The organism is Xanthomonas campestris pv. badrii, from assembly GCF_012848175.1.
In the GTDB taxonomy this organism is placed as follows: domain Bacteria; phylum Pseudomonadota; class Gammaproteobacteria; order Xanthomonadales; family Xanthomonadaceae; genus Xanthomonas; species Xanthomonas campestris_C.
Genome location: NZ_CP051651.1, coordinates 576365 through 633370 on the forward strand (window position 1 = coordinate 576365; position 57006 = coordinate 633370).

49 protein-coding genes, 1 other RNA gene and 1 riboswitch (2 of these 51 only partly in view) are annotated in these 57006 nt (G+C 66.3%); of the genes, 30 read left to right on the forward strand and 20 right to left on the reverse strand.

The annotated features are described in order from the left end of the window. Positions 1-1845 carry the 3' portion of a sensor histidine kinase gene (locus HG421_RS02310; protein WP_169704865.1) on the forward strand. Its footprint begins 816 nt before the window's first position, so the window shows 1845 of its 2661 coding nt (coding positions 817-2661); the start codon falls outside the window, past its left edge; its stop codon occupies positions 1843-1845. Beyond that, on the forward strand, positions 1835-2551 hold the full coding sequence (locus tag HG421_RS02315; protein WP_169704867.1) for a response regulator: 717 nt from the start codon (positions 1835-1837) through the stop codon (positions 2549-2551). The genes HG421_RS02310 and HG421_RS02315 overlap by 11 nt, the downstream gene beginning before the upstream one ends. A 37-nt stretch (positions 2552-2588) precedes the next feature. On the opposite strand, the gene HG421_RS02320 is transcribed toward HG421_RS02315, so the two are convergent. The 5 genes from HG421_RS02320 to HG421_RS02340 form a co-directional block, all read right to left on the reverse strand. Next, positions 2589-3140 (reverse strand): hypothetical protein, encoded by a 552-nt coding sequence (locus HG421_RS02320; RefSeq protein WP_169708063.1) that lies wholly within the window; start codon positions 3138-3140, stop codon positions 2589-2591. A 70-nt stretch (positions 3141-3210) separates the two neighbouring features. Next, positions 3211-4605, reverse strand: a complete 1395-nt coding sequence (locus HG421_RS02325) for an FAD-binding oxidoreductase (protein ID WP_169704869.1) — start codon at positions 4603-4605, stop codon at positions 3211-3213. Then, entirely contained in the window at positions 4602-5141 is a 540-nt protein-coding gene (locus tag HG421_RS02330; RefSeq protein ID WP_169704871.1) for a metal-dependent hydrolase, read from the reverse strand. The genes HG421_RS02325 and HG421_RS02330 overlap by 4 nt, the downstream gene beginning before the upstream one ends. A 28-nt stretch (positions 5142-5169) precedes the next feature. Further along, the gene (locus tag HG421_RS02335) at positions 5170-5538 is read right to left on the reverse strand and encodes a YraN family protein (RefSeq protein ID WP_169704873.1); all 369 of its coding nucleotides are present in this window, start codon (positions 5536-5538) and stop codon (positions 5170-5172) included. A gap of 5 nt (positions 5539-5543) precedes the next feature. After that, positions 5544-7274, reverse strand: a complete 1731-nt coding sequence (locus HG421_RS02340; protein WP_169704875.1) for a penicillin-binding protein activator — start codon at positions 7272-7274, stop codon at positions 5544-5546. An 82-nt stretch (positions 7275-7356) separates the two neighbouring features. Between HG421_RS02340 and rsmI the strand changes: the two genes are divergently transcribed. Together rsmI and rnpB are read left to right on the forward strand one after the other, a co-directional pair. Further along, complete coding sequence (gene rsmI / locus HG421_RS02345; protein ID WP_169704877.1) at positions 7357-8178, forward strand: 16S rRNA (cytidine(1402)-2'-O)-methyltransferase; 822 nt, start codon at positions 7357-7359, stop codon at positions 8176-8178. 145 nt (positions 8179-8323) lie between these two features. Continuing rightward, an RNA gene (gene rnpB, locus HG421_RS02350) (RNase P RNA component class A) lies at positions 8324-8750 on the forward strand. A gap of 949 nt (positions 8751-9699) precedes the next feature. On the opposite strand, the gene HG421_RS02355 is transcribed toward rnpB, so the two are convergent. Genes HG421_RS02355 through HG421_RS02365 form a run of 3 tightly spaced genes read right to left on the reverse strand, consistent with a single transcriptional unit; the run spans position 9700 to position 11081 of the window. Beyond that, a complete protein-coding gene (locus HG421_RS02355) occupies positions 9700-10017 on the reverse strand; it encodes a CcdB family protein (RefSeq protein ID WP_169704879.1) in 318 nt (105 codons plus the stop codon). Continuing rightward, complete coding sequence (locus tag HG421_RS02360; RefSeq protein WP_169704881.1) at positions 10014-10265, reverse strand: type II toxin-antitoxin system CcdA family antitoxin; 252 nt, start codon at positions 10263-10265, stop codon at positions 10014-10016. The genes HG421_RS02355 and HG421_RS02360 overlap by 4 nt, the downstream gene beginning before the upstream one ends. Positions 10266-10313: 48 nt before the next feature. Further along, positions 10314-11081, reverse strand: coding sequence for an NRDE family protein (locus HG421_RS02365; RefSeq protein ID WP_169704883.1), 768 nt, complete (start codon positions 11079-11081; stop codon positions 10314-10316). A 314-nt stretch (positions 11082-11395) separates the two neighbouring features. On the opposite strand from HG421_RS02365, the gene mraZ reads away from it, so the two are divergent. From mraZ to lpxC, 15 genes are all read left to right on the forward strand, one after another. Beyond that, positions 11396-11851, forward strand: a complete 456-nt coding sequence (gene mraZ / locus HG421_RS02370; RefSeq protein ID WP_005910933.1) for a division/cell wall cluster transcriptional repressor MraZ — start codon at positions 11396-11398, stop codon at positions 11849-11851. A 14-nt stretch (positions 11852-11865) separates the two neighbouring features. Next, complete coding sequence (gene rsmH, locus HG421_RS02375) at positions 11866-12924, forward strand: 16S rRNA (cytosine(1402)-N(4))-methyltransferase RsmH (RefSeq protein ID WP_169708064.1); 1059 nt, start codon at positions 11866-11868, stop codon at positions 12922-12924. Beyond that, positions 12921-13184 carry a cell division protein FtsL gene (ftsL, locus tag HG421_RS02380; protein WP_005991913.1) on the forward strand — a complete coding sequence of 88 codons (264 nt, stop codon included), beginning with the start codon at positions 12921-12923 and terminating at the stop codon, positions 13182-13184. The genes rsmH and ftsL overlap by 4 nt, the downstream gene beginning before the upstream one ends. A 415-nt stretch (positions 13185-13599) precedes the next feature. Beyond that, a complete protein-coding gene (locus HG421_RS02385; RefSeq protein WP_169704885.1) occupies positions 13600-15462 on the forward strand; it encodes a peptidoglycan D,D-transpeptidase FtsI family protein in 1863 nt (620 codons plus the stop codon). 8 nt (positions 15463-15470) lie between these two features. Beyond that, the gene (locus tag HG421_RS02390) at positions 15471-16946 is read left to right on the forward strand and encodes a UDP-N-acetylmuramoyl-L-alanyl-D-glutamate--2,6-diaminopimelate ligase (RefSeq protein ID WP_211161811.1); all 1476 of its coding nucleotides are present in this window, start codon (positions 15471-15473) and stop codon (positions 16944-16946) included. After that, the gene (locus tag HG421_RS02395) at positions 16943-18493 is read left to right on the forward strand and encodes a UDP-N-acetylmuramoyl-tripeptide--D-alanyl-D-alanine ligase (RefSeq protein WP_169704889.1); all 1551 of its coding nucleotides are present in this window, start codon (positions 16943-16945) and stop codon (positions 18491-18493) included. Before HG421_RS02390 ends, HG421_RS02395 begins: the two co-directional genes overlap by 4 nt. After that, on the forward strand, positions 18483-19568 hold the full coding sequence (mraY, locus tag HG421_RS02400) for a phospho-N-acetylmuramoyl-pentapeptide-transferase (RefSeq protein WP_010367638.1): 1086 nt from the start codon (positions 18483-18485) through the stop codon (positions 19566-19568). Before HG421_RS02395 ends, mraY begins: the two co-directional genes overlap by 11 nt. Next, the gene (gene ftsW, locus HG421_RS02405) at positions 19568-20947 is read left to right on the forward strand and encodes a putative lipid II flippase FtsW (protein ID WP_169704890.1); all 1380 of its coding nucleotides are present in this window, start codon (positions 19568-19570) and stop codon (positions 20945-20947) included. The genes mraY and ftsW overlap by 1 nt, the downstream gene beginning before the upstream one ends. Then, complete coding sequence (murG, locus tag HG421_RS02410; protein ID WP_169704892.1) at positions 20944-22224, forward strand: undecaprenyldiphospho-muramoylpentapeptide beta-N-acetylglucosaminyltransferase; 1281 nt, start codon at positions 20944-20946, stop codon at positions 22222-22224. The genes ftsW and murG overlap by 4 nt, the downstream gene beginning before the upstream one ends. Beyond that, positions 22221-23654 (forward strand): UDP-N-acetylmuramate--L-alanine ligase, encoded by a 1434-nt coding sequence (murC, locus tag HG421_RS02415; protein WP_169704894.1) that lies wholly within the window; start codon positions 22221-22223, stop codon positions 23652-23654. Before murG ends, murC begins: the two co-directional genes overlap by 4 nt. Before the next feature lie 68 nt (positions 23655-23722). Then, complete coding sequence (locus tag HG421_RS02420; RefSeq protein WP_169704896.1) at positions 23723-24706, forward strand: D-alanine--D-alanine ligase; 984 nt, start codon at positions 23723-23725, stop codon at positions 24704-24706. A 106-nt stretch (positions 24707-24812) separates the two neighbouring features. Continuing rightward, on the forward strand, positions 24813-25649 hold the full coding sequence (locus HG421_RS02425) for a cell division protein FtsQ/DivIB (RefSeq protein ID WP_169704898.1): 837 nt from the start codon (positions 24813-24815) through the stop codon (positions 25647-25649). Beyond that, positions 25646-26881 (forward strand): cell division protein FtsA, encoded by a 1236-nt coding sequence (gene ftsA / locus HG421_RS02430; protein WP_003485272.1) that lies wholly within the window; start codon positions 25646-25648, stop codon positions 26879-26881. The genes HG421_RS02425 and ftsA overlap by 4 nt, the downstream gene beginning before the upstream one ends. A 314-nt stretch (positions 26882-27195) precedes the next feature. After that, complete coding sequence (gene ftsZ, locus HG421_RS02435; protein WP_169704901.1) at positions 27196-28440, forward strand: cell division protein FtsZ; 1245 nt, start codon at positions 27196-27198, stop codon at positions 28438-28440. Positions 28441-28672: 232 nt separating this feature from the next. Then, on the forward strand, positions 28673-29584 hold the full coding sequence (lpxC, locus tag HG421_RS02440; protein ID WP_169704903.1) for a UDP-3-O-acyl-N-acetylglucosamine deacetylase: 912 nt from the start codon (positions 28673-28675) through the stop codon (positions 29582-29584). A 331-nt stretch (positions 29585-29915) separates the two neighbouring features. Here the strand turns inward: lpxC and HG421_RS02445 are convergent, their stop codons facing one another. Beyond that, complete coding sequence (locus HG421_RS02445; RefSeq protein WP_169704905.1) at positions 29916-30362, reverse strand: DUF721 domain-containing protein; 447 nt, start codon at positions 30360-30362, stop codon at positions 29916-29918. On the opposite strand from HG421_RS02445, the gene HG421_RS02450 reads away from it, so the two are divergent. From HG421_RS02450 to HG421_RS02465, 4 genes are all read left to right on the forward strand, one after another. Beyond that, a complete protein-coding gene (locus HG421_RS02450) occupies positions 30363-31307 on the forward strand; it encodes a M23 family metallopeptidase (protein WP_169704907.1) in 945 nt (314 codons plus the stop codon). 156 nt (positions 31308-31463) lie between these two features. Next, positions 31464-34202 (forward strand): preprotein translocase subunit SecA, encoded by a 2739-nt coding sequence (secA, locus tag HG421_RS02455; protein WP_169704909.1) that lies wholly within the window; start codon positions 31464-31466, stop codon positions 34200-34202. 290 nt (positions 34203-34492) lie between these two features. Continuing rightward, a complete protein-coding gene (locus tag HG421_RS02460; RefSeq protein ID WP_169704911.1) occupies positions 34493-34861 on the forward strand; it encodes a VOC family protein in 369 nt (122 codons plus the stop codon). Positions 34862-34996: 135 nt separating this feature from the next. Next, positions 34997-35944 (forward strand): Nudix family hydrolase, encoded by a 948-nt coding sequence (locus HG421_RS02465; protein WP_169704913.1) that lies wholly within the window; start codon positions 34997-34999, stop codon positions 35942-35944. A gap of 217 nt (positions 35945-36161) precedes the next feature. Here the strand turns inward: HG421_RS02465 and HG421_RS02470 are convergent, their stop codons facing one another. Beyond that, positions 36162-36788, reverse strand: coding sequence for a hypothetical protein (locus HG421_RS02470; RefSeq protein ID WP_169704916.1), 627 nt, complete (start codon positions 36786-36788; stop codon positions 36162-36164). Positions 36789-36833: 45 nt separating this feature from the next. Beyond that, entirely contained in the window at positions 36834-37661 is an 828-nt protein-coding gene (gene metF, locus HG421_RS02475) for a methylenetetrahydrofolate reductase [NAD(P)H] (RefSeq protein ID WP_169704918.1), read from the reverse strand. Between the two features lie 312 nt (positions 37662-37973). Here metF and HG421_RS02480 point away from each other — a divergent pair, with 312 nt between their 5' ends. Beyond that, positions 37974-38951 carry an NAD(P)H-quinone oxidoreductase gene (locus HG421_RS02480; protein ID WP_169704920.1) on the forward strand — a complete coding sequence of 326 codons (978 nt, stop codon included), beginning with the start codon at positions 37974-37976 and terminating at the stop codon, positions 38949-38951. Between the two features lie 88 nt (positions 38952-39039). Here the strand turns inward: HG421_RS02480 and HG421_RS02485 are convergent, their stop codons facing one another. Beyond that, positions 39040-39186 (reverse strand): hypothetical protein, encoded by a 147-nt coding sequence (locus HG421_RS02485; protein WP_248279452.1) that lies wholly within the window; start codon positions 39184-39186, stop codon positions 39040-39042. Between the two features lie 194 nt (positions 39187-39380). Here HG421_RS02485 and HG421_RS02490 point away from each other — a divergent pair, with 194 nt between their 5' ends. After that, positions 39381-40316: a Gfo/Idh/MocA family protein gene (locus tag HG421_RS02490; protein WP_169704922.1), complete on the forward strand. Its 936-nt coding sequence runs from the start codon at positions 39381-39383 to the stop codon at positions 40314-40316. A 300-nt stretch (positions 40317-40616) separates the two neighbouring features. Here the strand turns inward: HG421_RS02490 and HG421_RS21170 are convergent, their stop codons facing one another. The 4 genes from HG421_RS21170 to HG421_RS02510 form a co-directional block, all read right to left on the reverse strand. After that, complete coding sequence (locus HG421_RS21170) at positions 40617-41714, reverse strand: hypothetical protein (protein ID WP_248279453.1); 1098 nt, start codon at positions 41712-41714, stop codon at positions 40617-40619. Beyond that, positions 41687-42268, reverse strand: a complete 582-nt coding sequence (locus HG421_RS02500; protein WP_248279454.1) for a histidine phosphatase family protein — start codon at positions 42266-42268, stop codon at positions 41687-41689. Before HG421_RS02500 ends, HG421_RS21170 begins: the two co-directional genes overlap by 28 nt. A 432-nt stretch (positions 42269-42700) precedes the next feature. Continuing rightward, positions 42701-44071 carry an alpha-amylase family protein gene (locus HG421_RS02505; RefSeq protein ID WP_211161812.1) on the reverse strand — a complete coding sequence of 457 codons (1371 nt, stop codon included), beginning with the start codon at positions 44069-44071 and terminating at the stop codon, positions 42701-42703. Positions 44072-44451: 380 nt separating this feature from the next. Further along, positions 44452-45090, reverse strand: a complete 639-nt coding sequence (locus HG421_RS02510) for a hypothetical protein (protein WP_248279455.1) — start codon at positions 45088-45090, stop codon at positions 44452-44454. A 165-nt stretch (positions 45091-45255) separates the two neighbouring features. On the opposite strand from HG421_RS02510, the gene HG421_RS02515 reads away from it, so the two are divergent. Then, complete coding sequence (locus HG421_RS02515; protein WP_169704926.1) at positions 45256-45801, forward strand: DUF2058 domain-containing protein; 546 nt, start codon at positions 45256-45258, stop codon at positions 45799-45801. A 233-nt stretch (positions 45802-46034) separates the two neighbouring features. Next, positions 46035-46592, forward strand: a complete 558-nt coding sequence (locus HG421_RS02520; protein WP_169704928.1) for a DUF3228 family protein — start codon at positions 46035-46037, stop codon at positions 46590-46592. 169 nt (positions 46593-46761) lie between these two features. On the opposite strand, the gene HG421_RS02525 is transcribed toward HG421_RS02520, so the two are convergent. The 3 genes from HG421_RS02525 to HG421_RS02535 are packed head-to-tail and all read right to left on the reverse strand — an operon-like array spanning position 46762 to position 49600. Next, positions 46762-47463: a sulfotransferase family protein gene (locus tag HG421_RS02525; protein ID WP_169704930.1), complete on the reverse strand. Its 702-nt coding sequence runs from the start codon at positions 47461-47463 to the stop codon at positions 46762-46764. After that, complete coding sequence (locus HG421_RS02530) at positions 47460-48374, reverse strand: sulfotransferase domain-containing protein (RefSeq protein ID WP_169704932.1); 915 nt, start codon at positions 48372-48374, stop codon at positions 47460-47462. Before HG421_RS02530 ends, HG421_RS02525 begins: the two co-directional genes overlap by 4 nt. Further along, positions 48371-49600, reverse strand: a complete 1230-nt coding sequence (locus tag HG421_RS02535; protein ID WP_248279456.1) for a cytochrome P450 — start codon at positions 49598-49600, stop codon at positions 48371-48373. The genes HG421_RS02530 and HG421_RS02535 overlap by 4 nt, the downstream gene beginning before the upstream one ends. A gap of 557 nt (positions 49601-50157) precedes the next feature. Between HG421_RS02535 and HG421_RS02540 the strand changes: the two genes are divergently transcribed. Next, positions 50158-50943 carry a class I SAM-dependent DNA methyltransferase gene (locus tag HG421_RS02540; protein WP_211161813.1) on the forward strand — a complete coding sequence of 262 codons (786 nt, stop codon included), beginning with the start codon at positions 50158-50160 and terminating at the stop codon, positions 50941-50943. 193 nt (positions 50944-51136) lie between these two features. On the opposite strand, the gene ahcY is transcribed toward HG421_RS02540, so the two are convergent. Further along, entirely contained in the window at positions 51137-52579 is a 1443-nt protein-coding gene (gene ahcY / locus HG421_RS02545) for an adenosylhomocysteinase (RefSeq protein WP_169704934.1), read from the reverse strand. 31 nt (positions 52580-52610) lie between these two features. Next, positions 52611-52726: riboswitch (S-adenosyl-L-homocysteine riboswitch) on the reverse strand. A gap of 184 nt (positions 52727-52910) precedes the next feature. Here ahcY and HG421_RS02550 point away from each other — a divergent pair. Next, positions 52911-55385, forward strand: a complete 2475-nt coding sequence (locus HG421_RS02550; protein ID WP_211161814.1) for a prolyl oligopeptidase family serine peptidase — start codon at positions 52911-52913, stop codon at positions 55383-55385. 284 nt (positions 55386-55669) lie between these two features. Beyond that, positions 55670-57006, forward strand: partial view of a phosphoenolpyruvate carboxylase gene (gene ppc, locus HG421_RS02555; RefSeq protein ID WP_169704935.1) — the beginning only. 1378 nt of this gene lie beyond the right edge of the window; 1337 of the gene's 2715 nt are visible here — the first part of the coding sequence; it begins with the start codon at positions 55670-55672; its stop codon lies beyond the right edge, outside the window.

Sequence of the window (57006 nt, forward strand, 5' to 3'; positions counted from 1 at the left end):
TCAGAGCGCCGCGATGCGCCGTGGACGGTGGTGACGGTGCAGACACGCACCGTGGCCGATGCGCACTGGCAGCTGGAGATCGATCGTGCCTTCGCGCTCACGCGCCGCCTCGGCGGCGATACCGCGCTGCTGCACGGCGCCAACGTGGCCGACGCCCTGCTGGATTTCGCCTCCCATAACGGCGTGTCCACGCTGCTGCTGGGGCGCACGCGCGAACGCCCGCTGGCGCGCATGTTCAACCGCACCCTGACCCAGCAACTGCTGCAGCGAGGCGCGCATTACGAACTGGTCATCGTCAGTTCCGCCGATGCGCGTGCACGCGCACGTCAGCGCTGGCGCAACCCGCGCCAGTGGCTGCAGCGCTACGACCTGGCCTTCGCGGCGATCGCGGCGGCCGCTGCGGTCGGCGTGGCGTGGCTGCTGCAGCGCTGGACCGATATCGACGACCTGTCGATGGTGTTCATCGTCGCGGTGGTGCTGGTGGCCTCGCGCACGCGCATGGCCGCGGCGGTGATCGCCGCGCTGCTGAGTTTTGTCGCCTACAACTTCTTCTTCATCGAACCGCGCTTCACCCTGCACATCAGCGCCCGCCAGGGCGTGGTGACGGTGTGCCTGTTCCTGATTGCCGCGCTGGTCGCCGGGCGGCTGGCCTCGCGCCTGCGCAGCCAGGTGCTGGCGCTACGCGCGGCCAATGCGCATGCCAACGCGCTGCAGGCGCTGGGCCGCCAGCTCAGTACCGCCGCCGATCTGGGGCAGGTGCTGGAGGCCGGCCGGCGTGCGCTGACCACCGCGCTGGATGCCGAGGTCTGGCTGCGCCTGGAGCAGCGCGAAAGCGAGGCGCCACCCAGCTTCGGCGCGCTCGACCGCAGTGCGGCGGAGTGGACCCAGCGCCACGGGCAGCCGGCCGGACGCTTCACCGATACCCTGGCCGGCGCGCAGTGGTGGTGCCTGCCGGTGCGACACGAGCGCGGCACCCTCGGCGTGGCGGCCTTGCGCTTGCGCCAGGGCGTGCAGCGGCCCGGCCTGGAGCAGCGCCGCCTGGCCGAAGCGATGGTGGACGATATCGGCCAGGCCGCGCTGCGCACGCGGCTGGTCGCCGACCTGGAGGGCGCGCGGGTGACCGGCGAAACCGAGCGGCTGCGCTCGGCGCTGCTGTCGTCGGTCTCGCACGACCTGCGCTCGCCGCTGGCCTCGATGATCGGTTCGGCCAGCAGCCTGGCCAGCTATGGCGATGCGATGGACGCGCAGGACCGCCACAGCCTGCTCGACACCATCCAGCTCGAAGGCGAGCGGCTGGATCGCTACATCCAGAACCTGCTCGACATGACCCGGCTCGGCCACACCGGGCTGACCTTGAATCGCGACTGGATCGGCGTGGACGAGTTGATCGGCTCGGCCACCCGCCGTCTGCAGCGCTACCAGCCGGAGGTGCGGCTGCAACTGGACCTGGCCCCCGACCTGCCGGCGATCTGGGTACATCCGGCGCTGGTGGAGCAGGCCATCTTCAACGTGCTGGAAAATGCGGCGAAATTTTCGCCACCCGGCATGGCGGTCACCGTGCAGGCGCAACTGCGCAATGGTGCGCTGCAGATCGACATCGGCGACCAGGGCCCCGGCATTCCCGAAGACGAGCGCGCGCGCATCTTCGACATGTTCTACAGCGTGGAGCGCGGCGACCGTGGCCGCCATGGCACCGGCCTGGGCCTGACCATCTGCCAGGGCATGATCGGTGCGCACGGCGGCAGCGTGGAGGCACTGGCCGGGGCACATGGTCAGGGCACCACGATTCGCATTACGCTGCCGCTGCTCCTCCCTGCCGCGCCACCACGCCCCGATGCCGACTGACCCTGCTGCCATCCCGCCCGCCCGCGTGTTGATCATCGACGATGAGCCGCAAATCCGCCGTTTTCTCGACATCAGCCTGCGTGCGCAGGGGTACCGCGTGCTGCAGGCCGGCACCGCCGAAGAAGGCCTGGCCACGCTGGCCGGGCAGGGCGCCGAACTGGTGGTGCTGGATATCGGCCTGCCCGATCGCGACGGCCACGAGGTGCTGCGCGAGATCCGCCAATGGTCCAGCGTGCCGGTGATCATGCTCACCGTCCGCGCCGGCGAAGCCGAAAAGGTCGCCGCACTCGATGCCGGCGCCAACGACTACGTCACCAAACCCTTCGGCGTGCAGGAACTGATGGCGCGCATCCGCGCGCTGCTGCGTCAGTCCGGCGCCGGCAGCACGGTGGAAGAAAGCGTGTTCGACGACGGCCGCCTGCATATCCACCTGGGCCTGCGCGAAGTCACCCTCAATGGCGAAGCGGTGCCGCTCAGCCGCAAGGAATACGCCCTGCTCGCGCTGCTGCTCAAGCACGCCGGCCGCGTGGTGACGCAACCGCAGTTGCTGCGCGAAGTGTGGGGCCCCACCCACGAAGAAGACACCCATTACCTGCGCATCCTGCTCGGCAAGCTGCGCCAGAAACTGCACGACGATGCCGCCGACCCGCATTACATCGTCACCGAGCCGGGCGTGGGGCTGCGGTTTATCGGTGTGACGCGCTGAGCGTATCTGGTGCGCCGGAGATGGATGACTGCGTGTATCAGGGGACGCGTTGCTGCCTGTAATCGACGGTGCCTTCGACGTACAGGATCATCTGCGCACACAGTTGCAGTCCGTGGTACCAGGGAAGGAAGTCATTGAGGGGGAGTCCAGCCATTGCAGCGTCGATGGTAAAGCTGCGCCATCGGACGGGAAGCTTGCTTTTGTTTCCGAAGTTCCATGCATTGTTGTGGCTGAAGGCGTTACGCAGATGCATCGCGAAGGCAAACCAGTCTTGGTCGCGTAATTCTTTGAACTCTTGCTTAGCCGCAGCGTAGTCCCCGGTCGCGGCCACGCTCTCCGACAGCATGCGCGCGTAAGCCGCGTCCATCGTCGAACGCGCCAGTCCAGCATGTACGGCAGCGTTGAAGGTTACGCGATACCCGTTCCCTGCCGACTCTGGAGACGTGTCGCCTTGGGTGATGGTGAAGCCCGATTCGGTGATATGGATGCGGTGTCGCGCTATTTCCGGGCCAGTCTCCGACGAGGTCAGCAGCGCATAACCTGCAGCGCTGTAGTGAAATGCATCGCGTGCTATCAACAGCCGTTCCAGCGCCTTGTTGCGGTGCGGATCGAGCGCGTTCCGAAGAAATTTGTTCATGGAGTGAGTATCCATAAGATTGTCACTGTGCGGGCAAGGTGGGCAACACCTTACCCGGATTCAAAATGCCATCCGGATCCAGCGCCGCCTTGATCGCGCGCATCGCCGCCAGCGTGGCCGGGTCGAAGGCCTGGGTCATGAAGTCGCGCTTGGCCACGCCGATGCCGTGCTCGCCGGAGAGTGTGCCTTCCAGCGACAGCACCAGCGCGAACACGCGCGGCAATGCGGCGTGAGCGCGTGCGTTTTCATCGGCATCGTCCGGGTCGTACATGATGTTGACGTGCAGGTTGCCGTTGCCGGCATGGCCGAAGGCGACGATGGGCAGCGCGAATTCCGCCGCCAGTGCTTCCACCCCGGCGACCAGCGCAGGAATGCGCGACACCGGCACCACCACGTCTTCGTTGATCTTGCCTGGCTTGATGGTGCGCAGTGCCGGCGATAATGCGCGCCGCGCAGCCCACAGCTTGTCGCGCGCGCTGCCGTCGGCGGCCACGTCCAGGCTCAGCACGCCCTCGCCATCGGCTGCGTCATGCAGGGCCTGCAACGCATAGGGCAGGGTGTCGTGATCGCCATCGGCTTCGATCAACAACATCGCGCCGGACTCGGGCACGTCGCTGCCATTGCGACGCAGCAGCGCAATGGCGCTGGCATCCATGAATTCCAGCATCGTCGGCGTGGTCGGTTGCGCCATCACCCGCGACACCGCTGCCGCCGCGCTGGCCGCATCGCGGTACAAGGCGCGCAGCCCGGCTTGCGCCACCGCGCGCGGCGTCAGCTTCAAGGTCGCTTCGACGATGATCGCCAGGGTGCCCTCGCTGCCGACCAATAGATGCGTGAGGTCGTAACCGGTGGAATTCTTGGTGTATGCACCGCCGCAGCGGATGACTTCGCCGGTGCCGGTGACGGCGACAAGGCCGAGCACGTTGTCGCGGGTGGCGCCATATTTCACCGCGCGCGGGCCGCCGGCATTGGTGGACAGATTGCCGCCGACGCTGCAGATGTCCGCGCTGGACGGATCCGGCGGCCAGAACAGGCCATGCGGCTGCAAGGCCTGCTGCAATTGGCCGTTGAGCAGGCCCGGTTGCACGATGGCGCAGCGATCGGCCGGACGCAGCGCAAGGATGCGATCCATGCGTGCCATCGACATCACCACGCCGCCGGAAAACGGCACCGCCGCACCGGTGGTGCCGGTGCCGGCGCCGCGCGCCACGATCGGCACGCCATGCGCGCGGCAGGCCTGCACGATCGCCACCACATCCTCGGTATCGCCCGGCAAGGCGACGGCGGCGGGCAACGCCCAGCGGCGCGAATCGTCCTCGCCATAGCGGCGGCGCGCGTCGTTGCCGGTCAACCAGCCATCGGCACCGAGGCGCGCTGCCAACAGGTCGGACAGTGCGGCGGGAAGTACGTCGGTCATCGCATCTGATCCTGTGGTGTCGTGCGCTGGATGCATCTCCAGCCCAGCATGGCGACGGTGAGCGGCAGCCAGACCCAACGCAGCTCGGAGAGCAGCGTGTTCAGGCCGCGCGCGTTGAAAAAGCCGCTGGCGAACGGCGACACGCGAATGGGCCGCCACGGTGCGAACCAGCGTGTCTGGTCCCACGGCCAGCCTAGTGCCACGCCCAGGCCGCCGGAGGTCATCGCATCCAGCAGCGGGTGCGATGCGGCGCAGACGAACAAAAACACAGCCGCCTGCACGGCATCGGCACGCAACAGCCGATGCGCCGCGCCGCCGAACAATGCCATCACTGCGGCGAACAACAACGAGTGGCTGGCACCGCGATGGCCGAACGCGTCGGCATACGGGATGTGCAACGCAAAGGCCGCCACGTCGGCGTCTGGCAGCATCGCCGCCAGCACACCGGCAGCCAGCAGGCGTGGCGAGATGCGGCCGCGTTCGCTGGCGCACCAAAGCGCAAGCGGAACCGCGGCGTGGGTCATGATGGTCGGCATCGGATGGCGGTGCGGGCTTCTGGAAGAATCAGCAATCGTCGGCGCGGAACGCGTCGCGGATCCAGTGCAGTTGCGGCGGTTCGCCACTGGCGTCCACCACATCGAAGCGGCACGGCAGCGCTGCCAGTGCAGGGTGAGAGCCAAGAAACAACTGCGCCGCCAATACCAGCTTGCGGCGCTTGCGCAGATCCACCGACGCCGCGCCGCCGCCGAAGCGGGCATCGCGGCGGTAGCGCACCTCCACGAACACCAGCATCTGGCCGTCGCGCATCACCAGATCCAGTTCGCCGCCGCGGTAGGTGGCATTGCCTGCCACCCGCCGCAGGCCGGCCTGCTCCAGCAACGCGCAGGCCGCGGCTTCCACCGCCGCCCCGCGTTGCTGGCGCGCTGCCGGCATGGGCCTCAGCGGCCGTCGGCGATCGGCGTCGGGCGGCCACCGTTGAAGGTGGACCAGGCCGGCGTGCGCAACACATTGCCGAAGCCATCCAGATGCAGGGTGCCGGTGGCGCCGCGCAGGCCGCCATCGGTGCCGGTGGCGAGTTTTTCCAGATACGCACTGATCTTCCAGGCGTCGTAGCCGAACGCGAACAGGCGGGCGGCCGGGCCGCGTGCGCTGGGCAGCGTGCTGGCGACCTGGCTGGCCGCCGGCAGACCGGATACGCCCAGGGCGGTCCAGGTCTCGCTCGGGTAGACGATGCCATCCAGCGCCAGGTCGTCTTCGACCTTGCCGGTGCCGGCCACCAGCTGCGAAGTGCCCACGCGCGATTTGCCGGCAAACCCGGCCAGCGCCAGCTGTGGGGCCAATGCGCGCGCGGTGTTGCCGCGTACCGCCAGGAACACCGCATCGGCGGTGCCGTAATTGCGCAGTTGCGCGCCGATGTCGCCCGGCGCATCGGCCACGCTGATGCTGCCGACCACCGTGCCACCGCGTTCGCTGAAGCGGTCGCGGAAGGCCTTGATGGTGCGCTTGCCGTTGTCGTCGCTGGTGCCAACGATCAGCACGTTGCGGCGCTCGCGCGAGAGCAGGTATTCGGCGGCCATGATGCCGTCGTCTTCCGGCGCCAGCGAGAAGCCCGCGCTACCGGTCGGCGGTGCCTTGTTGTCGGCGGGGCGGTTGAGCGCCAGCACCGGCACCGCAAGCTGACCGCGCGCGAACAACGCGCTGACCTCGTCGCGACCCAATGGGCCGACCACGTAATCGACACCAGCGTTCACTGCCTTGTCGTAGGCGGCGTTGGCACCGGCGGCGGTGCCGGCGGTGTCGAAGAACTGCACCTCCGGGCGGCGGCGGGTTTCGGCGTAATAGCCGGCCAGCAGGCCATCTCGCACCGGGGCAGAGGCGGTGGCCAGGTTGCCGGTGAGCGGCAACAACACGCCCAGCTTGACCGGCGGGCGATACCCGTCGCGCTCGGCTGGCGGACGCTTGCTGGTGTCGAAGCCCCATTGCGCATCGCGCTCGAACGCGCGCGGCAGCCCGAGCCCGCGGCTGATCAGCGCGCGTCCGGCGAAGTTGTACAGCGGGTCGCCGGCCGGCAGTGCGGCGGTACGGCCTTTGAGCGTTGCATCGTCCAGCGCGGCCAGCAGGCGCACGATGGCGCGCTGGTTGTCGCTGCGCGCGGTGCCGGTCAGGCTGGCGTCGGCGCGCGCACGCGCGGCGGCGGCGCCGAACAGGTCGCCGGTGGCTTCCAGTGCGGCGGCGTGGGCCAGCAGCCAGCGCGTCTGCAGCGGCTGGGTCAGCCCCTGCGGACTGTCGCCCAGCGCCTGCAGCGCTTGCGCGCCCTGCTTGTCGATCACCGCCAGCTCGCCGGTCAGCAGCCCGAAGCGGGCGCGGTCTTCGCCGCTCAGGTGGCGTGCGTTGACCTGCGCCAGCAGCGTGCGCGCACGCGCATCGTCGCCGGCGTCGTGCCAGCCGAACGCGGCGGCGGCCAGCAAGCGGCTGCGCTGCGCACCACTGGCGCTGGCGGCCTCGGCTTCCAGCTGCTGCGCCGCCTCGCGCGGCTTGCCCTGGTCCAGCAGCGCCAGCGCCGCGCTCTGCGTCGGCGAGGCGGTCTGGGTGACACTGCTGGTGGCGCAGCCGGCGGCCAGCATGACCAGCAGCGACAGGGCGGAGATCCTTGCAACACGCTTGTTCATTTCAGATCCATTGGACAGGGGCCGCCAGGGCGGTCCGTTGAAAACCGCTACGATTCTACCCTTTGCCCCCGGAAGACCGCTGATGATGTCCCCTGGAACCCTGCACGTGGTCGCCACGCCGATCGGCAACCTGGCCGACCTGTCGCCCCGCGCGCAGGAGGTGTTGCGTGGCGTGGCCGCGATCTGCGCCGAAGACACCCGCCACACCCGCCAGTTGCTCAGCCATTTCGGCATCGACCGCCCGCTGCTGGCCCTGCACGACCACAACGAAGAGGCCATGTCCGAGCGCATCGTGGCGCGCCTGCGCGAGGGCGAGTCGCTGGCCATCGTCAGCGACGCCGGCACCCCGCTGGTCAGCGACCCCGGCTTCAAGCTGGTGCGCGCCGCCCGCGCGGCCGGCATCAAGGTCAGCCCCGTACCCGGCGCCTGTGCGGCGATTGCCGCGCTCAGTGTGGCCGGCCTGCCCAGCGACCGCTTCGGCTTCGAAGGCTTCCTGCCGGCCAAGAGTGCCGCCCGCCGCGAGCGCCTGGCGCACCTGGCCGGCGAGACCCGCACCCTGGTGTTCTACGAATCCTCGCACCGCATCGTCGACTCGCTGGCCGACCTGCGCCTGGCCTTCGGCGACGACCGCCCGGCGGTGATCGCCCGCGAACTCACCAAACTGTTCGAAACCGTGCTCGACGGCACCCTGGCGCAGCTGCAGGCACAGGTCGAAGCCGACGACAACCAGCGCAAGGGCGAGTTCGTGGTGATGGTGCAGGGCGCCACCGACGCCGCCGACGGCCAGCTGGCCGAAGGCCGCCGCGTCTACGCCAAGCTCGCCGAACACCTGCCGCCGTCCACCGCCGCCAAGCTGGCCGCGGAGCTGACCGGTGCGCCGCGCAAGGCGTTGTATGGCGGCTAGGTCTGACATCGCCGGAGCACGTTCGGCCGTGCTCGTGGTGTCTCCGCAAGCCTCTTCGCGCCCGGGTACGTTCCTACCGCGCCATCGCATGCTGGACGCGCTGCGCCGTTCTGCACAGCAGCGATAGCGTAGAATGCGCCCCGGCGGAGTCGGCCAGACAGTCGCGTCACTCGCAAGGGTGCCGAGGAAAGTCCGGGCTCCACAGGGCAAGGTGCCAGGTAACGCCTGGGCGGCGCAAGCCGACGGAAAGTGCAACAGAAAGATACCGCCTACGTCCCTCGTCACCCCTCTGCCGCCGCTGGAACGTGCCGGCGATGCATCGCATCGCCAAGTGCGCCCGGAGGCCGCAGAGGGGTGGCGAGGGGCCGGTAAGGGTGAAATGGTGCGGTAAGAGCGCACCGCGAGTCCGGTAACGGACCGGCACGGCAAACCCCACCTGGAGCAAGACCAAATAGGGATCCATTGGCGTGGCCCGCGCTGGATCCGGGTAGGTTGCTTGAGCGCTGCGGTGACGTAGCGCCTAGACGAATGACTGTCCACGACAGAACCCGGCTTATCGGCCGGCTCCGCCGCCTTTTTTGGGCGTAGGCCCAAAAAAGGCGCCCACGCTTCGTACCGCCGTTGGCGGTACAAAACGCGGGTCCCGCTCCGTGGCATGCCAGAACCCCGCGGCTGTCGCCGCGCCCCCTTGACTCAAGGGGGCTTGCAGGTAGGTGGTTGGCTGGGGTGCTTGCGCGCTACCTGATCTGCTCCCTTCCACCGCTTGCGGGGGAAGGTGCCCGAAGGGCGGATGGGGGGAGCAGTTCGTACCGGTTGCGGCAATAAAAAAGCGTGGGTCCCGGCTCCGGGCATGCCAAAACCCGCGGCTGTCGCCGCGCCCCCTTGACGCAAGGGGGCTTGCAGGTAGGTGGTTGGCTGGGGTGCTTGCGCGCTATCTGATCTGCTCCCTTCCACCGCTTGCGGGGGAAGGTGCCCGAAGGGCGGATGGGGGGAGCAGTTCGTACCGGTTGCGGCAATAAAAAAGCGTGGGTCCCGGCTCCGGGCATGCCAAAACCCGCGGCTGTCGCCGCGCCCCCTTGACGCAAGGGGGCTTGCAGGTAGGTGGTTGGCTGGGGTGCTTGCGCGCTATCTGATCTGCTCCCTTCCACCGCTTGCGGGGGAAGGAGCCCGAAGGGCGGATGGGGGAGCAGTTCGTACCGGTTGCGGCAATAAAAAAGCGTGGGTCCCGGCTCCGTGCATGCCACAACCCCCGCGGCTGTCGCCGCGCCCCCTCGACTCAAGGGGTTGCAGATGGGTGGTTGGCCGGGGTGCTTGCGCGCTACCTGATCCACTCCCTTCCACCGCTTGCGGGGGAAGGTGCCCGAAGGGCGGATGGGGGCGAGTGTTTCGCTCTGGCCGTCCTGGCGGCAAATCGGGCGTCACGCGCTGCGATCCTGGATCAACCGATGCTTCAGCGTGCGCAACCAGCCGCGACCTGCGTCGTGGGTCTTCTCGCTCACGCTGCGGGTGTCAGCGTGCTGCCTAGCCGAATGAGCGAGTGAACAGCTCGTCCAGGGCGTCGACGATGCGCTGCCCTTCGTCCTTCAATGAGCCAGCCGGCTGGGTGAGTGCCGAGAGCGGGACCGAGGTCATTTCCAGCGGTTGCAGGACGACGCGGTGGCCGGCGACCACGAATTCGGGGGTGAAGCGGGATGGCGTCGGGGAGTGCGCGGATGTGCTGACCAATGGCACGACGACGCGGCGCGGGGAGGCATCGAAGATCTTCGACTGCACGACCACCACATAAGGAATGTTCTTGTTGCGTCCGACGTTGGCGTAGACATCGAACTGGTCGGTCATAGCGTGGAGAACTCGTCGGCAAAAGAGCCGTGCGCGTCGGTGAAGGTCTTCCATTCGCTCGCGGCGCGCTGCAACTCCATCGCCCTGGCGCTGTGGGTGTCGCGTTCCCTGGCTACGTACTCGGCCAGCAATTCCTCCACCTTGGCCGACAGGTTGCCGGTCATCGCGCGGGCTTGCGAGGCCAGGTCGGCGTTGATGGTCAGATTCAGTGGCTTCTTCTGCGCAGAAACATCGTAGTAGCGGTTCATGCGTTGGCTCCTCGGTCATGCGCACGCTATGCGCATGATTTTGGATTGTCAACGCTTCCCCGGGATTTCCAGACGTGTTTCGCCCTGGAAGACTCCGTTCGGGCCGAAGCGGCGCTCGTGGATGAAGCCGTGGCCGTGATGGTCGACCGCCACGATGGTGCTGGCGCGGGTGCCGTAACTGGGGCCGGCAATGAAGGCGGCCGAGAGCAGGCGCTCGGTGGACAGGTCCACGCCGGTACTCGGGAGGGTGTGGTCGGGCGCGGTGGCGGGATTGCCCAGCGCGTCCCACAGCGGTTGCAGGTCGTCGCTGTCGTGGGCGCACCAGTCGTGCAGGGCGCCGGTCAATGCGCGCGTCTTCGGCCACGGCGTGTCCAGCGGGCCGTTGGATATGCCGTGGATGCCCGGCTCCAGCCGGCGCGCCAGCGGTGGGTGGTTGCTCAGGTGCTCGCAGCGGTCGGCGTCGCACAGCAAAAGATTGAAAGGTGGGAACTCGTCGGCGGCGCCGGCCAGTGTGTTGGCGTACGCGGTGGCGTCCAGGCTGCCGGACAGGTAGTCCGCAATCAGATGCCCGCGCGAGCGGCCCGAGGCGGTGGCGAGCGGATCGCGCACGTTGGTGACCACGGCAACGCGGCCGTCGCTGCCCAGCCCGACCCAGCTGCCGCCCGAGCGCAGGTCGCGCCCGGCCAGCACGCTGTCGGCGGGCGCCGCCCAGCGCGCCAACGGGGCGGTCGGTCTCTCATGGAATTCGTCGCGGTTGCCGGCCAGCAGCAGGCGCCAGCGCGGGTGGGTTTTCCAGGCAAGAGCGACCAAGCACATGGTGCCGATTGTCGCCGGTTTGCGCAGTTGCGGTGTGCAGCTGGCGCAGCGTGAAGTGAGACCGGGGTCGGATTTACATGGCCTTCACGGCCCTGAATTTTCGTTCAATCTCAAAATCTGAGACGAAACAGCAACTTGTGGATAAGCTTTGAACAAGTCTCTAAAGAGTGCTGCAACTCATTGATGCGACTAGCGATTTGCCACCTTGAAAACTGTTGACAACCTTTGACGCGCTGCTAATGTGGGCATCGGAGGGAAAACCAGGTGTTTTGTGGTTTTTCGTGGTTCAATGATCCCCCAGCGGGTATTCGAGGTTGCATTCGGTGTTTCAGGGCGAGACTGCCATCACGGTGGACGACAAAGGGCGCATGGCGGTACCTACCGCATACCGCGACCTTGTTGCGCGCGTGAGCGGTAACCGCCTTGTGCTCACCTACAACCCCTTCGAAGCCGGCTGTTTGTGGCTGTATGCGGAAAAGGAGTGGGAGCGGGTGCGCGACGATGTGATGTCCAAGCCCAACACCCAGCGCGTGGTCCGCACGCTGCAACAGAAGCTGGTGGGTTCATCCGCCGTGCTGGAGCTGGACGCCAATGGCCGTCTGAGCATTCCGGCCAGCCACCGCAATGCGGTCGGCATCGAAAAAAAGGCCGTGCTGCTGGGCATGGGCGACAAGTTCGAACTCTGGAGCGAGCAGGCACATCGCGCACTGATCCAGCAGACATTGTCTGACGGGGATCTGGGCGATGAATTGCTCGATCTCAGGTTGTGAGCCGGGGTGCCCGGATGCGCGGTGAAGCGCAGCCCGGTCACCCGGTGTCGCAGCCGCCGGCGGCGCATGTGCCGGTGCTGTACACGCAGGTGTTGGACGGCCTGCAGGTGACCGACAACGGAACGTATCTCGATGGCACGTTCGGGCGTGGCGGACACGCACGTGGCGTGCTGGAACACCTTGGGCCGGGAGGTCGACTGCTGGTGATGGACAAGGACCCTGAAGCGATCGCGGTGGCCGAACAGAGCTTCGGTGGCGATGCGCGCGTGTCCATCCATCGCGGCAGTTTCGCCACGCTTGGCCAGGTGGTCGCGGCCGCAACGGTGGACGGCATCCTGCTGGATCTGGGCGTGTCTTCGCCGCAGCTGGATGTGGCCGGGCGGGGTTTCAGCTTCGGCAAGGACGGCCCGCTGGACATGCGCATGGACCCGGACAGCGGCCAGAGCGCAGCCGACTGGCTTGCGCAGGCCAGCGACCGTGAGATCGCCGATGTGCTATGGACCTATGGCGAAGAACGTCAGAGCCGGCGCATCGCACGGGCCATCGTGGCGCGTCGCGCCGAACAGCCGCTGCTGCGCACCGCCCAACTGGCCGATCTGATCGCATCGGTGATGCCGCGCGGCGACAGCAAGACGCATCCGGCCACGCGCAGCTTTCAGGCCATCCGCATCCACATCAATCGCGAGCTGGCCGATCTGGAAGCCGGGCTGGACGCTGCGCTGGACGCGCTCAAGCCGGGCGGCCGCCTGGCGGTGATCAGCTTCCACTCGCTGGAAGACCGCATCGTCAAGCAATTCATGGCCCGCTACGCCAAGGCCCCGCCGAGCAATCGCCGCCTGCCCGAAGCGCAGCCGTTCGTGCCGACGCTGCAGTTGATCAGCGGCGCGATCAAGGCCGACGACGCCGAATTGAACATCAATCCCCGCGCCCGCAGCGCGGTGTTGCGGGTGGCTGAGAAGCTGGGAATGGGGAATGGGGAATCGAGAATGGGCAAAGGCGACAGCGCCGCTGCTTCCCGATTCCCGACTCCCGATTCTCCATTCCCGGCGTCTCCGAACGGAGACGCTGCATGAGCCGCCTGCTGCTCATCGTGCTGCTGGCCTGCAGCATCGCCTCGGCGATCGGGGTGGTGTACATGCGCCACATGCACCGCAAGTTGTTCGTGCAGTTGTCCAAGCTCGAGCACACGCGCGATGAATTGAACATCGAGTTCGGCCGGCTGCAGCTGGAGCAGGCCACCTGGGCGGAAAGCAACCGGGTCGATCAGGTCGCGCGCGCGCGCATCGGGATGAAGTTCCCGGAGACCAACGACATCGTGGTCGTGCGCCCATGAAACATCTGCACGACAGCCGTGTTGCATGGCGCAGCGGCGCACACGCAGGTGTCGCCATGACACAACGGCAGGACAGCCGTTGTGCACGGCGCAGCCGCCCGCAGGGCGGCGCACACGCAGGTGTCGCCATGACACAACGGCAGGACAGCCGTTGTGCACGGCGTAGCCGCCCGCAGGGCGGCGCACACGCAGGTGTCGCCATGACACAACGGCAGGACAGCCGTTGTGCACGGCGCAGCCGCCCGCAGGGTGGCGCATACGCAGGTGTCGCCATGACACAACGGCAGGACAGCCGTTGTGCACGGCGCAGCCGCCCGCAGGGTGGCGCATACGCAGGTGTCGCCATGACACAACGGCAGGACAGCCGTTGTGCACGGCGCAGCCGCCCGCAGGGTGGCGCACACGGAGGTGCGCCATGAAGACCGGTCGCAACCGTCCCCGCAGCAACTTCAACCTGCGCGGCCGCCTGACCCTGGTCGGCGTGGCGCTGGGCCTGTGCTCGGTCACCCTGATCGGCCGCGCGGCGTACGTGCAGCTGATCAACCGCGATTTTTACCAGCGCCAGGGCGAAGCGCGTTACCTGCGTGAGCTGCCCATCGCCACCTCGCGCGGCATGATCACCGACCGCAACGGCGAGCCGCTGGCGGTGTCCACGCCGGTGGAATCGATCTGGGTCAACCCGCAGGAACTGCTGCGCAATCCGGACCGCATCCCCGAGCTCGCCACCGCGCTCGGCCAGCCGCTGGACGAGTTGAATGCCAAGCTGGCGCAGAAGGCCAGCAAGGAATTCATGTACCTACAGCGCCGGATCAATCCGGACAAGGCGCATGCGATCGTGGACCTGAAGATTCCCGGCGTGTTCTCGCAGCGCGAGTTCCGCCGCTTCTATCCGCAGGGCGAGGCGATGGCCCACGTGCTGGGCTTCACCAACATCGACGACCGCGGCCAGGAAGGGCTGGAGCTGGCCTTCGACGAATGGTTGCGCGGCAAGCCGGGCTCCAAGAAGGTGGTGCGCGATGCGCGCGGCGCCATCGTGGAGAGCGTGGACCTGGTGCGTCCGGCGCAGCCGGGCAAGGACCTGACCCTGAGCATCGACCGCCGCATCCAGTTCCTGGCCTACAAGGAGCTGCGCAACGCGCTGGTCGAAAACAACGCCGCCGGCGGGTCGATGGTGGTGATGGACGTGGCCACCGGCGAAGTGCTGGCGATGGTCAACCTGCCGACCTACAACCCCAATTCGGTGACCGGCATCAACCCGTCGGCGCGCCGCAATCGCGCGGTCACCGATCTGGTGGAGCCGGGTTCGACGATGAAGCCGCTGACCGTGGCTACCGCGCTGACTGCCGGCGTGGTGACCAAGGACACCGTCATCGACACCAATCCCGGCTACATGTCGGTGGGGCGCTTCACCATTCGCGATGTGCCGCGCAACAACGGTGTCCTCAACGTCACCGGGGTGATCACCCGCAGCTCCAACATCGGCGCGGCCAAGATCGCAGCCAAGGTGCCGGACCAGACCTTCTACCAGTCGATCCGCAACTTTGGTTACGGCAGCGCGCCGCATAGCGGATTTCCGGGCGAATCGTCCGGCGTGGTGCTGCAGCCGCAGCGGTGGAGCGGCCCGTCCAAGACGACCATGTCCTACGGCTACGGCCTGTCGGTGACGCCGCTGCAGATTGCGCAGGCCTATGCCACGTTGGGCAATGGCGGCAAGCTGACACCGCCGACCTTCGTGCGTGGCCAACATAACGAGTCGCGCCAGGTGGTCACGCCGGAAGTGGCGCGCGAAGTCATCGACATGATGGAAACCGTGGTTACCCAAGGCGGCGCCAAGGGCGCGGCGATCCTGGGCTATCACGTGGCCGGCAAGACCGGCACCGCGCGCAAGAACGGCGCCGGCGGCTACGAGCGCGGGCATTACAACGCGCTGTTTGCCGGCCTGGTGCCGGCCAGTCGCCCGCGCTTTGCCACCGTCATCGTGATCAACGATCCGCAGGGCAAGGTGTACTACGGCGGCCTGGTGTCGGCGCCGGTGTTCCACAAGGTGATGGAAGGCGCGCTGCGCCTGATGGACGTGCCGCCGGACGACATCCAGTCGTGGCTGGCTGCGCAGGCGGCCGGCAAGACCGGTCAGCCGGTGGTCAAGCCGCAGCCGGCCGAACCGGATCCGGCGCTGGTGCCCGATCCGGTAGACGAAGTGTCTGCGGGCATTCCGACTGCGATCGCACCGCCGGCCACGCCCGCGCAGCCGGCGCCGTTGCAGGAGACCCGCCAGTGAGCCGCAGCATGCCGCTGTCGCAGCTATTGCCGGACCTGACGCTTGCGCGCGATGTGCAGGTCTCCGGCCTGGTGATGGACAGCCGTGCGGTGCGCCCGGGCGATGCCTTCGTGGCGATCGCCGGGTTCGGCGCGCATGGGCTGGGCTTTGTCGAGCAGGCGCGCGCCAATGGTGCGGTGGCGGTGTTGTTCGAACCACCGGCGCCGGCCGAACTGCCGGCACCTGCCGATGCGGTCGCGGTGCCCGGCCTGCGTGCACGCCTGGGTGCGATGGCCGATCAATTCCATGGCCACCCGTCGCGCGCGCTGCGCATGGTCGGTGTCACCGGGACCAACGGCAAGACCTCCACCGTGCAACTGCTTGCCCAGGCGCTGACCCTGCTCGGCACACCGACCGGTACGCTGGGCACGCTGGGCGTGGGCCTGTACGGCGCGGCCGTGCCGACCGGGTTCACCACGCCGCTGGTGCTGCCCATGCACGCGTTGCTGGCGCAGCTGCGCGAGGACGGCGCGCAGGCGGTGGCGATGGAAGTCAGCTCGCACGCACTCGATCAGGGCCGCGTGGATGCGGTGCATTTCGACGTGGCGGTGTTCACCAACCTCACCCGCGACCACCTCGATTACCACGGCGACATGGAGCAGTACGGCGCGGCCAAGGCCAAGCTGTTCTCTCGCGCCGGATTGAAGGCGGCGGTGGTGAATCTGGACGATGCGTTCGGCCGCAGCCTGTTCGCCTCGCTCGATCCGGCACTGCGCGCGGTCGGCGTGAGTTCGCGTGGGCAGGCCCAGGCAGGCGTGCGCGCGCAGGCCTTGCAGCTGGATCACAACGGGATCGGTTTCGCGCTGCACCTTGCAGGCGCGGTGCACCCGGTGCACTCGCCGCTGCTGGGCCGCTTCAACGTGGACAACCTGCTGGCGGTGGCCGGCGCGCTGCATGCGCTGGATTACGTCCCGGCGCAGATCGCGCAGGTGCTGGGCCAGCTGCAGCCGATCCACGGCCGCATGAATCGCCTCGGCGGCGCGCACGGCGCGCCGCTGGTGGTGGTCGACTACGCGCATACGCCCGACGCGCTGGAACAGGCACTGACCAGCCTGCGCTCGCATGCGCAGGATCGTCTGATCTGCGTGTTCGGCTGCGGCGGCGAGCGCGATACCGGCAAGCGCCCGCAGATGGCGGCCATTGCCGAACTCAATGCCGACGTGGCGATCGTCACCGACGACAACCCGCGCGGCGAAGACGGCGATGCGATCGTCGCCGACATCCTGCGCGGCTTTGCACGCCCGGATGCGGCCATCGTGCAACGCGACCGCGCCGCGGCGATCCTCCAGGCCATCGGCATGGCAGGCGCTTCGGACATCGTGCTGATTGCCGGCAAGGGCCACGAGCCCTACCAGGAAGTGGCAGGCGTGCGGCATGCCTTCGACGACGCGGCAGTAGCGGCGCAGGCCTTGCTTCCGCGCACCGTGCTGGGAGTGCGCGCATGAAGCTCACTCCGCTGTCGCTGATCGCGCATTTCGCCGGCGGCGAGCTGCATGGCGACGACGCCATGATCGATGCGGTCGGCAACGATACCCGCACGCTCGGCAGCGGCAGCCTGTACGTGGCGCTGCGTGGCGAGCGTTTCGACGGGCACGACTTTGCGGCCGACGCGGTCGCGCGTGGTGCCAGCGGTGTGCTGGTCGAGCGCCTGCTGCCGACGCTGGGCGTGCCGCAGGTTCTGGTGGCCAACACCGAACTGGCCCTGGCGCGCATCGCTGCCGGCCTGCAGCGCGACCGTGCCACCCGCGTGATCGCACTGACCGGTTCCAACGGCAAGACCAGCGTCAAGGCCTTGCTGCTGTCGATCCTGACCGAAGCCGGGCGCGTGGACGGCACCACCGTCTATGCCACGCCGGGCAATCGCAACAATGAAATCGGCCTGCCGCTGGCGGTGATCGCCGCGCCGGACGATGCGGATATCGCGGTGTACGAAATGGGTGCAGGCAAGCCCGGCGACATTGCCTATCTCACCGAGATCGCGCGGCCGCACGCGGCCCTGGTCAATAACATCGCACCGGCCCATCTGGAGCGCCTGGGCAGCCTGCTTGGCGTTGCACAGACCAAGGGCGCCATCTATACCGCGCTGCCGGCCGATGGCGTGGCGGTGATCAATGCCGACGACGCCTTCGGTGCCTGGTTCGAGCAGCAGGTGCTGGCGCAGCAGGTGCAGGGCCGTCGCGTGCTTCGGTACGGCCTGCAGGCCAGCGCCGAGATCACCGCGCGCGGGCTGCGGCTGCATCCCGATGGCGCGCAGTTCACGCTGGTGACACCGCAGGGCGAGGCGCAGATTGCGCTGCCGCTGCCAGGTCGCCACAACGTGCTCAATGCGCTGGCCGCCACCGGCCTGGCGCTGGGTGCGGGCATCGCATTGCCGGTGATTGCCGCCGGCCTGGCGCAGGCGCGCCCGGTGGCTGGCCGGCAGATCGCCCACCGCCTGCCGGGCGGGGCGGTCCTGATCGACGACAGCTACAACGCCAACCCCGGGTCATTGGATGCCGCGATCGACGCGCTGGCCGCCGCGCCAGGCGAGGGCTGGCTGGTCCTGGGTGACATGCGCGAACTCGGTCCGGAAGGCGCCGCTCTGCATGCCGCTGCCGGTCGGCGCGCCCGCGCGGCCAAGCTGCAGCGCCTGTACGCGCTGGGCGAGCTCAGTGCCGCGGCTGCGCAGGCGTTCGGCGCCGGTGGGCGAGTGTTCGCCACGCACGCGGAGTTGATCGATGCGTTGCAGGCGGATCTTGCCGAAGCCGGGACCGGGGGTCCGGGACCGGGGACCGGGGAAACGCAACAGCAAGCACCAGAAAATATGCAGGGAAATGTTTTGAGTCACGATCAGCAAGCGCAGTCTCCCGATGCCCTCCCGGGTCCCCGGTCCCCGGCCCCCGGTCCCGGCTCCACCATCACGATCCTGGTGAAGGGGTCGCGCGGCAGCGCCATGGACCGCATCGTCACCGCGTTGCTCGCACCTGCGGAGGATGCCTCCCATGCTGCTTGAGTTGGCGCGCTGGCTGCAGCAACTGGAGAGCCTGTTCGGGCTGTTCAACTATCTGACCTTCCGCGGCATCCTGGCTGCGCTGACCGCGCTGTTCCTGTCGTTGTGGATGGGCCCTGCGGTGATCCGCAAGCTGGCCCAGTTCAAGGGCGGCCAGCCGATCCGGCAGGACGGCCCGCAAACGCATTTCTCCAAGGCCGGCACGCCGACCATGGGCGGCTCGCTGATCCTGCTCACCGTCACCCTGTCGGTGCTGCTGTGGGGCGACCTGCGCAACCGTTATGTGTGGCTGGTGCTGGCGGTGATGATCTGCTTCGGCGCGATCGGCTGGTACGACGATTGGATCAAGATCGTGCGTCGCGATCCCAACGGCCTGAAGTCGCGCTGGAAGTACCTGCTGCAGTCGATCTTCGGTCTGGCCGCCGGCCTGTTCCTGTACTACACAGCCGACGTACCGGCGGCGATCACCTTCTACATTCCGATGTTCAAGTCGATCGCGCTGCCGCTGGCCGGCGTGAGCTTTGTGGTGATCGCCTATTTCTGGATCGTCGGCTTCTCCAATGCGGTGAATCTCACCGACGGCCTGGATGGCCTGGCGATCATGCCCACCGTGCTGGTGGCCTGCGCGCTGGGGGTGTTCGCCTACGCTTCGGGCAACGTGGTGTTTGCCGAATACCTGAAAATCCCACTGATTCCCGGGGCAGGCGAGCTGATCATCATCTGCTCGGCGATCGCCGGGGCAGGGCTGGGCTTTCTGTGGTTCAACACCTATCCGGCGATGGTGTTCATGGGCGACATCGGTGCGCTGTCGTTGGGCGCGGTGCTGGGCACCATCGCGGTGATCGTGCGCCAGGAAATGGTGCTGGTGATCATGGGCGGCGTGTTCGTGATTGAAACGCTGTCGGTGATGATCCAGGTGGCCAGCTTCAAGCTGACCGGCAAGCGCGTGTTCCGCATGGCGCCGATCCACCACCACTTCGAACTCAAGGGTTGGCCGGAGCCGCGGGTGATCGTGCGCTTCTGGATCATTTCGGTGGTGTTGGTGCTGATCGGCCTTGCCACGTTGAAGGTGCGCTGATGAACGACATGTCCCGCCAGGCCACGCGACTGGACGCCATCGGCGGCCGCTACGATCCGTGGCTGCTCGGGGCCGCGGTCACGCTCGCCTCGCTGGGCGTGGTGATGGTGGCGTCCAGCTCGATCGAGCTGGAGGCAAGCCCGTTCTATTACCTGACCCGCCACCTGCTGTTCCTGGGCGTCGGCATCGGGCTGGCCTTTTGGGCCATGCGTACCGAGCTCAAGACCATCGAGCAGCACAACCAGATGCTGCTGCTGGGCTGCTTTGTCATGCTCATCATGGTGTTCGTGCCTGGGCTGGGCAGCACCGTCAACGGCGCCAAGCGCTGGATCAATCTGGGCGTGTCCAGATTCCAGGTGGTCGAGTCGGTCAAGGTGCTCTACATCATCTGGCTGGCCAGCTACCTGGTGCGCTTTCGCGACGAGGTCAACGCGACCTGGCAGGCCATGCTCAAGCCGGTGTTCGTGGTCGGTTTCCTGGTGGCGCTGCTGTTGCTGCAGCCGGACTTCGGTTCGTCGATGCTGCTGTTGAGCGTCACTGCCTGCATGCTGGTGCTGGGCGGCGCGCCGATCGGGCGCATCATCCTGCCGATCCTGCTGCTGCTGCCGGCGCTGGTGGCGCTGGTGATCTTCGAGCCATACCGCATGCGGCGCGTCACCTCCTTCATGGATCCATGGGTCGATCAGCTCGGCTCGGGCTATCAGCTGTCCAACGCGCTCATGGCCATCGGCCGTGGCGAGTGGATGGGCGTGGGCCTGGGCGCGTCGGTGCAGAAGCTCAACTACCTGCCCGAATCGCATACCGACTTCATCTTTTCGGTGATCGCCGAAGAACTGGGATTCATCGGCGTGTGCGGCGTGGTGGCCCTGTACGCGTTGCTGGTCGGCCGGGCGTTCTGGCTGGGCATGCGCTGCGTGGAAATGAAGCGCCATTTCTCCGGCTATGTCGCCTTCGGTATCGGCCTGTGGGTGGCGATGCAGAGCTTCGTGTCGATCGGCGTGAACCTGGGAATTCTGCCGACCAAGGGCCTGACCCTGCCGCTGATTTCCTCCGGCGGTTCGTCGGTGCTGATGACCTGCGTGGCGATGGGCCTGCTGCTGCGGGTGTCCTATGAAATGGACCGCGCCGAGCGGCTGCGCAGCAAGCTGTCGCCGCAGGGCGCGGGCGCCGCACCCTCCGAGCCGGCTGAGCCGGCGGCCGACCCGGTTCCGCCGGCGTCTACCGCCGGACGCAAGCCGCAGCGTGAGCCGGCGGCAGCGCCGGCACCGGTGGCAGCGCCGTCAACTGCAGCGCCTTCGGTGGCGCCGGCGTCGGCGATCCTGCGCGGCACCAGCCGGATGCAGCCGCGTGTGGAACCGACCTTCGGGAGGATTGCATGAGCGTCTATGCGACTCCCGCGCAGGAGCCCGCACCTTCGCGTGCGGGGATTCGACCAGTGATGATTCTGGCCGGCGGTACCGGTGGACATATTTTTCCGGGACTGGCCGTGGCCAAGGTGCTGCGCGCGCGGGGCGTGCCGGTGATCTGGCTGGGCGCCGACGGGGCGATGGAAACGCGGCTGGTGCCGCAGCACGCGATCCCGATCGACACGCTCGCCATCAGTGGCTTGCGCGGCAAGGGCGTGATCACGTTGCTTGGCGCACCGGTGCGGGTGATGCGCGCGGTGCGCGCTGCCGGTTTCGTACTGCGCAACAGGCAGCCGCGTGCGGTGATCAGTTTCGGTGGCTTTGCGGCTGGCCCGGGCGGCCTGGCCGCGCGCCTGCTCGGCGTGCCCTTGCTGGTGCACGAACAGAATCGCGCGCCCGGCATGACCAACAAGGTGCTGTCGCGCGTCGCGCGCCGCGTGCTGACCGGTTTTCCGGGCAGCTTCGCTGGCGAAGAAGCAGTGGGTAACCCGGTGCGCGCGGAAATCGCCGCGCTGCCGGATCCGGCGGTGCGTCTGGTTGGTCGCGGCGGTCCGGTGCGGGTGCTGGTGCTGGGCGGCAGCCAGGGCGCACGCGTACTCAATCACGCCGTGCCGTCGGCGTTGGTCGCGCTCGGTCACCCGGACGTGCAGGTACGCCACCAGTGCGGTGAAAAGCTGCGTGGCGAAGCCGATGCGGCGTATGCGCAGGCTGGCGTCGACGCCAGCGTCGAACCCTTCATTGCCGACATGGCCGAGGCCTATGCCTGGGCCGATCTGGTGGTGTGCCGTGCCGGCGCCTCCACGCTGGCCGAGTTGTGCGCCGCCGGTGTCGGCAGCGTGCTGGTGCCCTTTGCCGCCGCCGTGGACGATCACCAGACCCGCAATGCCGAATACCTGGTCGGCGCCGACGCCGCGGTGCTGCTCAAGCAGGACGACAGCTTGCCGGTGCGCCTGCAGCAGGTCCTGCAGACCCTGCTCGCCGACCCTGCACGCCGCCTGTCGATGGCGCAAGCCGCCCGCACCCTGGCCAAGCCGGACGCCGCCGAGCGCATTGCCGACATCATTCTTCAAGAAGCCGGGAATGGTGAATCGGGAATGGGGAATGGGCAGAGCTCAGAACAACCGCAGGAACACACATTGATGCACGCAGACAAGCGCACCGACCAGGCATCCGTCGCCGCTGGCGCTCAGCTCCACACGATTCCTGATTCCCGATTCCCGATTCGCATCTCCGCAGGAGGTGCCCAGTGATCCGCCGTCTGCAGGACAGTGGCGATCTGGTGCGCGCGTTCCCGCGTGTGCATTTCGTGGGCATCGGCGGCACCGGCATGAGCGGCATTGCCGAGGTCATGCTGACCCTGGGCTACGAAGTCTCCGGCTCGGACAACGCCGACAACGCGGCAACGCGACGGCTGGCCAAGCTGGGTGCGCGCGTGATGCGCGGCCATTCGGCGGCTAACGTGCTGGGCACCGATTGCGTGGTGGTCTCCAGCGCGATCCGCGAAGACAATCCCGAGCTGATGGAAGCGCGCAGCCAGCGCATTCCGATCATGCCGCGTGCGGCGATGCTGGCCGAGCTGATGCGCTTCCGTCGCGGCATTGCGGTGGCCGGCACGCACGGCAAGACCACCACCACCAGCCTGGCCGCGGCGGTGCTGAGCGAAGGCGGCCTGGATCCGACCTTCGTCATCGGTGGCCAGCTGCTGGCCGCCGGCGCCAACGCCAAGCTCGGCGGTGGCCAGTGGCTGGTGGCCGAAGCCGACGAAAGCGACGGCAGCTTCCTGCGGCTGAATCCGTTGATGGCGGTGATCACCAATATCGATTCGGATCATCTGGAAAACTACGGCAACGATTTCGCCCGGGTGCAGGCCGCATTCGCCGAATTCCTGCAGCGCCTGCCGTTCTACGGCTTGGCCCTGCTGTGCATCGATGATCCGGAAGTGGCCGCACTGGCCGGCAAGACGCCGCGTCACGTCATGAGCTACGGCATGAGCGAAAACGCCGACGTGCGCGCCGAAGACGTGGTGCAGGACGGCCCGCGCATGCGCTTCACCCTGCGCCTGCCCGAAGGCACCACCACGCCGGTGACGCTGGCGTTGCCGGGCCGTCACAACGTGCTCAACGCATTGGCCGCTGCCGCGATCGGCTGGCAGCTTGGCGTGGAGCCGCAGACCATTGCGCGCGCGCTGGAAAACTTCGCCGGTATCGGCCGCCGTTTCAACGATCTGGGCGAAGTCACCACCAGCAACGGCGCACGCGTGCGGGTGGTCGACGATTACGGCCATCACCCGCGCGAGCTGGAAGCGGTGTTCGCCGCCGCCCGCGGCGGCTGGCCGGACAAGCGCCTGGTGGTGGCGTTCCAGCCGCACCGTTACAGCCGCACCCGCGATCAGTTCGACGCCTTCGCCGCCGTGCTCAGCACCGTCGACGCATTGGTGTTGAGCGAAGTCTATCCGGCCGGCGAAGCACCGATTCCCGGTGCCGACTCGCGCGCACTGGCGCGTGCCATCCGTGCACGCGGCCGTAGCGAACCGGTGGTGGTCGGGCAGATTGCCGGCCTGGCCGAAGTGCTGCCGGACGTGCTGCAGGACGGCGACCTGTTGCTGATGATGGGTGCCGGCGATATCGGCTATGTGGCCCAGCACATCATCAACAACGGGTTCGTTGGGGGTGAGGCATGAGCGCTTCAGCGATCGGGACCCGGGACCCGGGACCCGGGGCCGGTGAACAGCAGGGCGTGCAGTCCGTTTTGTCTGCTGTTCCGGGTCCCCGGTCCCCGGTCCCCGGTCCCGCACCTTCCCGCACCAGCAATCCGGCAAGCTTCGGCCGCGTTGCGGTGCTGCTCGGCGGCACCTCGTCCGAGCGTGAAGTCTCGTTGAACTCCGGCAGCAATGTGCTGGAAGCGCTGCGCGCACGCGGTGTGGATGCACAGCCGGTCGATGGCATTCCGGCGTTGGCCAAGGCATTGGCCGCACAGCAGTTCGATCGCGTGTTCAATGTGCTGCACGGCCATAACGGCGGCGGCGAAGACGGCATCGTGCAGGGCCTGATGGACGCCTTCGGCATCCCGTACACCGGCTCGGACGTGTTGGGTTCGGCCTTGAGCATGGACAAGATCCGCACCAAGCAGGTGTGGCTGTCGCTGGGTCTGAGTACGCCGCGCTATGCGCGGCTGGCTGCCGGTGCCAGCGCCGACGACATTCACGCCGCTGCACGCCAGATCGGCTTGCCGGTGATCGTCAAGCCGGCCAACGAAGGGTCCAGCGTTGGCGTCAGCCGCGTGTTCGACCAGGCCCAGCTTGAAGAAGCAGTGGTGCTGGCTGCGCGCTACGACGGCGCGTTGCTGATGGAGCAGCTGATCGAAGGCGACGAACTCACCGTGGCCGTGCTCGGCGACACCGCGCTGCCGTCCATCCGCATCGTGCCCAAGGGGCAGTGGTACGACTACAACGCCAAATACATCGCCGAGGACACGCAGTATCTGTGCCCGGGACTGGAAGGCGAGGCCGAAACGCAGATCCGCCGGCTCGCCCTCGACGCCTTCCGTGCTGCCGGCTGCCGCGGCTGGGGCCGCGTGGACGTCATGCGTGATCGCAGCAGCGGTCAGCTCTATCTGCTGGAAGTGAACACCGCTCCCGGCATGACCAGCCACTCGCTGGTGCCCAAGGCCGCCCGCCAGCTCGGCATCGAATTCGAAGAGCTGGTCTGGCGCGTGCTGGAGCAGACGCTGTGAAGACGGGAATCGTGAATCGTGAATCGGGAATGGGTAACAGCAGATGCGCTGTTGCCGTTGCGATTCCCTATTCCCGATTCCCAATTCCCGTGTGCGGAGCACACCCATGAACGCCACCCTGCGCATCCTCGCCTGGTTGCTGGCGGTGGCGCTGGTCGCGTTGCCGGTGGTGGCCGTGCTCAATGGCTGGGTCGGTGCCGAGCGCTGGCCGCTGGCGAAGTTGCGGGTGTCCGGCGATTTCAAGCGGGTGCCGGCAGAGGAGTTGCGCGCAGTGGTGCTGCCGTATGCGCGCGCAGGCTTTTTTGCGGTGAAGCTGCAGCAGGCGCAGGACGCCATCGCGCGCCTGCCGTGGGTGGAAAGCGCGCAGGTGCGCAAGCGCTGGCCGGATGTGCTGGAAGTGCACGTGACCGAGCACAAGCCGTTTGCGCGCTGGGGCACCGACCGCATGCTGTCCGAACAGGGCCGTCTGTTCCGCACGCCGCCGTTGCTGAAGGATTTCAAGTTGCCCCAGCTCGGTGGCCCGGACGCCAAGACCCAGGACGTGGTGGCGCTGTACAACGAGTCGCGCGCGCTGTTCGCACCGACCGGGCTGGACGTGGAGCGTCTTGAAATGGATGCGCGCGGCAGCTGGTCGCTGGGGCTGAGCAATGGCCTGCAAATCATGATCGGCCGCGACGATGCGCGCGCCCGCCTGCAGCGCTTCGCCCGCGTGTTGCCGCAGTTGTCAGACCCGCAGCGCCCGATCGCACGCGCCGACCTGCGCTACACCAACGGCTTTACCGTTGAAAGGCGAATCGAGAATGGGGAATCGGGAATGGAGAAGAAGCCCAAGCAGGCATCGCCCGCTACGGCTCACGCACTTGTTCTCGATTCTCCCCGCACTCGTGCACCGCTGTTGACCATTCCCCATTCCCCATTCGCTATTCCCGGCTTTAAGACATGAATCGCAAAGGCGACAAATCCCTCATCGTTGGACTGGACATCGGCACCTCCAAGGTCGTTGCGCTGGTCGGCGAATACTCGCCCGGCAATCCGATCGAGGTGATCGGCATCGGTTCGCATGAGTCGCGCGGTCTCAAGCGCGGCGTGGTGGTGGACATCGAGTCCACCGTGCAGTCGATCCAGCGCGCAGTCGAAGAAGCCGAGCTGATGGCCGGCTGCGAGATCCGCTCGGTGTATGCCTCGATCTCCGGCAACCACGTGCAGTGCAAGAATTCGCCCGGCATCGTGCCGATCCGCGATGGCGAAGTGACCTGGAGCGATCTGGAACGCGTGCTCGACGCGGCCAAGGCCGTGGCCATCCCGGCCGACCAACGCATCCTGCACGCGATTCCGCGCGAGTACGTGCTGGACGATTCGCAGGAAGGCATCCGCAACCCGGTCGGCATGACCGGCGTGCGCCTGGAGGTGCACGCGCACCTGGTGGTGTGCGCGCAGTCGGCCGCCGCCAACATCACCAAGTGCGTGCAAAAGTGCGGCCTGCAGGTCGACGATCTGGTGCTGTCCTCGCTGGCTTCCTCGGTGGCCGTGCTGACCGCCGACGAACGCGAGCTGGGCGTGGTGCTGGTGGACATCGGCGCCGGCACCACCGATCTGGCGGTGTACGTGCAGGGCGCGATCTGCCACACCGCTTCGCTGCCGATCGCCGGCGACCACGTCACCAACGACATCGCGCACATGCTGCGCACGCCCACGCCGGAAGCCGAGCAGATCAAGGTGCGCTACGCCTGCGCGCTGGCGCAGCTGGCCACCGCCGAAGAAAGCATCCAGGTGCCATCGGTGGGCGACCGCCCGCCGCGCCGCATGCCGCGCCACGCACTCGCGCAGGCGGTGCAGGGCCGTTACGAAGAAATCTTCGAGATGGTGCAGGCCGAACTGCGCCGCTCCGGCTTCGAGGAAATGGTGCGCGCCGGCATGGTGCTCACCGGCGGCGCCTCGAAGATGGAAGGCGTGGTGGAGCTGGCCGAAGAAATGCTGCAGATGCCGGTGCGCGTGGGCATCCCGCAGCACGTCACCGGCCTGGGCGAAGTCGTCGGCAACCCGGTACACGCCTCCGGCGTGGGCCTGTTGCTGATGGGCAGCCAGATCGAACATCCACGCCGCCCGTCGATCCCGACCGGGCGCGCAGGCAGCTTGTTCAAGAAATTGAAGAATTGGTATCGCGGTGAATTCTGAGGTGCAGGGATTCGGGAGTTGGGATTCGGGATTGGCAAGAGCAAGAGCGAAAAGCAAAGCGGCGGCGGTTGCGATGGTGAAGATAACGATCAAGTAGAGAGCGGCGAGCAGGTAGGCAGTAAAATTATTTGCAGGCATTGCGTCGAGGAGTAGGTGACACGAGCCGTGGAGCGCAACAGCGAATCTACGGCCCCGGCACACGAATCCCGACTTTCAAACAACAACACTCGCCGTGATGCGGAGTAGGGCAGGGACCAGCGCTTTTGCGAATCCCCACTCCCCATTCCCCAATCCCGGCTCAAGAGGACACTGACATGGCACATTTCGAACTGATTGAAAAAATGGCTCCCAACGCGGTCATCAAGGTCGTGGGCGTGGGCGGCGGCGGCGGCAACGCGGTTGCGCACATGGTCAACACCAATGTCGATGGCGTGGAATTCATCACCGCCAACACCGACTCGCAGGCGATCAAGAACTGCGGTGCCAAGCTGCAGCTGCAGCTCGGCACCAACGTCACCAAGGGCCTGGGCGCAGGCGCCAATCCGGAAGTCGGCCGTCAGGCAGCGCTGGAAGATCGCGAGCGCATCATGGACGCGCTGCAGGGCGCGGACATGGTGTTCATCACCGCCGGCATGGGCGGCGGTACCGGTACCGGTGCCGCGCCGGTCGTTGCGCAGCTGGCCAAGGAAATGGGCATCCTGACCGTGGCCGTGGTCACCAAGCCGTTCCCGTTCGAAGGCCGTCGCCGCATGCAGGTGGCGCTGAAGGGCATCGAGGAACTGAGCCAGCATTGCGACTCGCTGATCACCATTCCAAATGAAAAGCTGATCACCGTGCTGGGCCGCAACGCCACCATGATCCAGGCGTTCCGCGCTGCCAACGACGTGCTGCAGGGCGCCGTGCAGGGCATCGCCGACCTGATCGTGCGCCCGGGCCTGATCAACGTCGACTTCGCCGACGTGCGCACCGTGATGTCGGAAATGGGCCTGGCCATGATGGGTACCGGGTCGGCACGCGGAGACGATCGCGCACAGGCCGCTGCCGAAGCCGCCATCCAGAACCCGCTGCTGGACGATGTGAACCTGGCCGGTGCCAACGGCATCCTGGTCAACATCACTGCCGGCCCGGACTTCACCATGTCCGAGTTCGACGAGATCGGCCGCACCATCGAGGCATTCGCCTCGGAAGACGCCACCGTGGTCGTCGGCACCGTGCTGGACCCGGACATGCAGGACGAAGTGCGCGTGACCGTGGTGGCCACCGGCCTGAACCGTGCGGTTGCACGCCAGACCCAGCGTCCGGACCAGCGCGCGCCGATCAAGCTGGTGCGCAATGCCACCACCGGCCAGCCGGAATTCGGCGACTTCGATACCAGCAGCGGCGACGCGGTGTCCAAGGCCGTTGGCGGCAGCATGGGCCTGGGCCTGCGTCGTCCGAGCAGCGACTCGGTCGGCAGCAGCGCCGGCAACCACAACAGCGGCGGTGCTTCGGCGCCGGCGGCAGACCTGCCCAACGATTACCTGGATATCCCGGCGTTCCTGCGCCGCCAGGCCGACTGACGGGCGCCGGCTGCGTTGCCATGGTGGCGCAGCCCGCCCAGCCCGGCGATGGCGTCGGGTTCGCTATGCCATGTCCTTTCTGCCGGATCGGTCACGATCCGGCAGCTTTTGCAGTGGCGTGACTGCGGGGTTACACCCCTCATCACGCGTAACTTGTTAAAATTCGGATAACCTCACCGAATTAGACAGCCTGTTCAGCGTCTGTCTGCATTGCTCCCCCAGACTTCGTCCTATGACCCAGCAACGCACTCTCAAGAACACCATTCGCGCCACCGGCGTCGGCCTGCACAGTGGCGACAAGGTGTACATGACGCTGCGACCGGCCCCGGTCGATCACGGTGTGGTGTTCCGGCGCGTGGACCTGGAGCCGGTGGTCGAAGTGCCCGCCGATGCCGAGCTGGTCACCGAGACCACGCTGTGTACTGGCCTGACCTGTAACGGCGCCAAGATCCAGACGGTCGAGCACCTGATGTCGGCGCTGGCCGGGTTGGGTGTGGACAACGTCATCGTCGAACTGTCCTCGGCCGAGTTGCCGATCATGGACGGCTCGTCCGGCCCGTTCGTGTTCCTGCTGCAGTCGGCAGGGATCGTCGAACAGGACAAGGCCAAGCGCTTCATCCGCATCAAGCAGCCGGTGGAAGTGCGCGAGGGCGACAAGATCGCGCGCTTCGAGCCGTACGAGGGCTACAAGCTCGGTTTCACCATCGAATTCAATCACCCGATGATCCCGGCCAAGCAGTCGCGCCAGGAAATCGAGTTCTCCACCTCGGCCTACGTCAAGGAAATCTCGCGCGCGCGGACCTTCGGCTTCATGCGCGATCTGGAGTACATGCGCGAGCGCAACCTGGGCCTGGGGGGCTCGATGGACAATGCCATCGTGCTGGACGAGTTCCGCGTGCTCAACGAGGACGGCCTGCGCTATACCAACGAATTCGTCCGCCACAAGATCCTGGACGCCATCGGCGACCTGTATCTGGCTGGCGGCGCGATCCTGGGCGCCTACGAAGGCTTCAAGTCCGGCCACGCGCTCAACAACAAGCTGGTGCGTGCGCTGCTGGCGGACCAGAGCGCCTGGGAATGGGTCAGCTTCGCCGAGGGCGCCGAGCCGCCGCCGGTCGCCTACGCCAGCCCTGTCTACGCTTGAGCCGTCGATGGGCCGGGCGACCCGCCGCGCTGGCGTGTCGCGGATCTGCTGTTTCCCGCCGATCTGCCAGGCTGGCTTCTACCGACTGCCCGGCGTCGCACCGCCGCCAGGGACGGGACTCCTCATCGCAGCATGCGACCGCCCCGTGTCAGGGAATGCCGCAATCGGCAGTGGAAGCGTGAACTCCATCAGGTTTCGGGTCCGTTCTTAACTTTTATTTAAGACTTATCTAACTCCTGCATGGCGTATGCCGGCTAGGATGCCTCGGGTCGTGAGCGGTCTTCGCACTCTTTTCACGCGGTGACCGCCGTCACGTAACACGGCAAGCGCCCTACCGTTTGGTCGGTGGGACGTCCTGCAGGGAGGCAAGCGCATCGCGCAGGCCCTTGTGCGTGGCTTCGGAGACCGGCCGTGGACGGTCGCGGTTTTGCTGCGTTGGGGAATGCGGCGAAACGCTCGCAGTCTTGACGGCCACTGCGGTGGCCTTCAGCCCGATGGATCGGGCGGCATCGAGGATGTGGGTCTCGGCAAGCCGCACCTTGGCATGCCAGACCGGTGAATCAACCAGAAAAACGAGCTGTTCGCCTCGGACATTGGCCAACCGGCAACGGGTGGCCAGATGGGGCGGTAACAGGGGGCGCAACTGCCGGTCCAGCGCATCGAGCCACAAGGCGCGACGCAAGGGGTCGCCAGCCTTTTCACCCAGCGCGGCCTCGATGGCCGGCTGTGGAGCGGAAGGGTTGCGTGCGTTGGACTTGGGCTTGGACATGACACTCATATGGCGTTGAACAAAGTTGTAATCAAATCTCGGCAGACCCGGGCCCAGCGTGTGGCCCGACAGTTCCAGGACTTTGCGGCAGATCGGCCGATGCTGGTACTCGGGGCCGTGCTTGGCCTGGGCATGCTGATCGGCATCGGTGCCAGCACCGCTACAGGCATGGTGACCAATTCCGCGCTGCAGGCCAAGGTCGCCCAGCAGCAGACCGAGCTTGCGCAGGCGCAGCGTGCGTCGCAGGAGCAGGTCAATGCCCTGGCTGCCCGGCTGGGTGAGCTGCAGGCGCAGGCCACCCGCCTCAATGCCCTGGGCGAGCGCCTGACCGACATGGGCAAGTTGAAGGACGGTGAGTTCGACTTCGATGCGCCGGTCGGCGTCGGTGGCGGCGATGAGCCGGTCAGCGACATGCCGGTCGAATCGCTCAAGCAGAGCCTGGGGCAGGTGGAGCAGCAGTTTTCCGCCTCCGGGCAGCAGCTGAACGTGCTGGCCTCGCTGATGTTCGATCACCAGCTCGAGCAGAATTCGGTGCCGTCGCGGATGCCGATCCGCAATACCTACATCACCTCCGGCTTCGGTGGCCGTGCCGACCCGTTCGATGGTGGCTCGGCCTTCCACAAGGGCGTGGATTTCCATGCCAACGTGGGCGACCCGGTGCTGTCGGTGGCCGATGGCGTGGTCAGCTACGCCGGCGTGCGTGGTGGCTACGGCAATGTGGTCGAAGTGGACCACGGCAACGGGTATGTCACCCGCTACGCGCACAACTCGCGGCTGGTGGTGAAGGTGGGCGACCTGGTGCGCGCCGGGCAGCAGGTGGCCAGGGCCGGCTCCAGTGGCCGCTCCACCGGTGCGCACGTGCACTTCGAGGTGTGGGCGGACGGGCACGTGGTCAATCCACGCAAGTTCCTGGGCGACACCAATACCCCGGTGGGGCGGCGCAGGCGCGGTTGACGAAGGCGCGGGCCGCGCTTGATTCGTGAAGGCCCGCCCCAAGCTACAATAGGGTGTTGCCATCGACAGGGCGCAGTGCGCCCTGTTTCGTTTACGGCGGTCGGGTCTGTGGGGACCGGCGTCGGTCAAACCGTTCCTTTTCAACCGGTTTCTTCAATGATCAACAGTCTGCTTACCCGTGTCTTTGGCAGTCGTAACGAACGCCAGCTGCGCCAGCTCACCCGCCTCGTCACCCAGATCAATGCGCTGGAGCCGACGATCGAGAAGCTCTCCGACGCCGAGCTGCAAGCCAAGACCCCGGAGTTCAAGCAGCGGCTTGCCGGCGGCGAGTCCCTGGACAAGATTCTTCCCGAAGCGTTCGCGGTATGCCGCGAGGCCAGCCGCCGCGTGCTGGGCATGCGTCACTACGACGTGCAGCTGATCGGCGGCATGGTGCTGCACCTGGGCAAGATCGCCGAGATGCGTACCGGCGAAGGCAAGACCTTGGTGGCGACCCTGCCGGTGTACCTCAACGCCTTGCAGGGCGAAGGCGTGCACGTGGTCACCGTCAACGACTACCTGGCGCGCCGCGACTCGGCGCAGATGGGCAAGCTGTACAACTGGCTGGGCCTGAGCGTGGGCGTGGTGTATCCGGGTATGCCGCATAGCGACAAGCACGCCGCCTACGCCGCCGACATCACCTACGGCACCAATAACGAGTTCGGCTTCGACTACCTGCGCGACAACATGGCGCTGTCGCGCGCCGACCGCTACCAGCGCAAGCTGCATTACGCCATCGTCGACGAAGTGGACTCGATCCTGATCGACGAAGCGCGCACCCCGCTGATCATCTCCGGCCCGGCCGACGAATCGCCGGAGCTGTACATCCGCGTCAACCGCATCGTGCCGCAGCTGACCAAGCAGGAGAGCGAAGAGGGCGATGGCGACTTCTGGGTCGACGAGAAAGGCAAGCAGGTGCATCTGTCCGAGGCGGGCATGGGCCACGCCGAAGAACTGCTGATGCAGGCCGGCATCCTGGAAAATGCAGAAGACGGCCTGTATGCCGCGCAGAACCTGAGCGTGGTGCACCACCTCAACGCCGCGCTGCGTGCGCATGCGATCTACCAGCGCGATGTGGACTACATCGTGCGCGATGGCGAAGTGGTGATCGTGGACGAATTCACCGGCCGCACCCTGACCGGGCGCCGCTGGTCCGACGGCCTGCACCAGGCGGTCGAAGCGAAGGAAGGCGTGCCGGTCCAGCGCGAGAACCAGACCCTGGCCAGCATCACCTTCCAGAACCTGTTCCGCATGTACAAGAAGCTGTCCGGCATGACCGGTACGGCCGACACCGAAGCCTACGAATTCCAGAGCATCTACGGCCTGGAAGTGGTGGTGATCCCGACCAACCGCCCGACCGTGCGCAAGGACCACCCGGACCAGGTGTTCCTCAACCGCAAGGGCAAGTTCAATGCGGTGCTGGCCGACATCGAAGACTGCGCCAAGCGCGGCCAGCCGGTGCTGGTGGGTACCACCTCGATCGAAACCTCGGAGATGCTGTCCGAGCATCTGCGCAAGGCCGGGGTGAAGCACGAGGTGCTCAACGCCAAGCAGCATGAGCGCGAGGCCACCATCGTGGCCAATGCCGGCCAGCCGGGCGCGGTGACCATCGCCACCAACATGGCCGGTCGCGGTACCGACATCGTGCTGGGCGGTTCGTTGGAATCGGAGTATCACGCCCTCGGCGAAGACGCCAGCGAAGACGCGCGCTTCAAGATCAAGACCGAGTGGCAGCGTCGCCATGACGCGGTCAAGGCGGCCGGCGGCCTGCACATCATCGGTACCGAGCGCCACGAATCGCGGCGCATCGACAACCAGCTGCGCGGCCGTGCCGGTCGTCAGGGCGACCCGGGTTCCTCGCGCTTCTATCTGTCGCTGGAAGACAACCTGATGCGCATCTTCGCCTCGGACTGGGTCCAGAAGGCGATGCGCATGATGGGCATGAAGGAAGACGACGTCATCGAAGATCGCCTGGTCAGCCGGCAGATCGAGAAGGCGCAGCGCAAGGTGGAAGCGCACAACTTCGACATCCGCAAGAACCTGCTGGACTTCGATGACGTCAACAACGACCAGCGCAAGGTGATCTATGCCCAGCGCGACGAGTTGCTGGATGCCGAGTCGGTCAAGGACAACGTCGACGGCATCCGCGGCGATGTGATCTACGACCTGGTCGCGCGCTTCGTGCCGCCCAATTCGGTGGACGAGCAGTGGGACCTGCAAGGCCTGGAAGCCACGCTGGAATCGGAGCTGGGCATGCCGCTGGCGCTGCGCGAGATGGCGCGTACGCAGGAGGAACTGGACGCCGAACAGATCGCCGCCAAGGTGCAGACAGCGGTGGATGCGCACTTCGCCGAGAAGGAAGCCGCCATTGGCGCGGACACCATGCGCGCGCTGGAAAAGCACGTGATGCTGACCGTGCTAGACCAGGGCTGGAAGGAGCACCTGGCCAAGATGGATTACCTGCGCCAGGGCATCTACCTGCGCGGTTACGCGCAGAAGCAGCCCAAGCAGGAATACAAGAAGGAAGCCTTCGAGCTGTTCTCCGAGATGCTGGAGAACGTCAAGCGCGAGGTGATCAACCTGCTGGCGCGCGTGCGCATCCGCAGCGAGGAAGAAGTGGCCGAATTGGAGGAGCAGGAACGTCGTCAGGCCGAGGCACGTCTGCTGGCTTCGCAGTTTCAGCACCAGGATGCCGGCGGTTACGGCGCCGACGAGGAAGTGGAACAGATGCAGGGCGGCAACGCACCGGTGCCGGTGTCGCAGGTCACCCGCGACGAGCCCAAGGTCGGCCGCAACGATCCCTGTCCGTGCGGCAGCGGCAAGAAGTACAAGCACTGCCACGGTCAGCTCAGCTGATGCTGAGCTGACCGTGGTGCAGCCCGCTTCGCGGGCTGCACACCCGCTATCCGCAACGCGGACAGCGGGCTCACGGTCCTTGCTTCCGATCCCCCGCGCCTTCGGCGCCCCCCCCTTACCAAGGGGGGCTTTGCATCCTGTGGCGATGCGGAGAGGTTCACCGGCCGATTAGCCTCGCTACACACTTGTCCATCGCGCAAGGACGCCAATCGTGCCCGGCTGTATGCAGGCGTCTACGCCTGCGTCACCGCGGGGCGTATGCTCGATCCACGTCCGGCGTGGAATGCGTCATGTCGCAGCTGTCGAGCCAGCAACTGAAGGTGTTCGTGCCTGCACGCGATTACGCGTTGTCGCAGCGGTTCTATCGCGCGCTGGGATTCGTGCAGGAAGACGAGGTCGGCAATGTGACCTGCTTCCGGCATGGCGCGCACTGTGCGTTCCTGCTGCAGGATTTCTATGTGCGCGAGCTGGCCGAGAACCTGATGTTGCACCTGTGGGTGGACGATGCCGACGGGTGGTGGCAGCACGTGCACGACACCGGCCTGAATGCGCAGTTCGGAGTGACCTGCAGCGCGCCGGAAGATCGGCCATGGGGCGCACGCGATTTCACCCTGCATGACCCCAGCGGCGTGCTCTGGCGCATCGGGCATCCGCTGTAGGCCGGGATTGGAGATTCGGGAATCGGGATTGGCAAAAGCGCGCATGCCGCGTTTTGACGAATCCCGAATCCCCAATCACTAATCCCAGCCCTCAAGCGATTGCGCTGGACCGCTGACTCGCGGCACTCTTGATGCATGCCCGACTCCCTCAGATCCATTCACGTCGTTGCCGGCGTGATCACCGACCCCCGCGGGCGCATCCTGCTCACCCGCCGCACCGAAACCCGCGACATGCCCGGCCTCTGGGAGTTCCCTGGTGGCAAGCGCGAGCCCGGCGAAACCTCCGAACAGGCGCTGGTGCGCGAGCTCAATGAAGAACTGGGCATCGAGGCACAGGTGGGCGATTGGGTGATGGACGTACCGCAGCTCTACCCGGACAAGCGGCTGCGCCTGGAAGTGCGTCACATCAGCGGCTGGAAGGGCAGCCCACGTGGGCGCGAAGGCCAGGCGATGACCTGGGTGGCGGCCGACAAGCTGCTCCGCTATTCGATGCCGCCGGCCGATGTGCCGGTGGTGGGCGTGCTACGGCAGCCGGACCGTTACCTGATCACGCCCGAGCCGGAAGACGAGGCGCGCTGGCTGGAGAGCCTGGAGGGTGCGTTGCAGGCGGGCGTGATGCGCCTGCAGTTGCGTGCGCGGCAGTGCGAGCCGGCGCGTTGGCAGGCCCTGCTGCAGAAGGTGATGCGCCTGCGTGGCCGCCACCGTGCGCAGTTGCTGCTCAATCGCGATATCGCCCTGGCCGCCGAGCTGGGCATCGGCGTGCACCTGGGCGCCGAGCAACTGGCCGGCCTGCAGGAGCGCCCGCTGCCGGCCGAGCACCTGGTGGCCGCGTCCTGCCACGGGGTGGAAGACCTGCGCCATGCCCAGCGGCTCGGCTGCGATTTCGCCGTGCTGGGACCGGTGCAGGCCACCGCGTCGCATCCGGGCGCCACGCCGCTGGGATGGGACGGTTTCGAGCGCCTGCGCGAGCAGGTATCGCTGCCGATCTACGCGCTCGGCGGCATGGGTGTCGACGATCTACGCAAGGCGCGTTCGCACGGGGCGCAGGGCATCGCGGCGATTCGGGGCCTGTGGCCGAGCTGACGGCGGCGCCTGAAGCTATGGGGTTGCCTCTGGCGATGCGACCGGCAGCGGGATTGCCGGTCGCGCTGGGGCTCGGAAGTGGCGATGCGCCGGATCGACGCAGCAAAGGCGCTTTGCGATCGCTCAGCGTTGCCGGTGCGATCGGCTGCTGTTGACGTAATGCATAGAGCGCCGGCAGAACCAGGTCGGCAGGCACATCGCGTATCGCCCGATACAGTTAGAACGTCACCCAGAAACAGTTGTACTGCCGGCGCAGCCGCAACACACTGCGCGCGGGTGTGCCGCTGGCCAGATTCTGTTCCAGGCGCAAGCCCCAGGGGCGCGGGCGCGTGGGAGCCGGCAACGGTGCGTCGATCTGGCTGCCATCCAGCGAGGGCGTTGCCGCTTCGCCGCCGCTTTCCCAGGTGGGCGTGTCGGTCTGTGGGTACATCGGCACGATGTCGAGCAGCGGGCGTTGCACGATGGCTTCCAGCCGGCTCAGCACGTGATTGGCGGCGGCATCGGACTGGCCGCTCCACAGGTACAGGCTGGACAGGCGATTGACGTCGCGGCTGTCCACCGCCAGTTGCAGCAGCGACACCAGTTCGCTCAGCCGCCGCGGGCAGCCGTAGCGATACAGGCCGGCATTGCCTTGCGGGCGGATGGCGGGCGGCGCGCGGCTGGCCGCGCCGACGTCTTCGCAGCGCCGGTCGGTGAACAGGGTTTGCCCGTCCGGCGCGACGCAGCGATGGATTTCCTGCGCCTGCACGCGCGCGGCGGGATAGGCGCAGAGCAGGAACAACAGGGGCAAAAGGCGATGCATCGACGCAGCGTAGCCGGGCGCGTGTGAGCTGGCGATATGCATGCGCACGGGTGTGCGAGGGCGAGGACCGGAATGCGAAGCAGGTGCTCAACGTCCGAGCAGCTGCAGTACCTGGGTGGTCGGCTTGGCCAGATTGAGGGTGTAGAAGTGCAGGGCCGGTGCGCCCCCGGCGATCAGGCGTTCGCACAGGGCGGCCACCACTTCGGCACCGAAGGCGCGCACCGCATCGGCATCGTCGCCGTAGGCCTGCATCTTCCTGCCGATCCAGCGCGGAATCTCGGCGCCGCATTGCTCGGAAAAGCGGCGCAGTTGCGAGAAATTGGAGATCGGCATGATGCCGGGAATGATCGGCACCGCCACGCCCAGGCGCTCCACCGCATCGCGGAAATGGAAGTAGGCATCGGCGTTGTAGAAATACTGGGTGATCGCCGCGTCCGCGCCGGCATCGACCTTGGCCTTGAAATAGCGCAGGTCGCTGAGCGCATCCGTGGCCTGCGGGTGGGTCTCCGGATAGGCGCCCACTTCGATGCGGAAGGCGTCGCCGTGTTCGGCGCGGATAAAGGCGATCAGATCCGAGGCATAACGCAGGTCGCCGGGGTGGCCCATGCCCGAGGGCAGGTCGCCGCGCAGCGCCACGATGCGGGTGCAGCCGATGGCGCGGTACAGCGTGAGCAACTCGCGGATCTCCTGGCGGCTGCCACCGACGCAGGACAGATGCGGCGCCGCTTCGAAGCCATGCCTCTGCTTGAGATGGCGCACGGTTTCGGAGGTGTAGCTGAGCGTGGAGCCGCCGGCGCCGAAGGTGCACGACACGTATTCCGGCGCGTATCCCTTCAACCTGGCTGCAGTGCGGTCCAGCTGCGCGCGCTGGTCGTCTGTCTTCGGGGGGTAGAACTCGAAACTGAGATGCGTCATCGCGGCGGATCCGGCAGAGCGTGTCGGCATAATATCGCTCCATCGCGATGAATGCATATTTGGTTGCGGATGTCCCGGTTCGCTGTGGTGAGCCGTGGTAACAGCATGCGCTCGGGTCTGCCTGGGCCGGCGCGTCGATGGGTGGTGCCTGGGGGTGTCTGGCACCTCACCCCACCTCGCAGCGCGAGCGCCAGCAACCGGAACAGAACGTCATCGCCACTTCGTGGTGCCGCACCCGGGCGTGCCGGCGACCTGGCGCCAGACATCACACCCGCATGCCTACACTGGAGGCTTTCTCACCGGAGCGTTCGCATGAGCGACACCACCATGACCGCCATCGCCATCCGCGATGGCAAGGGCGACGCCGACGCGTTGTACCCGACCGAGCAACCGCGCCCGCGTCCTGCGCCAGGCCAGGTGTTGATCCGCGTGCACGCCGCCGGCATCAACCGCCCGGACCTGCTGCAACGCGCCGGGCACTACCCGCCGCCCCCCGGTGCGCCGGAAACGCTGGGTCTGGAAGTGGCCGGCGAGATCGTGGAGCCGGCTGGTCGCTGGAACGTGGGCGACCGCGTCTGCGCACTGCTCGGCGGCGGTGGCTATGCGCAGTACGTCGCGGTCGACGCGCGGCATGTGTTGCCGATTCCGGCCGGCATGGAGCTTGTCCACGCCGCGGCGCTGCCCGAAACCATGTTCACCGCCTACACCAACCTGTTCGAGCACGGCCAGCTTGCGGCCGGCCAATGGTTGCTGCTGCATGGCGCCACGTCCGGCATCGGGGTGACCGCGATCCAGATGGCCAAGGCCGCCGGCGCGCACGTGCTGGCCACCGCCCGTTCTGCAGGCAAGGCTGCGCAGGCGCGCGAGCTGGGCGCCGATGTGGCGATCGACTCCACCGCCGAGTCGTTCGTCGCAGTGGCCAAGGCGCACGGCGGGGTGGATGTGGCGCTGGACATGGTGGGCGCTGCGGTGTTCGCCGACACGCTGGAAGCGCTCAACCCGCGTGGGCGCATCGTCTATATCGCGTCCCAAGCCGGTGCCACCCTGCAGGTGCCGATTCCGCAACTGATGCGCAAGCAGGCCATCCTCACCGGGTCTACCCTGCGTCCGCGCAATGCCGACGAAAAAGCCCGGCTGGCCGCAGCGGTGGAGCGCGTGGTGTGGCCGTGGATCGAGCAGGGCAAGATCCGCGTGCTGCTGGACAAGCGCTTTGCGCTTGCCGATGCGGCCGCAGCGCATCGGTATCTGGAACAGGGCAGCCACCTGGGCAAGGTGGTGCTGGAGATGTAGGTGTCTGCGCTGGCCTTGCCGACGACGTGTATGAGGCCGTGCGGCGCTCTGCACGCAATCTCACGCGCCGCGTGGCGCTGAGCGACACTCAAGCCGCGCGCTCGACCACTGCCTGGATCCGGTGCCCATCCGGGTCGATGACGAACGCGGCGTCGTAGGCATCGCCATCGTCCGGTCGCGGGCCGGGCGCCGTTGCAGCGCCCACCGTGCTGCAACGCAGCCAGGTGGAAGGCATTCACGCGGCCGCGTGCAGGTATAGCAAAACAAGCAGGAGCGATGTCTCGCGGCCGGCCAGTAGTGCGCCGTACACTGCGATCCCACCGGCCGTAGCTGCCTCCAGTTCGCGGCTGCGGTGGCATCGCATGCCCGGCAGATCGCAGCGGCAACGGCGTGAGCACGCTCACTTCACTCATCAGCACGAAGGTTTCGATGAAGCATCCAGACGCATTGCGCATTGCCCTTGTCGGTATCGGCAAGATCGCCCGCGACCAGCATGTGCCCACGATTGCCGCGCGCGCCGATGTGCAGCTGGTGGCCACCGTCAGCCGGCATGGCACCGTCGATGGCGTGCCGGCGTATCAGACCCTGGAGGACGCATTCGCTGCGCATCCGGAGCTGGAAGCAGTGGCCCTGTGCACGCCACCGGTTGGGCGGCACGCGTTGGCGCAGACGGCGTTGAGCGCCGGCCGTCATGTCTTCCTGGAAAAGCCGCCGGCTGCCACGCTCGCCGAGATCAACGACCTGCGCGAGGTGGCGCGCACCGCGCAACGCAGCCTGTTCACCAGCTGGCATTCGCGCTGCGCCGCTGGCGTGGAGCCGGCGCGCGCGTGGCTGGCGGACAAGCAGATCCTGCGCGCGCACATCACCTGGAAGGAAGACATTCGCCACTGGCACCCGGGTCAGGACTGGATTCTGGAGCCGGGCGGCATGGGGGTATTCGATCCCGGCATCAATGCGCTCTCCATCGCCACCCATGTATTGCCGCGCGCGTTCGCCTTGCGCGGGGCCGAGCTGCACACGCCGGAAAATCGCCAGGCACCGCTGTACGCCAGCTTGGGCTTTGTCGATACCGCCGGCGTGCCGGTGACGGCCGAATTCGACTTTTTGCAGACCGGCCACCAGCGCTGGGACATCGAGGTGGACACGACTCAGGGACAACTGGTGCTCAGCGAAGGCGGCGCCAAGCTGCATATCGATGGGCAAGCGCAGGCGGTGCCCGCGTCCAGCGAATACGACGGGTTGTATCAGCGCTTCGTGCAGCTGGTACGGGCCGGCGAATCGGAAGTGGATGTCGCGCCGTTCGTGCATGTGGCCGACGCGTTCCTGCTGGGCGCACGCAAGGTCACCGCGCCGTTTGCCTGGTAAGAGCGGCAAACAACGCGACTGCGCCGCCAGGTACACGCAGCCGCTGCTTGAGTGCCTCGGGTAGCGCGCCTGCACTCCAGTTGCGAGTGCGCCGTCCACATCCACTCGATGCGCGCTGGCTACGTCGTGCGAGCTGTTCCAAATAGTGCGCATCGCTGCTGCTGCGATGGTGCGCGGATAGGATTACGCGGTGCGCGGTTCATTCGGGTGAGGCCTTGATGATCCGATAACTGCCACGGCACCTGGCGCATCCGGCGATGCGCCAGGTGCCGCGCGGCTTACCCGCGATCCAGCGCCACCTCAGCCGGGCGCCATGGCGCCCGCATCCAACGGCTTGGCCGGCGTCGCAGAACGTGCAGCGTGCTGGCGCAGCGCCGGTGCGATCTGCGCACGGAAACGCCGCACCACCCAGGTCTCGTCCAGTAGCGCGAAGGCGAAAAAGCCCAGCAGCGTGCCGGCGACCAGCGTTGGCGCATGTGCGAACGTGCCGGGCAGCAACAGGCTCAGCCACAGGAAGATATTGGGCGAGGTCTGCAGCAGGTGGATATCCGAAACGATCGCCGCGGGAATGGGCTTGCCGGTCACGCGCTGGTGGACGGCGAGATACACCACGCTTGCCAGGCGGCAGGCCAGCAGTAGCGCAAATGGCAACACCAGGGCGGCCCATGCCTGCCATCGGCCATGCATCAAGGCGTCTGCCAACGGCGTGCCTCCCGCGCGCAGTGCCACCAGAAAAGCCATCGGCACCATCGTCAGTGCGCCCACCCAGCCCCAGTTGGTGGCCAGCTTGCCGGCCGCGATCGGGCGCGCATGCCGCCAGCCCTGTGCGAGCAGGGACGGAAACGCCAGCGCCAGCAGCAACACCACGAAGTAGCGTTCCAGTGCATGCGCATTGCCCAATACCGCGTGGTGATCCAGGAACAACACCAGCAGTGCCACCGGCAGCAGGATCGAGAGCACCAGGGTGTAGCGGGCCGCAAAGAAGTAATCGCCGCCGCGCGCAAGCGAAAAGGTCGGCACCGACAGCGCAGGCGGCACGATCAGCAGCAAGCCAAGGATATGCACCCATTCGTTGTGAGATTGCGTCAGCAGCAGCATGGCCAACCCGGCGCGTGCAACGCTGAGGATGCTCAGCGCGCGGTTTTCCGGACCTCGGGTCAGGCGCAACGCGCCGGGTTCGATGCGCACCGACAGGAAGAACGCATTGACTGCCAGCAGCGCCACGATGGCGGTGGAGCTCAGGCCATGCGGCACTGCCACGCCAAGGCACGACAGCGCAAAGCCTGCCACAGCGGCCACCAGCATCCATTGCAGCAGATGGATTTCGCTCTGCTCGCCCAGATAGTTCAGACGCGAGGAACTGCGCGCGGTCAGGCGCTTGAGTTCCTCCCACGACAACGGGCGCGAATTGGGCAGGCGGAAAAATCGATGTACTCGGCCGGTGGCAGGCCCGAGGCGATCAACGCGAACACCTCGACGATGTATTTGTGCGCCACCACCAGCACCTGCTTGCCCTGGCGGTCCAGCGGCGCCAGTACCGTGTCGTAGTACTGCTTGCAGCGCGCGTACATGTCCATCCAGTGCTCGCCGTCGGGCGGCGCGCCACTGGCGTCGTGGAAACAGGCGTCGAAGAGACGATGCCCGATCGACTTCTTGATCAGCGTCTTGTTCTTGCCGGCGAAGATGCCGAAGTCGCGCTCCTTCAGTGCGTCGCTGTAGATCACCGGCGGTGCATCGGGCACGCCTTCGAGGATGATGTCCGCCGTGGCGCGTGCGCGTTCGAGCGTGGAGACATGCACTTGGTCGAAGCGTAGTGCGCGTTGCCGGACGAAATCGGCAGCCTGCCTGGCCTGCCTGCGACCCAGTGGCGTCAGTGGCGAGTTCTGTGCACCGGCAAAATAGTTCTGTTCGTTGGCGAGCGACTCGCCATGACGGACGAAGTACAAAGGCATCGGGCTGCTCCGGTTGCTCGATTGGTGGATGATCGAGCGCGTTGCCTGGTTGCATGGGAACGCGATCGATTGTGGGGCAGCCCGATGCGTGCCGAACCGTGGCGGCTTGCACCGGGCTGCCACGTAGGTCTTGCACGCGAGAAGATTCGTTGCATCCAGACGCGTAGTCTTCTCAATCGCTCCATCGTTTATCAATGGTCGTATCGATTGCCAGGCGACTGCCGAGCTGTGCGGTCTGCTGCGTGCCAGGAGGGCGTTCCATGCGTGACCGATACGCAGGCATGAATGCAGCAGGCATGCACACATTCCCGGTGGCGCAAGCCTGCTGTCGATCCCTTGGTGAGCATCTACGGTACAGGCGCGTCATCGCATACCTGGTGATCCGACCGGAACCTGTGAACCATGCCGTATCCGCACGCCTATGCGCCTTGCTCAGCGACGCCACATGCGCGCGCCGCGCGCCGGCAGCGTAAAGGTGTACGCGCTGCTGGTGATGCGGACCACATTGCCTGAGCCCAGCGCATCGGTGTAATCGGCATTCCAGTACAACACGCTGTTGTTCATGCCCACTGTGGTGGTGACCGGATTACCGCATTTGTTGATGCCGACGATACCCAGGCTGCCGCGGCGGAACAGGATATGGCAGGAACTGGACGACAGTACCTGCATGTCGGTGCCCTGCACGCCGGTGTGGAAGCCGATCATGCGACGCAGATCGTCGCGTTGGTAGGCATTGACCCAGCGGTTGTCGCCGCTTTCGTTGTTGTCGGTGTAGATCATCGGCATGCCGCCATTGCGTCCGATCAAATACGCATACGCCAGGGTTTCATCGACCGGGTCGAGAATGGCGTAGCGGAAGCCGGCGTTGTTGGGGATGTCGTGGGTGACGGCGAAGGTCACCGCGCGGTTGCCCGGCAATGCCTGCCCGGACGCGGCCGGGTCCACCAGCTGCTGCAGGCTGGCACCGATGGCGAAGGCATTGCGCACCGCGTTGAACAGCGGGAAGTCGTAGGCCGCATGTGGAGTGGATTGCAGGTAGGGCGCCAGGAATTGGTCGTAATCGCCATTGCCGGCACCGCCGCCGGTGATGACCTCGCCGAACACATACACGCCGAAGCGGATGCCGGCATCGAACACGCGGTTGAGGTGGTCGAAGCTCATGTGCTTGGCCGCGTCCACGCGGAAGCCGGTCACACCCATGCCCTTGAGCGCCTGCAGGTAGGCGCGCTGTTGTTGCACCACCCAATCGTTGCCGACCAGATCGGGCAGGCCCGGGTCGCTGCCACCGCCGCAGATGCGGTAATTGCGGACCTGGAAGGCGTCGTCGTAGTTGGTGATGCACTGGCCCGGGCCGAAATCGCTGGCGCCGAGGAAGTTCGATTGCAAGGTGCCGAACAGACGCAGCGCATCGTATCTGCCCGGGTTGGCGGCGTACTGTGCCAGCACGGCGCTGCCGGGATAGTTGAGGTCCGAGCGCGTGGCCGCTTCGTTGGCCATGTGGTTGAACACGATGTCGGCGTAGGTCTCCACACCGTTGTTGGCCAGCGCCTGCACCATGCGCCGGAACGCGATGGTGTCGCCGAGTGGATTGTCGATCAGCCGGATGTCCTGCGGCTGGTAGCGCGCCCACCAGGCACTGCCTTCGGAACGGTACGCCGGCGCAACCAGCACCTTGCGATAGCCGGCATCGGCAATCTGCTTGGCGCGCGCTTCGACGGTGGCATACGGCCAGTTGAACGCGTGCAGGATGACATCGGCCTGTACGTTGGCTGTGACCAGCAGCAATGCCAGCGCCGTGAGCAATGCGCGGGCGCCGCGCTGCAGGACTGAAGGGGGAGTGGGTGCAAGTGTGGTGCGCATCGGGTGCTTCTCCAGTGGTAGGCGCAGGCCCGGCGTGTGCATCACGCTGCCCGCATCAAGGCCCCCGGCCCCTGTTCCGGAAAGCGCGCGCACGGCGTGCAGCGCGCGGTGATGCTAAGCGCCCATCGCGGCGCAGCATCGGTGTTGTGCATACGTATTCAATACAACGCGCCGCCAAAGTGCGCGCGGCTCGGCGGCATTAGCGTGGCCGCTGGCACATTGCGATTGCGGTGAAACCCAGGCGCGGGGTGTTGCCGGTGGCATGCGCCGCCGCACAAGTCGCCAGCGCAGCGCTTGCTGCACCGGCAACAAAAGCTCAGTGCTCAGCGATAGACGTGGCGGAGTTCGTTGCTTGCGTGCAGGGACTGCAGTCTGGACAGCGGTACCTCGACCTGATCGTCGGTGTAATACGCCGGCTGCCTGGCACTGCTGCCGCCCGCATCGCGCTCGGCACCTTTCCATTTGTCGTAGCCCTTGCTCGGTAGCGCCAGGGTAATGGTCTGCCCGTTGACGCTATCGACCCGCACTACGCCGTACGCATGTCCTTCATAGGCGCCGGGTGCCACGGTCTGCAGATCGACGGTGTATCGGTCGCCCTGTGCCGGCTGTGCCAGCAGGGCGTCGTCGCGTTTGGATGTCTGCGAGTCGCTGTAGACACCAAATGCAACCACGGCGGCGATCAGCCCCAGCAGCACCAGTCCACCGAAACGGCGGTAGGCCGGGATGGGCGGCTTGCCGCGCGATTGTTCGAAGGTCTTGGTATCCAGCGGGGTGACCTGGTTGCAGCCGTCGCAGACGCGCAGGTACTGCTTCTTGGTCACCCAGCCGAAGACGTACCACAGGTGCGCATAGCGGTACTGCAGCACATGGCGGAAACTGCGCTGCTGCGCACATTGGTTGCAATGCGCGCTGTCTGCTGCGCCGAGCGCGATCGCGTCGCCGCCTGATCCCCAGATGATCATCCTTCGTCCTTGAGTGGTTGTGAGCGCCGCATGATAGTGGCTGTTCAGGCAGTTGGGCAAAATCCTGGCCGTCTTGACGACGAACGGCGTGCGCTTGCGGCTGGTTGCCCGGCGGCGCCAGCCCGGCGCGCTAAACTAGCGGCCAGTTCATTGCCGACCCTTTCCATGCGTAATCCATTGCAAGAACAGCTGCTCAAGGCCGGCCTGGTGAAAAAGGCCCAGGTGGACAAGGTTGCGCGTGAGCAGGTCAAGCAGCGCCATGCCAAGGGCGCGGCGGTGCAGCCGGCGGCGACGGACAAGGTGGATGCGGCGCGTTTGCAGGCCGAGCGTGCCGAGCGTGATCGTGCGCTGGCCGAAGAGCGCAATGCGCAGCTGCGCAAGCAGGAAGTGCTGGCCCAGGTGCGGCAGATCGTGGAGACCAACAAGGTCAAGCGCGAAGGCGAGATCGACTACCGCTTCAACGACGGCAGCGTGATCCGCAGCGTGCTGGTCACCACGACGCTGCGCAGCCAGTTGGCCAGCGGCGCGCTGGTGATCGTGCGGTACGGCGATGGCTTTGAGCTGATTCCGCGCGCAGCCGCCGACAAGGTCTACAGCCGCGATGCCGATGCCGTGGTGCTGGACCACGGACGCAACAGCGCGCCGGCCGCGCCCGACAGCGATGACGACTACTACAGCCAGTTCAAGGTGCCGGACGATCTGATCTGGTGACGCCGGCGAACTGCCGCATTGGGTGATTGCTGGATGGGGTCAGCGCCACCGCAGGCGCGACAACGCTGCATGCTGCGCACCTGCATGCTGTGGGTGCGTGTTTGATGACTGCAGGAAACCAGGCCAGGCACTCGCGCCAGACCGATCGCCGCGAGGTTGGTGGATGGGATCAACGTGGTCGTGCGAACGCCTGCGCGCTACCCTGGCGCTCTTTGTCGCCGCATAGCCCGCCCATGTCGATCGTCTTGACCCAGTTCGCCCGTACCCGCCTGTTTCCGCGCGATGGGCGTCGCAATGCCATTCAGGACTGCACGCCGGAGCAGTTCGTCCAGCGGCTCAACGATGAGCCGCCGCTACGCGTGATCGAGGGCTATGCACCGTTTTGTCAGTTGCATGTGCACCGCAACTGGACTTCGACCCGCTGCCTCACCATTCCCGTCACCGATGACAACCGGCACCTGCTGCGTTCCGGCTACGAGGCGCGCAGCACGCAGGAATTGGCCGTGCTGGTGCGTTGGTTCGAAGGTGTCGAGCCACCGGTGGCCGCGTATCTGCTGCCCATCCTCTACAGCCGCGATCAGTTGGCCAAGGAAGGCACGCCCATCGAGGCAGACTGGGGCGTGGTCGGTTGTCTCTACACCGCAGAGCCGGAGGAGATTCCGATGGCACCGATCACCATGTTGCGCAATGCCTTGGGCGTGGAAGAGGGCGGCTCGGGCACCCCGCTGGACCGCGAGGCGTATCGGCGTAGCGTCGCGTTCTGGGAGCGCAATGCCAATTGGCGTGGGTAAGCAGTTCGGTAGCAATGCAATGGCCGAGGGCCACGCGCCACCGGCGCGATTCAGTACCAACCGCATGGCTCCAGCGCAGTCGCCGCAGACCTGATTCGCATCGGCAGCCTGCGGGTTGTCGCATCGGACGCCGCATTTTGCCTGGCGTGATCCAAACGGGTCGCGCCGGTTACAGGGCGGTCGGCCGGAAGGCCTCTTCGGCGAGCATTTCCAGGTAGTTGCGCATGCGGTGTTCGATCAAGGCCGGCTCCGTTGGCAGCGGACGCACCGACGCGTTCCCGGTGCGCCGAGCATGGACGCGGGGATACGGCAGCGCCGGCACTGGCAGATCGAGAAATGCACACAGGCGTTCCCAGTGCGCGTCGGCATCGGCATCGAGCACCAACAGGCGAGACGGTGGTATACGCTCGATTACGCCCTGGTTCCAGCGACGGAAGTAATCGGTCATGAAGGCACGATCACCGAGGTGTGCCTGGATGTCGCGACGCAAGAAGTGGCTCACGCGTTGGCCATGGGCCCCAAACAGCGACGGCACGCTGCCGTCGCCGGAGAAGATCGTCGCGCTGACCGAGTCGAACCACGCATCGGGGTCGCGCACGGTCAGGATCACCTTGGCGTGCGGAAAGTGCACGGACAATTCCTCCCAGAAGCAGCAGCCGGGGTAGTCGGTGGTCGCTGCATAGCCGGCAAACAGTGCATCCCAATCCGGGTGCCCGTCGATTGCCGCCTCCCAGCGCGGCAGGTCTTGACGCAGATTCGCTGCCAACTCCATCGCGTGATAGCAGCGGCCCACGCCGAGCCGCTCAAGCGCCAGCTTCAGGGAGAGGGTGCCGGTGCGGCCCAGGCCGGCGCCGATGAGTTGCAGGCTCACGACGTTTGCGCCTGGCCGTGGGCCAGCCACTGCGCTGCGTCTTCGCCGAGTTCCGCGTGTGCGCGTTGCACATATGCGTGATTGAGTGCGTCCGGCAGGGCAGTGCGCCAGCGACCGCTGCGACCCTGGTTGAAGAACGCCTTGCCGCCTTCGCGCCACAGGCCGGCGCCTTGAGGCACGTACCGTGCTGCATGCTGTCGCATATAGTCGAAGCGGCAGTGCGCCACGATCGTGTCCCATTTGCCGGGTGGAACCGAAATGTCCAGAAAGGCGGCGATGCGGCCGATCTGGCCGGGCAGGTCGTCGAGCAGGTCGTTGTAATGAAGGTGCAGCACGTTCGCATCCTCACGCCGCTCCCACCACGAACGCACGCCTTCCCATAACGGCCAGAACGGCGCTCCATCATGTTCCAGCCAATGCGCCACATAGGCATCGTGCGTCAGCTGCGGCGGCGGCAGCACGCGCAGCTTGCCGGGTTCGCCACCGCCAGCGTCCAGGCGTGCCTGCGCATCCAGGCTCACCGCGCATTGATGGTCATACAGACTCAGCGCAATGTCGCGTCCATCGCGGCCGATATACAGATATTTGGCCAGCGTGCTGGTGACCAGTGCATCGGCTGGCAGGTGCGTCTTCATGAAGCGTCGATGGCTCTGCGCGTCCAGCAGCGCGAGCTTGGTTGCCTTGTCCGGATAAACGCCGTCGACCCAAGGTGAAACGGCCGAGACATCGATCTCTGCTTCGCCGCCGAAGATCAGTTGCGCCACGATCTGCTGCAGCCAGGTCGTGCCGGCCTTGGCGTAACTGGCGATCACGATATCTCCTTCGCGCAGGGACAGATCATTCCAGACGCTGGAGTCGAAGAATCGATGTGGATATTCCCTGATCTTTTTGCGAACGTGTGGATCGGTCATGCGGCAGTGCCTAGGCGAGATGCGATGCCCGGTCGTGGCCGTAGTGCGATGCGCACATCCAACGGTCGTAATACGAGCGCGGGAAAAGGCGTGGGGCGAGCATCGGCAGCCAGATGCAGGCTGCGCGACCGCAACACGGTGGCGATGACCGCGGTCATCTGGGTGAGGGCCAGCATGCTGCCGATGCAGCTGCGTGGGCCGCCGCCGAATGGAAAGTAGCTGTAGCGTGCCAGCGAGTGCGTGGCGCTATCGTCTAGCCAGCGGGCAGGCAGGAACGTCTCGGGATCGGGGAAATGACGTTCGTCGCGGTGCACCACCCATGGGCTGATCAGCAGCTGGGTGCCGCTTGGAACGTGGAAGCCGTCCAGGGTGGTGTCGCGTTGCGCAATCCGCGCGGTCATCCAGGCCGGCGGATACAGGCGCATGGCCTCTTTCACGCAGGCCCGCGCATGCGGCAAGCGGTCGAGCAACCCGGTGCCGGTTGCGGTATCAACATCGTCCAGTCCTTCCGCTTCCTGCGTAACCTGCTGCGCCACGTGCGGATGCTGCGCCAGTAGCAGCAAGGTCCAGGTCAGTGCGGCCGCCATCGGTTCCAACGCGGACATCAGCATCGCCGCAGCTTCGTCGCGGCACCAGTGGCTGTCACCCTGTGCAGCGTCGGCCAACAGCAGCGACAGGACCGATGCTGCGTGGGGTGGCTGCTGCCGAGCACGCATCAAAATTTGGTCCAGCGCCAGTTGAAGCTCGTCGCGTGCGCGGCGCATGCGCTGTCGATGCGCCGATGGCCACCACATCGGCACCAGGGATTGACGGCGCGTCTGCTGCAGAATCGTATCGACCATGGGCAGCATGCGCAGCAGGTCCGGTGCATGATCCGGATTTCCAAGGAGAAAGCCGGCGCCCAATTGCGCACATAATCCGGTCATCAGTGTGCGCATGTCGTGTGCAGCGACACACTCGTCCTGTTCGCGTAGAAGCGCCAGCGTGGCAGTCGATGCCTGCACTGCGGAGTCGCGCACCAAGGCGGCACGAAATGCAGGCTGCAGTGTCTGCCGCCTCTGCCGCCAGACGACGCCAGTGCTGTTCATGACCGAGGCGGGGAATGCCGCGCGCCGCGCGACCGGGTCGGGATCGGTTTTTCCGTAAAGCGTCCCATCGTCGCTCAACACCGTAGCGATCGTGGCCGGCGCGGCGATCAGGTATGTGCGTTGGGCGACCCTGACCACGTCGCCATGCGCGCGCGCACGATTGCAAAAATGCCAAGGGATCTTCGGAGAACTGCCGGCGGTTGCCGAACGCCCAGTGCCCAACCGGGCCGGGTGGAATTGCGTGCCCGCGACCTGAATTCATGCGCATTTGGGTATGGCAAACGACGAAGCGGACGGCGCGTTGTGGACGGAGCGGGCCGGCGGCGAGGCCACGCTGTCACGGGAGGATGTCTCGCTTCCCGTGACAGCGTGGGGGTTAGTAGCCGTAGACGTAACCTAGCTTGCGCCCCCCGATGGCCTGGATCCAGCGCGACAGGGCATGAAAAAGACGGTTCATCACAATCTCCTTATAAAACGATCGATGGGAACAGCACGCTGATCTGTGTAGAAATTATTCAACAACGATGTTGTTTGAACAGGGTTAAATAAATTGGATATGTCCTGCATTGGTCAAACCGGATTGCGCAGATCTGTCGCGGCATGCGTAGTATTTCGAGTTGTTGTCTCGGCCGCGAACGCTCACGCCTGCATCGCCGCGTACTATCGCCGAACTGTTCCGAATGCGAGCGCGCAGGATGCCCGGTTATTCCCAATACGATCGGATGGCGGCGTTTTACGACAGCATCCATGATCGTTGGCCGACGCAGGCACTGCAGCGGTGCGTGCAGACTTTGGCGGACCTGGCCGATGGCCGTGCATCGCTGGAGTTGGGCATCGGCAGCGGGCGCATCGCACTGCCGTTGGCCCAATGTGGCGTGCCGGTGACCGGTATCGACAATGCGCGCGCAATGCTCGACGCGTTGCGTGCCAAACCTGGCAGCGATCAACTGCAACTGGTCCGCGCCGATTTTGCCGATATGCCGTTGAGTGGTCCATTTGGCCTGATCTACGCGGTGAACGCGTTCGGCTACCTGCTCACCCAGGCCGAGCAGGTGCGCTGCGTCGTCAATGCCGCGCGTTGCCTTGCGCCCGACGGCATGCTCGTGATCCAGACCGCGGTACCTGGCGCCGAAGTGTTCGACGGCAATGGAAAGATAACCCAGGTACTGGATATTCCGGAGTCGCAGCACGAGGGCGCTGCCGTGATGCTGGTGTGCTCGCAACCCGAGCCGTTGCAACAGCGGATCGATCAAAGGGTGGTCGTTCTGAGCGAGGATGGCACGCGCATCTTTTCCGAACGCCGGCGTTATGTGTGGCCGTCGGAACTCGACCTGATGGCGCAGATCGCCGGTTTGCGACTGCACACGCGGTGGGGTGGGTGGGGCCGCGAGCCGTACGATGCGCGCAGCCGCATCCAGATCTCGGTGTACGTGCGGGCGGATACACGCAAAGAGCCAGGCACCGGTTCTGTTTCACTGTGAGCAGTAAAGAGCGGCTTATTCCTGCAGGCGGATTCTTGGAGTGGTGCTTGCGTGGGCTCCGTGGGTGGAGGCGCAGGCCAACGTAATGCAGGCGTGGGACAGCATCTCAGCCGGGAGAAGTTCCCGCCAATCACAAACAAAACGGGCGCCTTGCGGCGCCCGTTTGTTTGCATCGCGATGGTTCGCCGATGGATCAGTAGCGATAATGATCCGGCTTGTACGGGCCAGCCACGTCCACGCCGAGGTAGTCGGCCTGGTCCTTGGTCAGGGTGGTCAGCTTCACGCCGATCTTTTCCAGGTGCAGGCGCGCGACTTCTTCATCCAGGTGCTTGGGCAGGATGTAGACCTTCTTCTCGTAGCTGTCGCGTTTTTCCCACAGGTCGATCTGGGCCAGGGTCTGGTTGGCGAACGAGTTGGACATCACGAAGCTCGGGTGGCCGGTGGCGCAGCCCAGGTTCACCAGGCGGCCGTCGGCCAGCAGGAAGATCGCGTTGCCATTGGGGAACACATACTTGTCCACCTGCGGCTTGATGTTGATCTTCTGCACGTCCTTCAGCGCCTTAAGCGCATCGACCTGGATCTCGTTGTCGAAGTGGCCGATGTTGCAGACGATGGCCTGGTCCTTCATCGCCTGCAGGTGCTCGACGGTAATGATGTCCTTGTTGCCGGTGGTCGTGACATAGATGTCGGCCCGGCCCAGGGTGGATTCGATGGTGTTGACTTCGAAGCCTTCCATCGAGGCCTGCAATGCGCAGATCGGGTCGATTTCAGTGACGATCACGCGGGCGCCATAGGCGCGCAGCGAGGCGGCGCTGCCCTTGCCCACATCGCCGTAGCCGCAGACCACGGCGACCTTGCCGGCCAGCATCACGTCCATCGCGCGCTTGAGGCCATCGGCCAGCGACTCGCGGCAGCCGTACAGGTTGTCGAACTTGCTCTTGGTGACCGAGTCGTTGACGTTGATGGCCGGGATCAGCAGCTTGCCGGCTTCGGCAATCTGATACAGGCGGTGCACGCCGGTGGTGGTCTCTTCGGAGACGCCCTTCCAGTCCTTGACCACGCGGCCCCAGTAGCCCGGGCGCTCGACGGCCACGCGCTTGAGCAACGCCTTGATGACGCCCTCTTCGTGCGAGGCCGCCGGCTCGTCCACCCAGGTGCTGCCGTTTTCGAGCTCGTAGCCCTTGTGGATCAGCAGGGTGAGGTCGCCGCCGTCGTCCACCACCAGCTCGGGGCCGGTGAGGGTGCCGTCGGGCAGGGTGAAGGTCAGCGCGTCCAGGGTGCAGTCCCAATACTCTTCCAGCGTCTCGCCCTTCCAGGCGAACACAGGCGTGCCGGTCGCGGCGATCGCGGCGGCGGCGTGGTCCTGGGTGGAGAAGATGTTGCACGAGGCCCAGCGCACATCGGCGCCGATGTCCTTGAGCGTTTCGATCAGCACCGCGGTCTGGATGGTCATGTGCAGCGAGCCGGTGATGCGCACATCCTTCAGCGGCTTGGTCTGCGCATGCTTGCGGCGGATCGACATCAGGCCCGGCATTTCGTGCTCGGCGATGTCCAGCTCCTTGTGGCCCCAATCGGCCAGGGAGATGTCGGCAATCTTGTAGTCGGTGTGCGGGGTGATCTTTGTGACAGCGTTCATGCAATGGCTCCGGTAGGCAAACGAATGTCTGCAGTTCCGGGCGCCGTTGAACGGTGAATGCTGGTCGAGCCTGGCCGTAGTTGCCTGCACTTTTCGTGCAGTGAAGCGGATCAGTCCGCCCTACCGGTCGCAGCGCCCCTCGACGAGAGCGCCGATTATATCGGCAGCACCCCCGTCCAGCATGAATTGGCCGGCTTGACGTGGCATGACCCCAACCAACGGCAGGGGAGCGGCCGGCGGGCGGCTGCTATGGTCGCAGGTCGACCATCACCGGGGACGGACAATGCGGGCGAACGAGTATTCGCAAGGCTGGCGGCAGCACGCATGGGCGCTGGCAGGGGCGCTGGCATTGAGCGCACCGGTGTTGGCTCTGGCGGCCAGCACGACAGTGACGCAGCCGGGCGCTGCGGCAGGCTGCGCGTATCAGCTGCCGTCCAAGGCGCTGCAGGCGGTGGTGGATGCACCGCGCGCACCGTTGTTGCAGCTCTCGCCCAAGCGCGACCTGGCCGCGATGCTGCAGTTGCCGGCATTGCCGGACATCGCCGAGGTGGCCCAGCCCGAGCTCAAGCTGGCCAGCGTGCGCATCCATCCCAAAACCTTCGCCAGCAGCCGGTTTTCCTTCGCCGGCAAGCTGTGGTTGCAATCGATCAGCGACGGTCGCGAGCGGCAGGTCGCCGGGCTGCCCACGCCATTGTCGCTGGCCACGCTGAACTGGTCGCCGGACCAACGCTATCTGGCCTTCCGGCGCGAAGATGCCGCCAGCGGCGCCAATGAGCTGTGGCTGGTGGACGTGGCCACCGCACAGGCCCGGCGGCTGGTGGCCGGGTTGAACAGCACCGTCAACGACGAGCTGCGCTGGTTGCCCGACAGCAGCGGCCTGCTGGTGCAGCAGCAGGTGCCAGGGCAGGGGGCGCCACCGCCGCGCGATGCCACGCCGCAGGGCCCCGCGGTCCAGCAAACCACGGCGGCGGCGGGCGTGCGCTCGCTGCCGACCTATCAGGACCTACTGCGCAACGAAGCCGATGCACGCGTGTTCGGGCACTACGCCAGCGGCCAGCCGATCATCGTTGGCGTGAACGGGCAGCTGCGCCCGATCGCCGCGCCCGGCATCTATCTCAACCTGTCGGTGTCGCCGGATGGCCGTTACATCCTGAGCGAACGCAGCGAGCGGCCGTTCTCGTATCTGGTGCCGGTGGACAACTTCCCGCGCCGCATCGAGGTGCTGGACATGCAAGGCAAGCTGGTGCGCCAGATCGCGCAGCTGCCTTTGGTCGAAGGTCTGCCGACGGGTAACGATGCGGTGCCCACCGGTGTGCGCGACATCGCCTGGCGCGTTGATGCACCGGCCACGCTGGTCTGGGCCGAAGCGCAGGACGGTGGCGACCCGGCGCGTGAGAGCACCATCCGCGATGCGGTGCGGATGCAGGCCGCGCCGTTCACGCGCGCACCGGTCACGCTGGCGCAGCTGGGCAGCCGCTTCGACGGGATCCTGTGGGGCCGCGGCGATCTGGCGATCCTCAGCGAGAGCTGGTGGAAGACGCGCCGCATCAAACAATGGCGCATCGCCCCCGACCAGCCCAAGCGTGCGCCGGAACTGCTGTGGGACCGTTCCTCGCAAGACCGCTATAACGACCCGGGCACGCCGGCAACCGTTGCCGATGGCAAGGGGCGGCCGCTGTTGCAGACCAGCAGCGATGGCAACAGCCTGTTCCTGCTCGGCAAGGGCGCCTCGCCGGAAGGCGACCGGCCGTTCGTGGATCGCTTCGATCTGCAAAGCAAGCGCGCCACCCGGTTGTTCCATTCGCAGGCACCCACCTATTCGGCGCCCCTGGCGCTGTTGGATGCACACGGCACGCAGTTGCTGCTCAGCCGCGAATCGCCTGAAGAACCGGCCAACTATGTCGTGCAGTCGCTGGGTGATGCGGCGCCTGCACCGCGTGCGTTGACGCACTTCGCGCATCCATTGCCGCAGTTGCGCGGTGTGCAGAAGGAGCAGATCCGCTACAAGCGTGCCGATGGCGTGGACCTCACCGCCACGCTGCTGCTGCCGCCCGGTTACGACCCCAAGCGCGACGGCCCGCGGCCGCTGCTGATGTGGGCCTACCCGGGCGAATTCAAAAGCGCCGACACCGCCAGCCAGGTCACCGACTCGCCGTATCGCTTCAATGCCATCAGCTATTGGGGGCCGCAGGCGTTCCTGGCGATCGGCTACGTGGTGCTCAACAACCCGACCATGCCGATCGTCGGCGAAGGCGATGCCGAACCCAACGACACCTACGTGCCGCAGCTGATTGCCGATGCGCAGGCGGCGGTGGACGAGGTGGTGCGGCGCGGGGTCACCGATCGCGAGCACATCGCCATCGGCGGGCATTCCTATGGCGCCTTCATGACGGCGAATCTGCTCGCGCACACGCGGCTGTTCAAGGCCGGTATCGCACGCAGCGGTGCGTACAACCGCACGCTCACCCCGTTCGGTTTCCAGGCCGAAGAACGCAACTACTGGCAGGCGCAGTCGGTGTACCAGGCGATGTCGCCATTCAACTACGCCGACAAGATCAAGGACCCGCTGCTGCTGATCCACGGCCAGGACGACAACAACACCGGCACCTTCCCGATCCAGAGCGAGCGCATGTTCGCTGCGATCAAGGGGCTGGGTGGTACCGCGAAGCTGGTGATGCTGCCCAACGAATCGCATGCGTATCGTGCGCGGCAATCGATCCTGCAGATGCTGGCCGAGAGCGAGCAGTGGTTGAAGAGCAATGTCGGCGATCCCGCTGCGCAGGCGCCAGCGCCATCCAGGCGATGAGTGTCATCGCACGCAACGGCGTGCGAACGCATGTCCGACCAGCGTCTGGCAGCTAGAAACGCATCCGGGCGCAATGGAGCGTTGTCGATAAAACCTTGTCGCGTCCGGGGGCGCTCCTACGCATTGGATGCTGGCGTCGGGCGGCGGGTTTCAGTGGCATGTACGAATGCGGGTGGCACTGGCGCAGGATGGTTCGCTCTGAAACCGTCTTGCGTAACGCAACCATCTAATCCTTTTGGGTTAGTCTTCGACGACTTTGCGCTTGAAGAGGGTGTGCGTTTCCGATGAACGAGTACCGCAGCAGTCTTGTGTTCGCTACCCCCGATCTTCCCTTGCGCGACGATGTGCGTCGGCTCGGCGCACTGGTGGGCGATCTGCTCGCCGAGCAGGTGTCTGCGGAATTCCTCGACGAAATCGAACGCGTCCGTACCACCGCCATTTCGCGGCGCGAGAGCGATGCGCCGCCTTCCACGTTGAGCGAACAACTCACCGGGCGCGCGCCGCGCGATGCCGAGGCGCTGGTGCGCGCCTTCAGCACCTATTTCCAAGTTGTCAACATCGCCGAGCGCGTGCATCGCATCCGCCGCCGCCGCGATTACCAGCGCAGCGGTACCGACACCCCGCAGCCCGATGGCCTGCACGATGCATTGCGCCGGCTCAAGGCGCAGGGCGTGACCCTGGACGAACTCAGCCACTGGCTGCCGCGCATCGATGTGGAGCCGGTGTTCACCGCACATCCCACCGAGGCGGTGCGCCGCGCGCTGCTGGAAAAAGAACAGCTGATGGTCGCCAGCCTGGTCGATAACCTGGACGGCATGCGCACGCCCAACGAGCGCGCCAGCGATGCGGCGCGCTTCCGCATGGCCTTGACCGCCTCCTGGCAGACCGCCGACTCCTCGCCGGTGCGGCCCACCGTGGACGACGAGCGCGAGCATGTGGGCTTCTATCTCACCCAGGTGCTCTACCGCGTCATCCCGGTGATGTACGAAACCCTGGAACACGCCATCGAAGAAACCTACGGCAGCGTGCCGCCGCTGCCGCGCCTGCTGCGGTTCGGCACCTGGGTGGGCGGGGACATGGATGGCAATCCCAACGTGGATGCCGCCACCATCGCCGGCACCCTGGATGCGCAGCGCCGCGCGGTGCTGGACCGTTACCAGAAGGAACTCTGGCAACTGGCCAGCCTGCTCAGCCAGTCGACCACGCTGGTGCAGGTCAGCCCCGAGCTCACTGCGCAGCTGGAACGCTACCGCGCGCTGCTGCCGGAGGCCGCTGCCCGTTCGCGCCCGCGCCACGGCGACATGCCGTACCGCCTGCTCAATGATCTGATGCGTGCACGCCTGCAGGCCACGCTGGACGATGCCGACGGCGCCTACGCCGCACCATCCGAACTCGAACACGACCTGCAACTGATCCTGGACAGCCTGCAGGCCAACAAGGGTTTGCACGCCGGCTGGTTCGCAGTGCGCCGGCTGTTGTGGCGCGTGCGTAGCTTCGGGTTTCATCTGGCGCGGCTGGATGTGCGCCAGGAATCGAGCGTGCATGCGCGCGCGGTGGCCGATGCGCTGGGCCAGGGCGACTGGGACGGGCAGGATGCGACCCAGCGCGCCGCCGTGCTCGG

What these genes read in the sequence shown, in the direction of transcription:
- HG421_RS02530 (WP_169704932.1), bottom strand. Translation starts at nt 48,374, where the DNA reads ATGACCGATCCACACGTTCGCAAAAAGATCAGGGAATATCCACATCGA.
- HG421_RS02360 (WP_169704881.1), bottom strand. Translation starts at nt 10,265, where the DNA reads ATGAACCGCTACTACGATGTTTCTGCGCAGAAGAAGCCACTGAATCTG.
- HG421_RS02540 (WP_211161813.1), top strand. Translation starts at nt 50,158, where the DNA reads ATGCCCGGTTATTCCCAATACGATCGGATGGCGGCGTTTTACGACAGC.
- HG421_RS02325 (WP_169704869.1), bottom strand. Translation starts at nt 4,605, where the DNA reads ATGACCGACGTACTTCCCGCCGCACTGTCCGACCTGTTGGCAGCGCGC.
- HG421_RS02340 (WP_169704875.1), bottom strand. Translation starts at nt 7,274, where the DNA reads ATGAACAAGCGTGTTGCAAGGATCTCCGCCCTGTCGCTGCTGGTCATG.
- HG421_RS02330 (WP_169704871.1), bottom strand. Translation starts at nt 5,141, where the DNA reads ATGCCGACCATCATGACCCACGCCGCGGTTCCGCTTGCGCTTTGGTGC.
- mraY (WP_010367638.1), top strand. Translation starts at nt 18,483, where the DNA reads ATGCTGCTTGAGTTGGCGCGCTGGCTGCAGCAACTGGAGAGCCTGTTC.
- rsmI (WP_169704877.1), top strand. Translation starts at nt 7,357, where the DNA reads ATGATGTCCCCTGGAACCCTGCACGTGGTCGCCACGCCGATCGGCAAC.
- ftsW (WP_169704890.1), top strand. Translation starts at nt 19,568, where the DNA reads ATGAACGACATGTCCCGCCAGGCCACGCGACTGGACGCCATCGGCGGC.
- HG421_RS02460 (WP_169704911.1), top strand. Translation starts at nt 34,493, where the DNA reads ATGTCGCAGCTGTCGAGCCAGCAACTGAAGGTGTTCGTGCCTGCACGC.
- HG421_RS02490 (WP_169704922.1), top strand. Translation starts at nt 39,381, where the DNA reads ATGAAGCATCCAGACGCATTGCGCATTGCCCTTGTCGGTATCGGCAAG.
- HG421_RS02485 (WP_248279452.1), bottom strand. Translation starts at nt 39,186, where the DNA reads ATGCCTTCCACCTGGCTGCGTTGCAGCACGGTGGGCGCTGCAACGGCG.
- rsmH (WP_169708064.1), top strand. Translation starts at nt 11,866, where the DNA reads ATGCGCGGTGAAGCGCAGCCCGGTCACCCGGTGTCGCAGCCGCCGGCG.
- HG421_RS02445 (WP_169704905.1), bottom strand. Translation starts at nt 30,362, where the DNA reads ATGAGTGTCATGTCCAAGCCCAAGTCCAACGCACGCAACCCTTCCGCT.
- HG421_RS02520 (WP_169704928.1), top strand. Translation starts at nt 46,035, where the DNA reads ATGTCGATCGTCTTGACCCAGTTCGCCCGTACCCGCCTGTTTCCGCGC.
- HG421_RS02450 (WP_169704907.1), top strand. Translation starts at nt 30,363, where the DNA reads ATGGCGTTGAACAAAGTTGTAATCAAATCTCGGCAGACCCGGGCCCAG.
- HG421_RS02315 (WP_169704867.1), top strand. Translation starts at nt 1,835, where the DNA reads ATGCCGACTGACCCTGCTGCCATCCCGCCCGCCCGCGTGTTGATCATC.
- HG421_RS02335 (WP_169704873.1), bottom strand. Translation starts at nt 5,538, where the DNA reads ATGCCGGCAGCGCGCCAGCAACGCGGGGCGGCGGTGGAAGCCGCGGCC.
- HG421_RS02365 (WP_169704883.1), bottom strand. Translation starts at nt 11,081, where the DNA reads ATGTGCTTGGTCGCTCTTGCCTGGAAAACCCACCCGCGCTGGCGCCTG.
- secA (WP_169704909.1), top strand. Translation starts at nt 31,464, where the DNA reads ATGATCAACAGTCTGCTTACCCGTGTCTTTGGCAGTCGTAACGAACGC.
- HG421_RS02395 (WP_169704889.1), top strand. Translation starts at nt 16,943, where the DNA reads ATGAAGCTCACTCCGCTGTCGCTGATCGCGCATTTCGCCGGCGGCGAG.
- HG421_RS02510 (WP_248279455.1), bottom strand. Translation starts at nt 45,090, where the DNA reads ATGATCATCTGGGGATCAGGCGGCGACGCGATCGCGCTCGGCGCAGCA.
- HG421_RS02425 (WP_169704898.1), top strand. Translation starts at nt 24,813, where the DNA reads ATGAACGCCACCCTGCGCATCCTCGCCTGGTTGCTGGCGGTGGCGCTG.
- HG421_RS02385 (WP_169704885.1), top strand. Translation starts at nt 13,600, where the DNA reads ATGAAGACCGGTCGCAACCGTCCCCGCAGCAACTTCAACCTGCGCGGC.
- HG421_RS02480 (WP_169704920.1), top strand. Translation starts at nt 37,974, where the DNA reads ATGAGCGACACCACCATGACCGCCATCGCCATCCGCGATGGCAAGGGC.
- HG421_RS02390 (WP_211161811.1), top strand. Translation starts at nt 15,471, where the DNA reads ATGCCGCTGTCGCAGCTATTGCCGGACCTGACGCTTGCGCGCGATGTG.
- ahcY (WP_169704934.1), bottom strand. Translation starts at nt 52,579, where the DNA reads ATGAACGCTGTCACAAAGATCACCCCGCACACCGACTACAAGATTGCC.
- HG421_RS02515 (WP_169704926.1), top strand. Translation starts at nt 45,256, where the DNA reads ATGCGTAATCCATTGCAAGAACAGCTGCTCAAGGCCGGCCTGGTGAAA.
- HG421_RS02465 (WP_169704913.1), top strand. Translation starts at nt 34,997, where the DNA reads ATGCCCGACTCCCTCAGATCCATTCACGTCGTTGCCGGCGTGATCACC.
- ftsZ (WP_169704901.1), top strand. Translation starts at nt 27,196, where the DNA reads ATGGCACATTTCGAACTGATTGAAAAAATGGCTCCCAACGCGGTCATC.
- ftsL (WP_005991913.1), top strand. Translation starts at nt 12,921, where the DNA reads ATGAGCCGCCTGCTGCTCATCGTGCTGCTGGCCTGCAGCATCGCCTCG.
- ftsA (WP_003485272.1), top strand. Translation starts at nt 25,646, where the DNA reads ATGAATCGCAAAGGCGACAAATCCCTCATCGTTGGACTGGACATCGGC.
- HG421_RS02355 (WP_169704879.1), bottom strand. Translation starts at nt 10,017, where the DNA reads ATGACCGACCAGTTCGATGTCTACGCCAACGTCGGACGCAACAAGAAC.
- HG421_RS02470 (WP_169704916.1), bottom strand. Translation starts at nt 36,788, where the DNA reads ATGCATATCGCCAGCTCACACGCGCCCGGCTACGCTGCGTCGATGCAT.
- murG (WP_169704892.1), top strand. Translation starts at nt 20,944, where the DNA reads ATGAGCGTCTATGCGACTCCCGCGCAGGAGCCCGCACCTTCGCGTGCG.
- HG421_RS02500 (WP_248279454.1), bottom strand. Translation starts at nt 42,268, where the DNA reads ATGCCTTTGTACTTCGTCCGTCATGGCGAGTCGCTCGCCAACGAACAG.
- metF (WP_169704918.1), bottom strand. Translation starts at nt 37,661, where the DNA reads ATGACGCATCTCAGTTTCGAGTTCTACCCCCCGAAGACAGACGACCAG.
- lpxC (WP_169704903.1), top strand. Translation starts at nt 28,673, where the DNA reads ATGACCCAGCAACGCACTCTCAAGAACACCATTCGCGCCACCGGCGTC.